Source organism: Streptomyces sp. NPDC002577 (assembly GCF_053594815.1).
This window is the reverse complement of the sequence record NZ_JBSFWK010000003.1, coordinates 283,760-339,017: the sequence shown is the minus strand read 5'-3', so window position 1 is coordinate 339,017 and position 55,258 is coordinate 283,760. Positions and strand designations below refer to the sequence as shown.

Sequence of the window (55,258 nt, the reverse complement as noted above, 5' to 3'; positions counted from 1 at the left end):
AGCGGATCCGGGACGCCCGGCGGGTGCGGGAGGTGCTGGACAGGATGGACTGAGCGGTGCCGGGGAACGCACCCGCACTTCCCCGGCACCGCTCAGCCCTCGGCTACGGCATCTTGTCGCCGAGGAGCGCCAGGTTCTCGATGGCGGCGAGGCCGTACAGCGCCGTGTCGTTGGTGTAGACCCAGTTGGCCTCGCTGCCGGGCACCAGGGTGACCGGCCCGCTCACCTTCTCCGTCGTCCACGCGGCCGACTCCTTGTAGCCGTCGGAGTTGTAGAACTTGTCCCACGCGCGCTTGGCGAGCTTCTCGTCGCCGGTCTGGACGGCCGCGTAGGCGTCCAGGCGCGAGTGGCCCTGGAAGAGCAGCAGGGACCCGAAGTTGGAGCCGTAGCGGGCCGCCTGTTCGGCCTTGGTGGCGTTGAAGTAGCGGCAGTAGTCGAAATAGGCCTCGTTGAACGCGGGCATGTCGACCAGGTCGATCAGTTCGGCGCACAGCTCGTTCAGGCCGAAGACCGCCGACAGGTGGGAGACGCTGACGACGGGCGTCTCGGCGATCGCGAACTTGCCGGTGTCCAGGTCGTACAGGCCGCTGCCCTGGACGAAGCCGTTGGGCTGGGCGGCGATGGTCTCCATGGTGGAGAGCACGCGCGCCTTGGCCTTCTCCCACTTGGGGCCCTTGCGCTCCCACTCGGTGAGCCAGGCGGACACCAGACCGCTCCAGTCGGTGCCGAAGCCGATGGACAGCGCGTGCCGGTCGGGCGTGTACGGCTCGGTGCGGATCTTCCGGATCGGGTCGAGGACGAGGAACGTCTCATCGGAGTCGACGTTGGCGTGCATGAGGTCGCCGACCCGCTCGTCGCCCGTGAGGAAGTAGTAGTAGCGGCGGTACGTGGTGTTGGCGATGCGCTGCTGCTTGGCGCTGTCCGCGTAGTGCTGCACGCCATGGCGGGTGCCGAGGCCGGCCCACTCCCCCAGGTGGTACACGTCGACCTCGCCGGTGTGCCGGGTCATGGCCTCCGCGAAGCGGAAGATGTCGGCACGGCCGGAGCGGAGATAGGCCATCCAGAGCCAGATGTCCGGCGAGAGCTCGGAGTTGTCCCAGGCGTAGCCGCCGACGTCGTAGCGCCACTGGTGGCGGGCCGGGTCGTACGAGTGCATGACGTCGCCGTAGTCCCAGAAGCCGTACCACCGGCGCATGTCCACCTGGTCCTTGTAGTACGTGAACAGGAAGTCCAGGTGGTCCTCGATCTTCGCCTTGGCGGCCGTCGAGCGGTCGGGCTCGGAGAAGAGTCCGCCGAAGACCTTGGCCTTGATGAGCGTCTTGGGGGACGCGGCGAGCTGCGGCAGGGTGCGGACGGCGTCGACCTGCTGGGCGAGCGTCTCGGGGCTGGGTGTGGCGTCGTTGGCCCAGAAGAGGAGTTCGCTGGTGCGGGCGATGCCGTAGGGGGTGCCGAAGCCGGGCTCGTAGTCCTCGTAGGTGATGTTGAGGCCTTCGAGCTGCTCGGCGTAGGTGTCCTGGCCGAGGCCGTCGTGGTAGAAGCGCAGGTCCATGGGCTGCGCCTCGGGCGACCAGAGCCAGAGCGTGACCTCGGCCTCGTCGGTGTGGGCGTCCCGGATGTCGAGCTGGGCGGGGAACTTCTCCCAGAAGTCCCGGATGCCGAAGGACAGTCCGCCGCTCGCACCGCCGACGTATCCGAAGCCGCTGGCCCTGCGGCCGCCGCCCGCTGCGATCCAGCCGTGGCCGGCCTTGGTGCGCTTGCGCAGCGTGAAGCCGTCGGCGGAGAGCTGCGAGAGGGTGTAGTCGCCCCAGGTCGGGATGAGGGGGAGGCGGGTGGTGACCCGCTGGTCCCAGGTGGCGGGGTCCGGGAGCTTCTTGCCCTCGAACTGCGCGGCCTGCACGGCCGCGCCCGGGTCGCGGCGCAGTCCGGTGATGCCCTTGACGGCCTCGCGGAGCAGTCCGGTGCCGTCGCCGCCGATACGGATGTGCCGGTCGTACGCCTCGTCGCGCATCGGAACCGTGAAGCGGACGCCGAGTCCGCGGATGAAGTCTCCGCTGGCCTTTCCGGGCTCCTGGGTGCCGTCGAAGGTGATGGTGTGCACCATGCGGAACGATTCGGCGCCCGCGAAGAAGTAGAGCCGGATGGAGAACGGCAGCCAGGCGCGGTCGCCGTGGCGGTGCTTGCCGTCGATGCGGACGACGGCACGGACCGGCCCGTCCTGCTCGACCTCCACCTCGGAGATGGCGCTGTCGAACCGCTCGTACTTCTGCTGGCCCTGGTCGCCGTCCTCGAGCTCGCCCTGACGCAGCAGGACGAGGCGTCCGTTCCTGGCGATCTCGGTGGAGCCGCGGGTGACGGACTTGACGAGGGTGGAGCCGCTCTTGCCGATCTTGGCGGTGATGACACCGGTCGATATGTCGATGGTGCCGCCGCTCTTGTCGACCGTGATCTTCTTGTCGGGCGCGGCGGGCGTGCCGGCGGTGAGCGTGAACTTGTCGGCGGTCGTCTGGGGACCGATGGCGTGCGCGGTCCACTTCAGCGAGCCGTCGGGCCAGTACGCGAGGGGCCAGCTCTGGACGGGCACCTCCTTGCCGTCCTCGGTCGCCAGCGCGAAGGTCTGGTCCTCGTCGTAGGCGCCCTTGGGCCAGGGCACGCCGACGGTGGAGCCGGGGGCGGCACCGAGGCCCCCGTCCTCGAGCCAGTTCAGCGTCACCGGATCCGGCTCCGCGGCCGCGGCCGTGGCGTCGGCTCTCGTCGCGGCGGAAGCGTCCTGCGTGCCCAGCGCCCAGCTGAACTGGGCGGCGGCACCGGCGACGGCGGCCGCCTTGAGGAGGGACCTGCGGGGGATGGGAGACATGGCCTTTCCTTTCCGTTCGACGTGCGGGTAGGTCGGGAGGGAGGTCAGGGGCATGACAGACAGCGGCGCGGCGCCCGGGGCGCCGGCCTGCGGGACATCACCGGTGGCTCGTCAGCAGCGAGGCACCGGCCGGGTGGTCAGCGGCGCCGGAACCGCGTCTCTACGGCGACCGCGGCCGCGGCGACGGCCCCCAGGACGGGGACCGCCAGCGGCGGCGTGACCCAGGCGGACACGGCCACCACGACCAGTCCGCCGACGAGCAGGAAGGATCCGGCAGGATCCAGTACGGTGCGGCGCCCGGCGGTCGCGAGGAGGGCCCGCCAGGACGCTCCGGGCTCCCAGACGGCAGCGGCGCGCAGGCCCGCGACGGCCAGCCCGATCAGGGCGAAGATCCCGACGGCGGCCACCAGGCGGCCGCCGGGCAGCCCCGCGCGTACGGCCTGGACGTCCACCCAGACGACGGCCACCGCGGCCCATCCGGCGAGGCCGGCGAGCCAGCCGCCGCGCAGTGCGCGCCGGAAATCGGTCGCGAACTCCCGCCAGCCGCCGCCCTCGTGGGCGATCCGCCGGCGCAGGTGCCGCGACCCCGCGGCGAACGCGGCCGGGTAGGTGACCAGCGGCAGCGCGGCCACCACGATCCACACCCCGGTGAGCAGGCATTCGGCGAACAGGCCGAACCGCTCGGCGAGCACGGACTCGCCGGGAGCCTTCCGGGCCTTCCTGGCCTGCCGTGCCCTCGTCCGGGCCGCCGCATCTGTACGGAACGCCATGGCGTCTCAGCCCTTCAGTCCGGAGGTCGCCATGCCGTCGATCAGGTAGCGCTGGAAGGCGAGGAAGAAGGCGAGCACCGGAATGAGCGCCGCCATCGCCATGGCGATCATGCCGCCGTAGTCGGAGATGCCCTGCTGGTCGCGGAACATCATGAGGGCGAGCGAGACCGTGGCCCGGTCCGGGTTGTTGAGGTAGATCAGCGGCCCCAGGAAGTCGTTCCAGGCGTTGATGAAGGTGAAGATCGCCGTGGTGATGATCGCGGGCCGGGTCAGCGGCAGCACGACCGACCAGTAGATCCGCAGATGGCCGCAGCCGTCGAGGCGGGCCGCCTCGTCCAGCTCACGCGGCAGACCGCGCATGAACTGCACCATCAGGAAGACGAAGAAGGCTTCCGTGGCGAGGAACTTCCCGGCCAGCAGCGGCACGTAGGTGTCGGTGAGCTGGAGCTTCTGGAACATCACGTACTGCGGGATGAGCAGTACGTGGTACGGGAGCAGCAGCGTCCCGATCATCAGCGTGAAGAGCAGGTTCCGCCCCTTGAAGCGGATCTTCGCGAAGGCGTACGCGGTGAGCGAGCTGGAGACGACCACGCCGACCACGGCGAGCCCCGCGTACATCAGCGAGTTGAAGAAGAAGGTGGAGATGGAAATGCCGGCGATGCCGTCCGCGAGCCCGGAGAAATTGGACAGCTTCGGAGAGGTGGGGAACAGGTCCAGCGAGCCGATGATGTCCTCGCCGGGCTTGAACGAGGCCCCGACCACCCACAGCACGGGGTAGAGGACGACGGCCAGGACCGCGACAGCGGAGACGTGCCAGACGACGGAGCCGGTCCTGCGGCGTGAACCCGTCGTACGGACGGTGGCGTTGGCGGTGCTCACTTGGCGCCCTCCTCGTAGTGCACCCACTTCTTCTGCGACCAGAACAGCACCGCGGTGACCAGCGCGACCGCGAGCAGCAGCATCCAGGCCATCGCGGACGCGAAGCCCATCTGCGTCTCCTTGAACGCCTTCTGGTACAGGTAGCAGGTGTAGACGAGGGTGCCGTCCGCCGGGCCGCAGGAGGTGTCGGAGACGACGTACGCGGAGCCGAAGATCTGGAACGAGTGGATGGTCTCCAGCAGGACGTTGAAGAACAGCACCGGGGAGATCATCGGGAGCGTGATGCTCCAGAACCTGCGCAGCGGTCCCGCGCCGTCCACCTCGGCCGCCTCGTACAGCTCGCGCGGGACCTGCTTGAGACCGGCCAGGAAGATGACCATGGGGGCGCCGAACTGCCAGACGGTGAGCGCCACCAGGGCGTAGAGCACGAGGTCCGGGTCGCCGATCCAGCCGCCCAGGTTCCAGCCGAACGACTTCAGACCGCGGTCCACGATCGCGTTGTCGGAGAACAGCGCCCGCCACACGAAGCCGACCGACACGCTCGCCCCGATCAGTGACGGCATGTAGAACGCCGCCCGGTACAGGGCCTGGCCGCGCCGGCTCTGCGCCAGCAGCAGCGCCACGCCGAGCGCGAGGAGCAGCTTCAGCGGGGTGCCGATCACCACGTACTTCAGGGTGACCTCGACCGACTTGCGCCAGCGGGGGTCGTCGAACATCGCGGTGAAGTTGTCGAAGCCGACCCACTGGGGCGAGGTGAAGAGGTTGTAGTTCGTGAAGGCGTAGTAGAACGACGCCACCATCGGACCGGCCGTCAGCAGCAGGAATCCGGCCAGCCACGGCGACATGAACAGATAACCGGCGAGGCTCTCCCGCCGGCCCCGCCGCCTGGCTGCGGCGGGGCCGTCGGAGCGCTCGCTCCGGGCCAGGACGGGCGTGTCCTTGACGAGCGTCATGGTGCTTTAGTCCCCTCAGGCCGCGAAGGCGGCCTTCGCCTCGTTGAAGAACTGCTTCACGGCGGCGTTCACCTTGGTCTTGCCCTGGCCGATGTCGCCCGCGATACGCAGGAAGGCGGCCTCGGCGACGTCGGCGCCGGACGGGTGCGGGGTGATCTTGCCCAGTACGCCCTCCTTCTTGCACTCCTCCTCGAACGCGGCGATCGCCTTGTTCTGGTCGTCGGACGGCGTGAAGGCCTTGTACTGCTCTTCGGTGGGCAGGATGCCCCGGTCGTACCCCATGATCTTGCCGACCTCGGGGTCGTGGACCATGAAGTTCAGGAACTGGGCGGCTTCCTTGGGGTGCTTGGTCTTGTTGGAGATCGACAGCATCAGGGAGCCGAGGTACTGGCCCGTCGCCTTGCCGTCCATGGTCGGGATCGGCGCGAGGCCGATGTTGGGGTGGCCCTCGCCGGCGTAGCGGACGGAGAAGTTGTCCCATGTGAACTCGGACGCCGCGAGCCCGGCCGACAGCGCGGACTTGGGCGAGACCTGGGCGACCTTCTTCGGGTCGCAGATCACGCCCGACTTGATGCGCTTGTAGCCGTCCTCCCACCAGGGGATGAGGTCGTCTTCGGTGAAACCGAGGCCGGTGTCGCTGAAGAAGGCCTTGCCGTTCTGACGCAGATACAGGTCGTAGAGGTACATGATCCCGAAGTAGCCGGTGTCTCCGGCTATCTTCTGGGTGTCCTTGATGTGCTGGAGCGCGTCGAAGTACTCGTCCCAGGTCCAGCCGAACTCCGGCTTGATTCCGGCCTTCTCGAAGACCTTGTTGTCGATGACGAGCGACATGGTGTTCGAACCGACCGGGACGGCGAGCTGCTTGCCGTCCACCTGGCCGTTGGCCTCCACGCCGTTGCGGAAGCCGTCCAGGCTGATGTTCCCGGCCTTGATCTGGGAGTTGAGGTCCATCAGCACGCCGCGCTTGTCGTACTTGCGCAGGAAGCCGATTGCATTCTGGAAAACGTCCGGCGGATTGCCGCCCGCGGCCTGCGTCTGGAACTTCTCCCAGAACGCGGCGTAGTCGGTGAATTCCGGCTGGATCTTGATCTTCGGGTACTTCTTCTCGAACAGGGCGATGCACTTCTTGATCGCCACCGCTCGCGGCTCCCCGCCCCACCAGGCGTGGCGGAGCGTGACGGTCCCACCGCCGCCTGAGCCGCTCTCCCCTCCGCAGCCGGCTGCCATCAGCCCCACAGTGGCCAGCGAAGCACCCCCCGCCTTGAGGAGCTTCCGCCTCCCAATAGACTCGTCGGCACGCACAGTTGGGCCTCCCCGCCACATCATGACTTGTCGTGAATCGTTTCAAGCAAGCGCTTGCTGGCACAAGGTACGGAGAGGCTGAGATCCCGTCAACGATTCGGACAGGATTCGCTCGAAGCGTTTCAATAACGGCCGCACAACGCAACACCGCAACGGGTGCGGCCCCCTTGGGCGGGGCGCGCCTTGGATGCGGCGCCGTTGCGGGGTGATGGACCGTGTAGGGGCACGGACGTGCAGGGATCGGCCGGAATCTCCGGGCCGCCGGCAGCGGGCCGATGGGGGCGTGCGGGGCCGCAGGCCGCAGGCCGTTGTGGTCGTGTGCCGCGCAGGTCCGTGGGCACAACGCGCCTACGCCGTCAGGCCGAGCCGGACGCCGTGGGCTCGTGGACACCGTCGTAGGTCGCCCCTGGACATGACTGCGGCCCGGAGGCTCATAGCCTCCGGGCCGCAGATCCGGGGTGGGCGATACTGGGTTCGAACCAGTGACCTCTTCGGTGTGAACGAAGCGCTCTCCCACTGAGCTAATCGCCCGGGCGCACAGAGAACATTACCGCATGTCAGGGCGTGCCTCCGACCAGGCCGCGGGATGCGGTGGGGCGGCCTGGAGTCGGTCGGGGACCTGGGCGTGGAGCGGTTGGGGGGCCGGGGCGCGGAGCCGTCGGGGCGGCGTCGAGGAGTCGAGGACCGGAGGCGCCAGCGTCGGGGCGGGCCTGAGATCGGTGGCGGGCACGAGGCGGGCACGAAGGACAACTGCGGGCCCGCGGGAGCGCCAGAAGCAAGCTGCGAGCGGGACGCGGGACGCCGCCGTACGGGCAGGCCACGGGCCGAGGCCGGAGACGAGCGCCAGGCCAGCCCCAGGACCCGAACCAGGCCCCCGGGCACATGGAACGCCTTACGGGAGCAGGCGGCGGGCCGAGGACCGGAGCAAGCGCCGAGGCGGCCTCAGGGTCGGAGGCGGACCGCAGGCCGGACACGGGACACCGTACGAAGGCGGGCTGCAGGCGGGACGCAGGGCGTCCAACCGAAGCAGGCCGCCGGGGGGTGTACACCCCGGACACCCCGGAGGGCGAGAGGCGGGCAGAGGGCGCCCTGAGGCGCCTCCGGCCCGAGCCGGCGCGAGGTCCGCCTGGGCGCGGACCCACGAGCCGCAGTCAGCCGACTACCGGGGCACGCAGCACCCAGGGGCCGGCGGCCGGGGCTTACCGTCGCGCGGGCAGCGGCAGGCCGCGGGCGTGGGCCCTTCCACGAGGTCGCACGCCCACCCGCCCCGCCGGAGAAGCGGGGCCGGCCGCGCTCGACGCAGGCCGGCCGCCCCCACCCCGGAGGGAGCACACGCAGGCCGCCCCGGACGCGGAGAAACCCCCGCCGCGAGGTCAACGCGCGTCGGTCACTGCGCGATGTTCCACGGCATCTCGAGGCCGAACTTCCACAGGTAGATGCCGACCAGCACGGCGACGATCAGCAGACCGACGCAGGTGAGGATGAGATTGCGCCGCCGGACCGTCGGGTCGAGCGCACGCTGTGCCGCCTCGGTGACCTTGCGCTTCGTCCAGCGCAGCACCAGCTGGGCCCAGACGAACTCGGTCGCCCAGATCGCCATGCCACCGAAGATCACCAGCCAGCCCGGGCCCGGCAGCGGCAGCATCACCACGCCCGCGACGACCACCCCGAGCCCCACGACGAAGACGCCGACCTGCCAGCTCAGATGCAGTGCCCGGCGTGCCTTGATGAATTCCGGCGCCCGCGAGCCCAGCTCCGGCTCGCGGTGCTCCGCCCCCGCGTCGGCTACCACGGCAACCTCCCCCGGTTCGTCACTCCCCGTATTCATACGGCCAAACCCTACCGGACAGGAGAGGCCGATCACCGGAATGGCTCTAGCCGACGAACTGATACTCGGCCGGACGAGCTACCTAAAGACACGCAAAACAGTCAGAGGGGTTTACAACGGCACCGTAGGTGGCATGTCGATTTCGCCGACGTGCGAATCCCCGAGCGCACACTGAGCGAAAGGCCCTGGCGCTTATGAACACCACGGTCAGCTGCGAGCTGCACCTGCGCCTCGTTGTGTCGAGCGAGTCCTCACTGCCTGTTCCCGCAGGACTGCGGTATGACACGGCCGATCCGTATGCCGTGCACGCCACCTTCCACACCGGAGCCGAGGAGACCGTCGAGTGGGTGTTCGCCCGCGACCTCCTCGCCGAGGGCCTGCACAGGCCCACCGGCACCGGCGACGTCCGTGTCTGGCCGTCACGCAGCCACGGTCAGGGCGTCGTCTGCATCGCCCTGAGCTCGCCGGAGGGCGAGGCCCTGCTCGAGGCCCCGGCGCGGGCACTGGAGTCCTTCCTGAAGCGAACGGACGCCGCGGTTCCGCCCGGTACGGAGCATCGCCATTTCGATCTCGACACAGAGCTCTCACACATCCTGGCGGAGAGTTAGCGAGGCCAGGCTTCAGAGCAGCCCGGCGCCGTCCACTCGGGGAGACGGCTCGGGCCACGACAACCGCATAGGGCAGGCGCCGGCGCCGCCACCGCGGGGTTCCGCGGGGCGGCGCCGACGCGTACACGGGCGGCCTCGCGTCGGGCGGCGACAACGTCGGGGCAACGCGCCGCCCCTCGTCACGGGCTCGCTCGTCGTCCGATGGGTACGCACCGCGGCGGCCTCGGTGCGCCGCGGCCGCCATGGTGCGCCCGGGGCGGCTTCGGCCTCCCAGGCCGACGGTCCGTGACGGGGAGCCGCTAGCATCGGCCTGCATCGGCGGGCTCTGCCCGATCCCCAGGCCAGGGAGCGACTCGTGCTGATCACCCACGACACCCGGTGTTCCCTCGATACCGTGGTCGATCTGGTGAACACCGCACCGGAGAACGACGAGGCCGACGGGCTCGCGGACGTCGGCGCCCTTGCGGCTTTCGTGCGGGGGCACGAAGTGAGCGACGTCGGCGTGCTGACCGATCATGACCTGGCCGCCGTACGGGGCATACGGGCCCGCTTCGCCGCGATCTTCGCCGCCGACGACGCCCGTACCGCCGTCGGCTTGATCAACGAGTTGGTGGCCGCGGCCGGCACGACGCCTCGGCTCACCGATCACGACGGCTACGACTGGCATGTGCACTACTTCGCGCCCGGCGCCTCCCTGGCCGACCATCTGGCGGCCGACTGCGGCATGGCCCTCGCGTTCTTCGTCGTGGCCGGCGAGCAGGACCGGCTGCGCCGATGCGAGGCGCCCGACTGCCGGCACGCCTTCGTGGACCTGTCGCGGAACCGCTCACGCCGCTACTGCGACAGCCGCACCTGCGGCAACCGGCTGCACGTCGCGGCGTACCGGGCACGCCGCAAGGAAGCCGCACGCTGAGACACCCCCTGCACGAAGGACCGCCTCGAGGGCCCCATGGCCTGACCCCCAAGGACCGCCTCGAAGGCCCAAGGCCCGTCCCCCAAGGACCCGTCGCGAAGGCCCTCTGCTCAGGGACCGCGTCCGCGACACCCTGACCAGCAGCAACACCCTGACCAGGACGGCCCGGCACCGTGATCACCGTTCACAGCAGGAACAGATCATGCACCGATGCCATGAGCAGCAGAATGCCGATCACCGCCAAGAAGATCATCAGGGGCGGCTGGGAGAGCGCGAAGAGGCACCCGCGAGGCTCCTCGGCCGGAGTTTGAGGGGCGGCATCGCCCTGTGATGTGTCCAGCATGTCGGGGCGATCATGGCGCAGCAGGTCCCTGCCGCGCTGTCAACACGCCCAAATGACGCGGCAGTTCGCCGAAGTCCTTGACTTCGGGGAGGGCGGTGGGGCAGGCGGCGGCCGCCTTTCGAGTCGATGTCAGATGCCGTGCTTTTTCAGGATGGCCTCGATGTCGCTGAAATCGTCCGTGGCGCCGCCACCGGACTGCGTCCCGGGCCGGGCGGCGGGGCGCGCGGCCGGTCCGAGAGAGGGGGCCGAAGCAGCCGGAGCCACCGCTGCTCCCCGGGCGGCGTTCTTCGCCGCCTTGCGCTCCTTGCGGGTTCCGCCGCTGCGCCGCTCGACCGCGCGGGTCGTCATGAACAGCAGCCAGGCACAGCCGAGCACCCCGAAGCCCGCCCAGGCCACCGGGCTGAACGCGGTGTGCACCACCCACTGGACGGCACCGGTCATGACCAGACCGAGCGGAATCAGCGAGTAGGCAGCGATACGGGCCGCCGCCAGGAAGCGCTTGCGGTACGCGGTGATCGCGGCAAAGCCCAGGCCGGCCGCGGAGACGGCAGAACAGACAGTCTCGGCAATCATCCGGTCCTCCAGGCATGGCAGGCAGTCGGGCTGGGACGATTCGTCCCCTCCATCCTGCACCGCTCCGGGCGCCCGGGCCACGGTGCGCCGGGACCTCAGGGACATCTCCGGGTACGGCATCCTTCCCAGGTGCCAGAGCAGGCCCCGGTCGGGCCCGCGGCAAGGCCCCGGAGACGGCCGTGGGGCGATTCAAGGCCCTTCAAAGGTCCGTCCCACGGCTCCCACGGCCCGGCTCAAGGCGCGAGACCACCCGCCCCGAGCCGGACGAGGCGACTCCGATTGGGGTCGCCTCCACGCGGCTGCAAGACTGGGCCCATGAACGACTCCACCCCCGCCGGCACCACTGCACGCCCTGTTCTGGACGTCTGGTGCGAGCTTCAGTGCCCCGACTGTCGCAGCGCACTCGACGACCTCCGCGCGCTGCGCGCCCGCTACGGCGACCGTCTGGAACTGCGGCTGCGGCACTTCCCGCTCGAGAAGCACAAGCACGCGTTCGCCGGCGCCCAGGCGGCCGAGGAGGCCGCGGTGCAGGGCCAGGGCTGGGCCTACGTGGAGGCCGTGCTCGGCCGGGTCGAGGAGCTGGACCGCAAGGGCGAGCCCTTCCTGGTGGAGGTGGCCCGTGAACTGGGCCTGGACGCCGAGGAGTTCGACACCGCCCTGGTCGACGGCCGGCACATCCTGATCGTCGACGCCGACCAGGCGGAGGGCAAGGCGATCGGCGTGACGGGCACGCCCACGTACGTCATCGGCGACGAGCGCCTGGACGGCGGCAAGAGCCAGGAAGGCCTGCGCGAGCGCATCGAGGAGATCGCCGACCGGCTGCTGGACGAGCGGGAGGCGTAGCCGTCCCGCCGGTCCCTCCCCGCACGGCGTCGCGCCCCGCGGCGCCTACAACAGCTCCTTGTACGCGGCGTACAACGTCGGCACGTACCCCAGCGACTCGTAGAGCCGCTCGGCGGGGGTGTTGCCCGCGAAGACGTTGAGACCGATGCGGGGCTTTCCGGCGGTGATGGCCTGGGCCTCAGCCAGCAGCATCAGGGAGCGACCGTGGCCCCGGCCGCGGTACCGCTCGTCGGCCACCACGTCGAACACGAACGCATCCTCGTCGCGCATCGCCACCCACAGGGTGCCGACCGCGGCGCCCTGGTGTTCGAGGACGCTCAGGACCACGTCCGGGGTGGCCGGACCGTCCGGCAGCAGGGCCGCATGGTCCCTCTCGGACTTGGCCCAGGCCTCGGCTTCGCTGACGCCCCGCTGGATCCAGCTCTGCGCGTACTCCGCCTTGCCGTGCTCCAGCCACGGACCGTACTCGGCGTCCGTCATGGGCCGGCCCACGCTGCCCTCGGGCAGTCCGGGCGGGGTGGTGCCGAGCGGTTTCTCCATGCCGCGGTTGCGCTGGACGTAGCCGAGCGTGGTGACCAGCCGGAGCGCCGCCTCGGCATCGGCGGGCACCGAGATCTCCATGCGCCTGCAGCCCCAGCCGCGCACCACCTCCTCGGCCGCGAGCGCGGCGACGGTTCCCCGGCCCCGCCGGCGGTCCCGTTCGTCGATGTGCAGCTCGCAGATCTGTGCCACAGCGGGTCCGTAGACAGGGTGCGTGCCGAGCTGAAGCGCGCCCACGGGGCGACTGTTCACGCACACTTGGTAGCGACGCGAACGCGCACCGTCGGCGTCGTGCTGGAGCGGCTCGATCGGCCGCAGGGTCGTCGTCATCGTGGCTGTTCTACCCGTATGCGGGCCCCGGTTCATCCGAATTCCGGCGCCCGCGGCAGGAGCTGGACCACCACTGGGAGCCCCACGACCGGGAGAACCCTAAGGGTCGAGGTCGTCCGCGGCCCGCTCGTCGAAGACCCGCATCGCCTTCGCGGTCACCGGGCCCGGTCCGCCCGCCAGTTCCCGGCCGTCGACGCGGTGGACGGCCTGCACGTCGCGCAGGCTGGAGGTCAGGAAGACTTCGTCCGCGCGGTCCAGGACGTCGAGCGGGAGATCGGTCTCGTGGGCGCCCGTCCAGTCGATCGTCAGCGCGCGCGTGATGCCCGCCAGGCATCCGGAGGCGACGGGAGGCGTGTGGATCTCGCCGTCCAGGACGACGAACACGTTCGATCCCGTGCCCTCGCACAGCTGTCCCACCGTGTTGCCGAACAGCGCCTCGGACGCGCCCTGTTGGTGGGCGCGGGACAGGGCCACGACGTTCTCGGCGTACGAGGTGGTCTTCAGCCCGGTGAGGGCGCCGCGCTCGTTGCGAGTCCAGGGGACGGTGATCACGGCCGTCGCATCCGGGCGCCGGGCCGCATCGCCGAGGGCCACGACCAGGGTCGGGCCGTGGTCGCCGCGGTCCGAGCCGAGCGGCGACAGGCCACCGGTGTACGTGATGCGCAGCCGGCCCAGCGGCACGGGGTTGGCCTCGAGGACGGCGGCGCACGCCCTGCGTACCTCGTCCAGATCCGGGTCGGGCAGGCCCAGGCCGCGCGCCGAGCGGGTGAGCCGGTCGAGGTGGCGGGTCAGAGCGAAGGGCTTCCCGTCGACCGACTTCACCGTCTCGAAGATGCCGTCGCCCACCGTCAGACCGTGATCGAACACGGAGACGCGGGCGGCATCGAGGTCCTGCAGCCCTCCGTCGAGCCAGATCTTCACTTGGGGGTTCCTCCTGCTCGCCTCGTACATCCGTACGTCCCACATGCCCGGACTACTGCTCCCCGGGGTACTCCCCCGACGCTACCGCGAGCAGCCGCGACGCCTTCAGCTCGGTCTCCCGCCACTCGCGCTCGGGATCCGAGCCCCAGGTGATGCCCGCGCCGGTACCGAAGCGGAGGACCCCCTCGGAGCGGTCGATCCAGAAGGTCCGGATGCCCACGGCGAGCTCACCGGTGCGCCGGTCGGCGTCGACCCAGCCGATTCCCCCGCAGTACGGACCGCGCGGGGCCGTCTCCAGCGCCTCGATGATCCGCAACGCGCTGGACTTGGGCGCGCCCGTGACGGAACCGGGCGGGAAGGTCGCGGCCAGCAGTTCCGGCCAGCCCGCGCCCTCGCGCAGCTCCCCCCGGACGGTCGAGACGAGATGGACCAGACCCGGGTGCTTCTCGACCACGCAGAGCTCCGGGACGCTGACGGAACCGGTCTCGCAGACACGCCCGAGATCGTTCCGGACGAGATCCACGATCATCACGTTCTCGGCATGGTCCTTCTCGAGCAGATCCGCCTCCGTGCGGCCGGTGCCCTTGATCGGCCCCGACTCCACGACACGGCCACTGCGGCGCAGAAAGAGCTCGGGCGACGCGCTCGCTATCTCCACCCCGTGTCCGGGCAGCCGGATCGTTCCGGCATATGGAGCGGGGTTGCCGCGCGCGAGCAGTGCGGTGAGCGCGTCCACGTCGGCGTCCGGCGCGACGGGAGCGGACAGGACACGGCAGAGATTGGCCTGGTACACCTCACCTGCGGCGATGTGCTCGCGGATGCGCCGTACGCCCGCCGTGTACGCGTCATGGTCGAGCGACGACGTCCAGTCTCCGGTCGCCGGCCCGTGCCATGCCCCCGGCACCGGTGCGGGGACGGGCTCCCGCCGGACGTCCCCGAAGCGGGCGCAGACCAGCTGTCCCTCGAAGTCGGCGGCCACGGCCCAGAAACCGGTGGACTCCAGCGCCGCGGGGTCGCCGGTGACATCGAGGAGATCGCGGGCGACGAGACCTCCGAAGCGAGCCGTCGGGGCCATCGAGGCCATCGGCGATGAGGACGAAGGGGGGCTGTGCACGGCTGAGAGTCTAGGTCGGGCGCCCTTGAGCGGTATGCGCCCGGACCCCTTGACTCACGCCTGGTGAGCGCTCTGCAACGCCCCGGCAGAGGCTCTCGCGGATGCCCTCCCGGTGCCCTGCGACGGCGCCGGGCGCGCCACGGCGCAGCACGCTGCGCAAACGCGTTTTTGTGCTGGCCCAGGAATCCGCTAAAGTTCAACACGTCGCCGGGACGCGGAAGCGAACCGAACCGACAGGCGGACGTAGCTCAGTTGGTAGAGCGCAACCTTGCCAAGGTTGAGGTCGCGAGTTCGAGCCTCGTCGTCCGCTCGAAGTGGGGGATCTTCCCGACCCCCTACACTCCGGGTGGAGTGGCCGAGAGGCGAGGCAACGGCCTGCAAAGCCGTCTACACGGGTTCAAATCCCGTCTCCACCTCCAAGGACGATTAGCTCAGCGGGAGAGCGCTTCCCTGACACGGAAGAGGTCACTGGTTCAATCCCAGTATCGTCCACTGGTCTGCAAGGACTTGATCCACGAGGATCGGTTTCCGACGACCTGATCCCCGAGGATCTTCACGGATCCACATGGATCTTCCCGCGCGATTAGCTCAGCGGGAGAGCGCTTCCCTGACACGGAAGAGGTCACTGGTTCAATCCCAGTATCGCGCACGCAGTGCCCACGGCCCCGGCCGTGGTCCCGAGGACGATTAGCTCAGCGGGAGAGCGCTTCCCTGACACGGAAGAGGTCACTGGTTCAATCCCAGTATCGTCCACACACCCGAAGCCCCCGGTCATGCGACCGGGGGCTTCGTCGTGTCTCCCCAGGCTCAGGGCTCAGGACGTGCGCTTCGAGGCTCAGGAGGAGAAGAGCATGTGGCCGAAGCTCTTGTGCCGGTGGTGCCCGTAGTGGCCATGCCCGCCGTGGCCGCCGTGACCACCGTGCGGGGCGCCCCAGGCGGGCGCGGCCGGCGGGTACGCCTGCGGAGCGGCCGGGGGCGGCGGGGCCGGCTGCGACCACTGGGACTCGAGACGGGTCAGGGCCTCCAGCTCGCCGTAGTCGAGAAATATCCCGCGGCAACCGCTGCACTGCTCGATCTGGACGCCGTTGCGGTTGTAGGTGTGCATCGGTGCATGGCACTTCGGACACTGCATGGTCGGCTCAACTCCTCGCCGGTCGGTACGGCTTCGCCGGAACACTGCCCGGCTTCGGTCGATCGCACCCTACTTGGCGTCGCCGGGCCGCAACTGCGGCGGTACCGCGACCATTCGATCACAGGCGTCGACGACGGCCTGGTACACCTCGTCGAGCGGGCGGTCGGCGGTCACGGACTTGGCGATGGCGAAGGCCGCGGTCTGTACGCTCAGCGCGCGGGCCGGGACGTCGAGAGCCGGCCAGGGGTCGCCGTCCGCGGGCACTGCGGGGCCGTCTGCCTGTCGGTAGGCGGTCAGAAAGCGGGTCCACTCCTCCGCTGGGAGCAGTCCGCAGGCGTACCAGGCGGCAGGTCGGGCGAGATCCCAGGCGGGAACGCCCAGTCCCAGGTCGTCGACGTCGATGAGCAGCCAGGGGCCTTCGGGTGCGGGATGGCGTACGAGCTGGCCGAGATGCAGATCACCGTGGCACAGGGCCGCTGCGCCCGGCATCGGGGCCTCCGCCCGGGCCCAGGCGGGGAGGACGGACCAGGCGCGGAGCACCGGGGCGGTGGCCGGATGCGGGCCTGCCGCGCGCAGCCTGGCGATCGCGCGGGCCGCCTTGGCGGGGCCCCGCATCGGCGGGAGCCCGGCCGGGAAGACGGACGGCGGGGTCGCGTGGAGGCGGGCCAGGAGTGTGGCGGCCGCTTCCCACGGGGCGTCTTCGGGGACCTCGGGGTCGACCGGGGTGCCGTACGGCCAGCAGGTGACCGGGCGGCCGTGCAGGTCGACCGGCGTCGGGCTGAGCGGGGGCAGCAGGATGCCGCCTAGCCCGGGGTGCCCGGCGACTGACAGGCGCCGGGCGAGCTCGACGGGGTCCGTATCCGGGGCGTGGGCCTTGGCCACGGTGCCGCCGTGGCGGACGACCGTGCCGTCGGGCCGGTCCGCCAGCACCGTGTCCGGGGTCGTGCAGGTGCAGACGACGCTCGTGGGGTGGGTCGCGGCTCTCGCCCTGCCGGTCAGCGCGGGCAGTACGTCTGCGGGCAACGGTTCCTCTTGGTGTGGGGTGATGAGTCTGCTTCGGCATGAGCGTACGCAGGCCCGGCGCTGGACGAGTGCGTAATCACTTGCCCACAGACCACAGCAACCATCAATCGAGGAACCCCAGCGGCGATCAACCACCTGCGCGAGAGCAGCGCCGGCTTAGGCGCAAAAGACAATGCCCGCGCAGCTCCCCAGCTGCGCGGGCATCTGTGCCGTCCGCCGCACCCCCGTCCCCACGGGGTTTCATGGCCGGATGTCCCCGCCCGGACCGCTCTTCCGGGCCTGGGGCGCCTCTCAACGCCCCAGCATCACGCCCACGGACGACGCCTGTGTGACCACCGCCTCCCAGCCGCCGAAGACGACCACGAGGAGGGTCGCCAGCGGAAGGACCATGGCGGTCGCCACCAGCGGGTGGCGCCTGCCGGACCGGCTGGTGCCGAACGCGGCGAGGTACGCCCTGCGCCCCTGCCTGCGGATCGTGGTCCGCGGTGCCGTGTCCGCCATGGTCCCTCCCTGACCAAATCGATGTGAGCCGTTCTGTGACCGGCTCTCGGGCCTGGCAGCGGCGGGTGCTTGACCTCGGGGGACGAGTGCTGCACCCGCCGCTTGACCTCAAATCTAGGCGCGCGGGCCATGCCGGGCGTCATGCCCTCGTACCGATTGCCGGGCCTCCCGCAGGATGAGCGGTGCCCGGCTGCATACTCCCCTGGGTGGAGACGCGGACCTACGAATCCGGGTCTTCCCGGAGGGAACGCCCGATCTGCTCCGAACTGTCCTCCCGCGGCACGGGCTGCTCGACCAGTGCGAGCACCCGGTTTGCCATGAACCGGGCCGTACGGACCACCGAGCCGTTCCTGGTGACCTCGCTCACCTCGACCACGCCCCGGCGCACAGCCGTCTCCACGCGGCGGCCTGCACGGCTCGCCACTACCTCATATGTACGTGTCGTGTCGCCCGCGTCCACGACTATCTCCACGCGATCGCCCTTCACCGGTCCAATCCCCCTTCGACGACGGACGGTTGGGAGTCCGGGCGCAGCCCAGCGGCCCGGATCCCCCTTCCCCTGGCCACTCTTCAAGTCTCCCACCCGGCACTGACAATCGATCGGGCCGTGAAGGCGCGGCCTGTGCGCGCAGTCGGCCGCGGAAACGTAAGCTGTGGCTCGTCAGACGGACCGGGCAGCGGGGATGGACATGGCGATGATGCGCCTGAGGCGCGAGGACCCGCGTGTCGTCGGCTCGTTCAGGCTGCACAGGCGGCTCGGCGCCGGCGGGATGGGTGTGGTCTACCTCGGTTCCGACCGGCGTGGCCAGCGGGTCGCCCTGAAGGTGATCCGGCCTGATCTGGCCGAGGACCAGGAGTTCCGCTCACGGTTCGCGCGTGAGGTGTCGGCCGCGCGCCGCATCCGCGGCGGCTGCACCGCGCGGCTCGTCGCCGCCGATCTCGAGGCGGACCGGCCGTGGTTCGCCACGCAGTACGTTCCGGGGCCCTCGCTGCACGACAAGGTCGCCGAGGAGGGCCCGCTGACGGCCGCCGAGGTGGCCTCCATCGGCGCCGCCCTCTCGGAGGGGCTGGTCGCCGTGCACGAGGCGGGTGTCGTGCACCGGGACCTCAAGCCCTCCAACATCCTGCTGTCCCCCAAGGGACCGCGGATCATCGACTTCGGCATCGCCTGGGCGACGGGCGCGAGCACGCTCACCCACGTGGGTACTGCGGTGGGGTCGCCGGGCTTCCTCGCGCCCGAGCAGGTGCGGGGTGCGGCCGTCACGCCCGCCACGGACGTCTTCGCGCTGGGTGCCACCCTCGCGTACGCGGCGACCGCCGACTCGCCCTTCGGTCATGGCAGTTCGGAGGTCATGCTCTACCGGGTGGTGCACGAGGAGCCGCAGCTGGACGGCGTGCACGACGCGCTGGCCCCGCTGGTCCAGGCGTGCCTCGCGAAGGACCCGGAGGAGCGCCCCAGCACGCTGCAGCTGTCGCTGCGGCTCAAGGAGATCGCGGCCCGGGAAGCCCAGAGTCTTACCGACTCCCGGTCGCCTGCGCCGCGCGGTGCGGGCGACCGGCCGACGGGCCGGCTCACCGAGCAGTACACCGAGCAGTACACCGAGCCGCTCACCGACCGGGGTGTCCAGGGTGCTCCGCCGAGGGCCTCCAACGGTGGGTCGCGCTCCGGGGGCCGCCCCGCCTCGTCGCGGAACACTCCCTCGCCCCGCAACACCCCTTCGCCTCGCAACACCCCGTCGCCTCGCAACACCCCGTCGCCTCGCAACACCCCGGCATCCCGGAGTACCCCGTCCCGCGGCGTTCCTTCCCGGAACACCCCGGCCAGGCCCACGCCGTCCCGCAACGCGCCGCGCTCGGGGAGTCGTCCGGCGCCGCGCAGTGGTGCCGGGCGTCCGGCGCCGAGGACGACCGGGACCGGCCGGCGGCCCGCGAATCCGCGGCTGCTGCGGCAGCGGCTCTTCGTGTTCGTGGTCGTGACGCTGCTGGTGGCGCTGGGAATCGCGGCGGCTCAGGGGTGCCAGGGGCCTGCCCGGGGGCTCGGGGCTGCGCTCCCCCGCGGGGCGTCGCAGTTCCTGCACGAGGGCGGGGACGTACCGCGGTAGTCAGGGGCGTGGCCACGTGCCGGGCGGACCGCAGAGCCCGCGCTACACAGTCGAGCGGCGCAGGGTGAGGCGCACCGCGCCGTCCTTGTCGGTCTCCTCGGTGACGACCTCGTACCCGTTCTCCTCTGCGAATGACAGGGCAGTCTCGTGCCCGTACGTACTCGTCAGCTTGCGCAGCCATGCCTTGCCGTATCGGCTGCTGTCGTAATCACTGATGACGGCCTGGAAGCTCCCGTCGGAGGTACGGGCGAAACCGATGTCGTTGCTGGCTGCGCCCACGTACTTCCGGCGGATGATCACTTCTGCGGTCTGACTGCGCTGGTCGCCCAGGTAGCCATAGAGGGCCTGCGGTTCGTCGTGGCTCTCGACGTGCGTGAAGCCGAGCTTCTTCAGGGTCTGCACCAGTGTCTTCTGGTCGCGCAGGGTGGTGCGGACCCGGGTGTAGTGGGACATGAGGACTCCTCGCTGCGGTATCAGGAGAGCCGGACGATGGGCTGCTGGTCCAGGACCCAGAGGCGGCGTTCCAGGTCGAAAGCCGAAGCGGTCAGACGCTTGTGTGCGTCGATGCGGAAGTCGACACGGAACCGGTCGACACCCGCGCTGGCAGGCGGATCTGCTTCGAGGAAGGTCGGATTGTCCTCGTTCAGCCACAGCTGGGACTGCTCCTGGCGGTGCTGCGCGGTGACGGCCACAGTGCGGGCACCACCGTCGGCATCGAAGACGATCTCCAGGTCGGCCCCGGCGTCGCGGTAGGTGGCATGGGCGAGCTCGTAGATGGCGAGGCCCAGGTTGCGCTGCCCGTCCCGGATGGCCTTGACGGTGAGCGTGCGGACCGGATCCGGGGTGGGGTACTCACTGCCGGCGTGGACGAGCGTCTCGAACTCGTACACGCCGGTGTCGCGGTTGACGTGGCGGATGGCGTAGTCGTGCTGGATGTGGTCGTGAAGCTCATAGCCGCCGGCGATGCCCGCCGCCCCCGCGGCCACAGCCTCCAGCGGACGGTCGAGGCGGAGCAGATCCGGCGAGAACTGGAATCGCAGCACGTCCTGGACGGCCGGGATCAGGCTGGACCCGCCGACCAGGAACACCTGGGCGATCTCGTCGGCCGGGTAGCCGAGCGCGGCGGCGCTGTCCAAGGTCTTGCGCAGGGCCCTGCCCACTCGGCCCAAGACGTCCTTCTCCCGTAGCAGGGTCACGAAGTCGTCCCGGGTGAGCTCCGCACGGTACCGCTCTCCGGTCAGCGGATCCTCGGCCTCCACCACCGCGGTGGTGGCGTGGGTGAGGGTGGTCTTGGCTGCTTCGGAGGACCGAAGGAGCCGCCGGAAGATCCGGTTGTACGTCGCCGTGTCGCCGAGCGGCACACCGGTGAGGTCGGCGACGTGCTCGGCGACAAGGGCGTCGATATGGTTGCCGCCGAGGTCGGCTCCGGCCTTCGCGATGGCCCGGACCCCGGCCCCGCCGCCGGTCGCGTCGGGTTCCTGCACGCGCACCACGGAAATGTCGAGGGTGCCGGCGCCGAAGTCGAAGACCATGAAGGCATCGCCGGGACGAAGGCGTGCGCTGTAGCCGACGGCGGCGGCGGTGGCCTCGTCGACCACTCGCAGACGGCTGAGGCCGGCGGTCTCGCTGACCTCGCGCACCAGCCAGTCCCGGTAGGTGTCGAACGCCTCGACCGGGGCGGTCGCCACGATCTCCAGGTCGCCCTCGCCGACGGCGAGACTGGCGGCGGCCATGACGTCGCTCAGGAACTGGGTGGCCGCATCCCGGTTGCTGAGCTTCCGGGTGCCCACCGTCCGCGGGACATCGATGGCCTGCCCGGTGACGCTGCTCTTGGTGGACTGGAAGACCGAGACCCGCGGGTCGTCCAGCAAGGCCGGGTTCTGGGCGACGCCGGCGCCGGTCCAGCGTCGCTCTCCGTCCGCCGCGAAGGCGATCAGGGACGGAACGACGCGCTGGCGGACGCCGCCACTGCCGTCGCGCAGCAGGTCAAGGCCCTCCAACGGGATGGGTTCGCCACGGTCCAGTGCGTGGTCCCAGCGGGCGACCACCGTGTTGGCTGTGCCGAAGTCGATGCCTATACGCGTTGTCATGGGTCGGATGGCTCCTCACGCAGGTCTCACAGACTGATGTCGTACTCACCCGCGGTCAGGGTGCTTACATCGCCGATCTCGATGTCGAAGCGGAAGCGGTACTCCAGCAGGCCGTGCATCAGGTCCAGGAATGTCCGGGATGCCTTCTCCAATTCACCGCCGGAAGAGCGGGCAGCGGCCGCAACTCCCAGATCCGCGGGGACGCAGGACACCAGGGGACGGTTGATCAGAGCGGGCAGGTTCCAGGCACGCAGGTCGTAGAGGTCGGTGTATCCCCCGTCGTAGCCGACGGCGAGGAACTCGCCACGGGGGGAGAGATGGGCGCTGGTGGCCTTCAGAAGTTGTGCTGCCGCCTGCTTCGAGGTCTCGGACTCCCACCGCAGCTCGAGATCGGTCGCCCCGAGAACGACCCTCCGACCGGTCCGTTCGACGACGAGGACCTCGTTCCGCTCCGGAAGTGCCTCCAGTCCGAAGAGCCAGGCCGCGTTGTGGACGCCGGGGACGAGCTTGTGGCCCTGGCGCCGTACCCGCTGAATGGTGCCGCCCTTGCTGGCCACGACCAGGGTGTCCGGTCCGGTGAACACGGCATGCCCGGTGATCGTCCCGGCTTCCCCGCGGGCCAGCACCTTCCTGGCCGTCGAGTCCGTGAGGACCAGCCCTCGGGCGAGGACCGCCAAACGACCTGAGGCGAGGTGGGCGGTGACGGCGCGGGGCCAGTCCCGTTTCGGATCCAGACCCAGTTTCTTCACGGGTACCTGCTCGACCTCCCCGCCAGGCGTTCCCAGCAGAAGGGCACCCTGACGCGTACCGGCCGCGAAGCTGCCGTCCGCTCCGCGCAGGGCGAGAGAGGTGACCGGTCCCCGCTCCTGGTGCAGGACCTTGGTACTCCCGCCGGAGCACCACAGCACTCTGTTGGCCGACAGATTGGTATTGCTGCGTTCGGCGGCGACGAAGCAACCCTTGCCGGTGTGCAGGATGTGCCCCACCGACGAGTTGAAGCCGTCGTAGCGCTCCGCCAACCGGCCCTGGGACAGGTCGATGACGCCGGCGACCTGCTTGGTTCCGGCGACAGCCAGGAGCGGGGCATCGGGTGCGAAGGAGACCGAGTTGACCCGGCCGTCGAACCGGACGCGGCTCTGTCGCTGCATGAGAGGCCACGTTTTCCGGAGCCCGGCGGCCGCGGCCCGGACCTCAGCCGGATCCGCCTGACGCATCAGCTCGAAAACCCTCCGGCTGTCCTCGTCCCTCGGGGTCCAACCTTCGAACAGGCGCATGAGTCCGAGACCGGTAGTCAGCGCCACGTCCTGCACCAGAGCCCACAACTGCGGCCACTCACCACGGTCCGCGAGCTGCCTGGCCAGGTAGGAGAGCTCGCCCTCCGACATCTCCGGAATGCGGGTGCGCCGGTCGCTGCCCACCAGCACGCGCGCCAGGTCCAGGCCACCGGCGGTGCGCATGGCCTTCTGCAGCCGACTCCGGGTTTCCTGGTCGGCCGACGCGTAGGCCAGCTCGAGCAGTCGGCCGTCCGGATCCATGCCCCGGTACTGGTCCAGCTGCTCGGTCAGCAGGAAGAACAGCACCCGCCGGACAGGGTCCTTGGGCGCCAGACGGTGCTCAGCACAGAACGTGACCAGCGCGCGGTCGGCGAGAGCGGCGTCGCAGAGGACTTCGACCAGGTCCGGTGTGAGCGCTGCGAAGATCACCTGGCGAGCCAGGTCGCCCAGCGGATGGTCGGTGCGTGTGGCGGCACGGAACAGCTCCGCGCGGAACGACGGGTCCTCGGTCAGCCGCCGGGGGTCCGGTTCGACGACGATGAGGCTCTGCCCGCGCTCAGGCTTCTTGCGGGCCGGGCGCCCCCAGGCCGACAAGGCCGTCAGCACGTGCTCGTCGGCCGACTGCAGCCAGGCTCCCCACAGCTGATCCAGCGCAGGAGCGGGCGGAGCCTGCGGATTTCGCAGCAGAACAGAAGCCAGGGACGAGGAGCTCATGGTGGCGGAGACGGCCTGGAACGACTTGGGCTCCCGCACCACGTACGGCACGACGGTACGCCACAGCGCCTCCAGCAGCGGCCCGCTCGCGGTTGCGCAGGTCTCCTCCGCAGCGCTACGGATCGCCGGATCAGGGTCTGCCAGCAACGCCTCGGCCTCGGACGCCTGCTCGGCGGGCCAGAGGTCGGACAACCACCCGTGCAGGGCCGCCGTCTGCAGCAGAGCGCGACCGCCCGAGGCCAGGGCACCGGACTCCAGCACCACCTGACGGAGCTGCGGCGCACGGGACGCCGCCCAGCAGTCGGCGATCACCTGCCCGGCGTCCTGGTGCCGTGGATGCTCCCGATCCCGTGCTGTCCGGCACAACAACGCCAGAGCATGCGGGTCGTCCCGCTCCGCGGCCGTGCAGAGCCGGTCCCAGGCCCGGCGTGCCCGCAGCCGTCGCCACGCCCCCGCTTCCTGCTGCGTGGAGGCGCCCAGCCAGCGTTCGGCCCGCCGCTCACCTACCACCTGATGCACCGAATCCCCATTCCCCCACGGTCCAGCGGCCGTCCGCTCCGACCTAAGCCAGTTCCAGCTGGACCTGCGCCTGAACGGCGCGCTCCGCCTCGGCGAACGAGGCCGACTGAGCGCGGCCGTCACGCAACCACACCCGCAGGTTCTCGATGGCCTCCCGTTGCGAACGGCTGAGCGGCACCAGCCGCCCGATCGCCTCGGCGACGTCGTCGGTGGTGATGTCCCGCTCCTCGGCGAACGCCCGATACATCGCGTCGACGACCGCCTGCTCCAGCTCAGCGCCCACACAGCCGTCCGACAGCCGCGCCAGCCGCACGATGTCGAACCGGGCAGGGTCACGACGGCGCTTGCGGAGATGGACGGTGAGGATTTCCCGGCGCTCGGCGTCCGTGGGCAGGTCGAGGAAGAAGACCTCGTCGAAGCGGCCGCGGCGCAACATCTCCGGGGGCAGCGTGCTCACGTCGTTCGCCGTGGCGACGACGAACACCGGCTTGGTCTTCTCCTGCATCCAGGTGAGCACGGTACCGAGCACACGCTGCGAGGTCCCCGAGTCGCTGCTTCCGCCGGCAGCGAGCGACTTCTCCAACTCGTCCACCCACAACACGCACGGCGCCACCGTCTCGGCGAGATTCAGCGCCTGCCGGATGCGTTCCTCCGACTCGCCCACGAGGGATCCGAACACCGCGCCGACGTCGAGCCGCAGGAGCGGCAACCGCCACATGCCACTGATCATCTTGGCGGTCAGGCTCTTACCGGTCCCCGGAATGCCGATCAAGGCCAAGCCCTTCGGCGCGGGCAGTCCATAGGCCGCCGCCTCGTCGCCGAAGGCCCGCTCGCGCAGCGTGAGCCACCGCTTGAGGGCATCCAGACCGCCGATGTCGTCCGGGGTCTCCTCCGGCGCGGTGAATTCGAGGGCTTGCGACGCGCGGATCACCGCCTTCTTCTCCGCCAGCACCGCGCCGATGTCCTTCTCGTCCAGCACCTGGTCACGCACGATCGCCTTGGCGAAGGCCCGCCGCGCCTGCGTCGACGTGAGGCCCAGTGCCGCCTGGGCGAGCCGGGACATCCCCTGCAGGGTCAGTTCGTTGCGGACGCCGCTGGTCGAGGTGACCATCCGGTCGAGCTCGGCCCGCAGGGCCTCCGCGTCCGGCAGCGGCAGGTCCAGGACCACGGCGTCATCGTTGAGCTCGCGTGGAATGTCCCGCGCGGGAGTGGTCACCACGAGAGACGAACCCGTGAACACCAGGTCGTGAGCAAGATTGCGGAGCTTACGCCGGACCACCGGGCTCTTCGACCAGAACTCGTGGAAATCCTTCAGGACGTAGAGGTCACGCCGCTTCGGCGAGGCCTTCACCATCTCGGCGATCTTCTCCAGCGCCTTCTCCGGAACAGGCGCCTGGGGCATGGTGCGCTTGGCCGCGGAGCGGAACTCCCCTGCGATGTCCCAGCTGACCAGGTCGCCAGAGGCGTCCCGCGCCGTACGAACCCTGTCCAGGACGTCGAGAGCGCGTTGCTCCTCCACGGTCACGAGCACCAGCAGCGGCACACGAGCCCGCAGGTAGAGACCTATCTCGTTCTCGATGGTCACCGTGGACCGTCCTCCCAGCCATGCATTCCTGTCAGAGTGATCGAGCCGTCAGTGCCGATCACCAACTCGGCCTCCGGCACGCCGCGGAGGTCCTCGGCCGTATACCGGTCGGTCCGGGCCCAGTACTCCTTGTTCGCCGAACCACGCAGCCCCACCCCCAGCCGAAGCCGCGCGTTGTACCGTCCCGCTACGAGCAGATCGACGTCTGCGACGGCCGCGGCACGCAGCGGGTGGCTCTCCACCTCGGCACGCGTGAACCCGGTCAGCACGATGATCCCGAGTTCCGTCCTCCGTCGGATCGCGCGGCAGAACGCGGCCACAGGGCCGGGCTGCTCCAGCGGCTCCCCACCGGTGAGGGTCACCCCCTCGATGCCGTCGGTACCGGCCACCTCGTCGACCACGTCCTCCACCCGCCGGGCACTGCCTGCACGGGGTTCATGCGTCTCCGGGTTGAAACAGCCGGTGCAAGCGAGACCGCATCCCTGACTCCACACCACGAACCGCAGGCCAGGGCCGTTCGCGGCGCTCCGCGCCAGCGTCGAATGAACCTGCCACAGCGGAGCAGCGCCTGCGGATCTGCTCGCTAGTGCCACAGCTGGTCGTGCTGTTCTTCGCCGGTCTCCACGTAGGCCTCAGCCGTGAGTTCCTGAGACTCCACATGGCCGCCGAGCCGGTCGACCAGCGCCTGGGTCTGCGCCAAGCAGCCCATGCCCTCCACGCCCTGGAGATGCATCTCGACCCGGCCGTCCGGCCGAATCGTCACTTCGAGAATCTCGTCGGCCACGATCCCCCCTAGAACCGCCCTTGACCAGCAGCTGGTCAAGTGAGAGCAATATAGTCCATCCCCCTCACGGTGTGTCAGAGATGCTGCTGGGCGGCGCACTTGAGTGAGATGGCCCCGAGCTGCGGCCCGCTCGAACTCGTTGCAGACGAACCGGACCGTATGCCGGCGTCAGACAGCTCGCGGCCGAGTGGCGTAGAAAGCCACAGCGGAGGCAGCTGCCACGTTGAGGGAATCGACACCGGCGTCCATCGGGATACGGACGTGCTCGTCGGCCGAAGCGAGGGCCTCGGGGGTGAGGCCGTCGCCTTCGGTGCCGAAGACCAGGGCGAGCTTCTCGCAGTTCCGCGCGGCGAGCTCGTCGAGGCTGATCGCCCGGTCACTCAGGCAGAGTGCGGCGACCGTGAACCCCGCGGACCGCAGAAGCTCGGAGTCCTTCGGCCAGGACTCCAGGCGCGTCCACGGCACCTGGAAGACGGCTCCCATCGAGACCTTCACCGACCTGCGGTAGAGGGGATCGGCACAGCGCGGGGTGAGGAGGACCGCGTCGATGCCGAGGGCTGCGGCGTTTCTGAAGGCCGCCCCCATGTTGGCGTGATCGACGATGTCTTCGAACACGGCGACGCGCCGAACCGCACGTTCTGCCGGCAGACCGGAAGGCGACGCCGCGCCGATGTCGGTGTGGTCGTCGACCGCCTCCATGATCACGGCCCGGCGCGCCGTCTGAAGGAGTTCCTCGGCCGTCGGCAGCGGCTTGCGCTGCATCGAGGCCAGCGCGCCGCGGTGCACGTGGTAGCCCGTGACCTGCTCGGCGAGGTCCGGACTGACCGCGTAGACCGGGGCCGGGACCTCGTCGATGACGTCGCGCATGACGTCGACCCACTTCGAGGACAGCAGCATCGAGCGCATCTCGTAACCCGCGTGCCTGGCGCGCCGGATGACCTTCTCGCCCTCGGCGATGAACAGGCCTTCGGCGGGCTCGCGCTTGCGGCGCAGCTCGACGTCGGTCAGGCCCGTGTAGTCGCGCAGGCGCGGATCGGCGGGATCCTCAATGGTGATGAGATCGGCCACAGGGTGATACTGCCTTGTCCTGGGAGTGGTGCCAACGGCTTGGAACGACTTCTGTTACCCGGGGTTACCCGGCCCCGCCCGGCGCCCTGCCGTCCGACACCTTCACGACCTCGCCGATGACGATGACGGCCGGAGGCTTCACCTCGTGCGTGCGGACGGTCTCGGCGACCGTGGCGAGGGTCGCGTCGACGCGGCGCTGGGCGGCCGTCGTGCCCTCCTGGACCAGTGCGACCGGCGTGTCCGCGGGCTTGCCGTGCGCCACCAGCGTCTCGGCGATCTTGCCGATCTTGTCGACGCCCATGAGTACGACCAGGGTGCCGCGCAGCTTCGCGAGCGCGGCCCAGTCGACCAGCGACCGCTCGTCGTCCGGCGCCACATGGCCGCTGACGACGGTGAACTCGTGAGCGACTCCGCGGTGCGTGACGGGGATGCCCGCGGCGCCGGGCACGGAGATCGAACTGGAGATGCCGGGCACGACGGTGTACGGGATGCCGGCCTCGACGAGCGCCTGCGCCTCCTCCATGCCGCGCCCGAAGACGAACGGGTCGCCGCCCTTGAGCCGTACGACCGACTTGCCGGCCTTGGCGTGCTCGATGAGGGCGTTATTGATGGCCTCCTGGGCCATGAACCGGCCGTACGGGATCTTCGCCGCGTCGATGACCTCGACGTGCGGCGGGAGTTCGGCGAGCAGGTCGCGGGGGCCGAGGCGGTCGGCGATCACCACGTCGGCCTCGGCGAGCAGGCGGCGGCCGCGCACCGTGATCAGGTCCGGGTCGCCCGGTCCGCCGCCGACGAGGGCCACGCCCGGGGTGCGTGTGCGGTGGTGCGGTGCGACCAGCGTGCCGTCGCGCAGGCCCTCGACCACGGCGTCGCGGATGGCGGCCGTGTGGCGCGGGTCGCGGCCCTGGGCGTCCGTGGTGAGCACGGCGACGGTGACGCCCTCGCTGTGGCCCGTCGCGGGGGTCCAGGCGGTGGCGGCGTCGGCGTTGTCGGAGCGGACGCACCAGACGCGGCGGTGCTCCGCCTCGGCGGAGGCGGCGGTGTTCGCCTCGGTGTCGCTGGTGGCGATCAGCGCGTACCAGGCCTCGGCCAGGTCTCCGTCCTCGTACCGGCGACGGTGCCAGGTGATCTCGCCCGCGTCCGCCATCGCCTCGACGGAGGGGGTCGCCTCCGGGGATACGAGGTGGACGTCGGCGCCGGCCGCGATGAGCGCCGGGAGGCGGCGCTGGGCCACCTGGCCGCCGCCCAGCACGACGACTCGGCGGCCGGTCAGGCGGAGGCCTACGGGGTAGGCGGGGTTTTCGGCCATGGTGAGGTGCGGCTCCTCTTCCGGGCGGCGGTGCAGATGGGGCGCTGCGGCTCTGGAGCGGCCCTTGACGTGCGGATTTTAGGTGCGGGTCCACGATACGGCGGGGGTGGGGGCGTTTTCTTTCCCCTACCCCCGCCCCTTCCTGAAACCGGGGCTCCGCCCCGGACCCCGTCGGCGGGTCCGGGGGCGTCCTGCCCACACACCCGGGACGCCTGGGACCCTACTTCTCCGTGACTCCCGCCGAGTCGAACGTTGCCACCTCGTGCATGGCCCTTGCTGCGCTCTGGACCAGGGGGAGGGCCAGGAGGGCGCCCGTGCCCTCGCCGAGGCGGAGGTCGAGGTCGACCAGGGGGCGCAGGCCCAGCTTGTTGAGGGCCGCCATGTGGCCCGGCTCGGCGCTGCGGTGGCCGGCGACGCAGGCGGCCAGCACCTCGGGGGCGATGGCCCGGGCCACCAGGGCTGCGGCGCCCGCGCTCACGCCGTCGAGGATGACGGGCGTACGCAGCGATGCGCCGCCCAGCAACAGGCCCGCCATCGCGGCGTGTTCGAGTCCGCCGACCGCCGCGAGGACGCCGATCGGATCGTTCGGGTCGGGCTGGTGGAACTCCAGGGCGCGGCGGACGACCTCGGTCTTGCGAGCCAGCGTCTCGTCGTTGATGCCGGTGCCCCGGCCGGTCACCTCGGCGGGGTCGGCGCCCGTGAAGACGGAGATGAGCGCGGCGGACGCGGTGGTGTTGGCGATGCCCATCTCGCCGGTGAGCAGCGCCTTGTTACCGGCGGCCACCAGGTCGCGGGCCGTCTCGATGCCCACCTCGATCGCCGCCTTGACCTCCTCGCGGGTGAGCGCGGGGCCCGTGGTCATGTCGGCGGTGCCGGCGCGCACCTTGCGGGGCAGCAGGCCGGGCGTCGAGGGCAGGTCGGAGGCGACGCCCACGTCGATGACGCAGACCTCGGCGCCCACCTGGTTGGCGAAGGCGTTGCAGACGGCGCCGCCGCCGAGGAAGTTGGCCACCATCTGGCCGGTGACCTCCTGCGGCCAGGGGGTGACGCCCTGGGCGTGCACACCGTGGTCGCCGGCGAAGATCGCGACGGCGGCGGGCTCCGGGATCGGCGGCGGGCACATCCGCGACAGGCCGCAGAGCTGAGCGGAGATGATCTCCAGCATGCCGAGCGCGCCGGCGGGCTTCGTCATGCGCTTCTGGCGCTCCCAGGCCTCGCCGAGCGCCTTGGCGTCCAGCGGCCGGATGCCCGCGACGGTCTCGGCGAGCAGGTCGTGCGGCTCCTCACCGGGCAGGGCCCGGCGCCCGTACGTCTCCTCGTGGACGACCCACGACAGCGGGCGGCGCTTGGACCAGCCGGCCTGCATCAACTCCGGCTCCTCCGGGAACTCCTCGACGTATCCGACACAGAGGTACGCGACTACCTCCAGGTGTTCGGGCAGACCCAGCGCCCGCACCATTTCGCGCTCGTCGAAGAAGCTGACCCAGCCGACTCCGAGGCCCTCGGCCCGCGCGGCCAGCCACAGGTTCTCGACGGCGAGCGCCGAGGAGTACGGGGCCATCTGCGGCTGCGTGTAGCGGCCGAGGGTGTGGCGGCCGCCGCGGGTGGGGTCGGCGGTGACGACGATGTTCACCGGGGTCTCGAGGATGGCCTCGATCTTCAGTTCCTTGAACTGCTTGGCGCGGCCCTTGGGCAGCGACTGCGCGTACGCCTCGCGCTGGCGCATGGCCAGTTCGTGCATCGCCTGCCGGGTCTCGGCGGAGCGGATGACGACGAAGTCCCAGGGCTGGGAGTGGCCGACGGACGGCGCGGTGTGGGCCGCCTCCAGGACACGGAGCAGGACCTCGTGCGGGATGGGATCGCTGCGGAAGCCGTTGCGGATGTCGCGGCGCTCGCGCATGACGCGCAGGACCGCCTCGCGTTCGGCGTCGTCGTAACCGGGGGCCGGGGGGCCTGCCTGCTGCCCAGGGATTTCCGGGATCTTCGCGAGGACGGCGGCCTCCGTCCCTGCTTCTGCCGTGGCCTCGGGGGCCTCCTGTGTGTCCAGGCTGTCGGCGTTCTGTGCGACGAGCGGCTCGGGCTCCTGGACGTCACTGTCCGGCACGGGTACTGCCTCCGCGGTGGGAACGGGTGTGGGCTGTTCGCCGTCGCGCGGCGCGGGCACGGTGCCGACGGGCTCCTGCTCGGGCATGGTGCCGGTGGCCTCCTGCTCGGATTCGGCCGCGGTGCTGTCCGGAGCGGTCGCCTGTTCGGGGACCGATACGACGGCAGGCTCGGACTCGGGCTCGGGCTCGGGCTCGGATGCCAGGGAAGGCATGGGCTCGGTCACGGCGTCCTGAACCGGCGCGACGCGGGTCTCCGCGAGGTCGGCGGTCGTCTCTGCAGAAGGTGCGGCCGGGATCTCCTCCGCCTGTGCGACCTGCGTGTCCGCAGCCGGTGCGAGGGGGGTCTCCTCGCACCGTGCGGCGGGGATCTGTTCCGCCGGCGCGGCGACGGTACCGTCCTCCTCCTGCGCGGTGGACGGCACGTCTGCGGCGACGACGGCAGAATCGTCCGCTGCCACTGCCACTGTCACTGCCGCTGCGACAGGGGCGCCCTCCTGGGTGCCTGCCTGGGCGACGGTGGGCTCGGCAGTCGGCTCGACCGCCTCGGCGACCGGCAGCGGTGCCTCCTCGGCGGGCTCCGCCGCCTCGGCGTTCGCGACAACGGCGGCTTCGCCCTGCTCATCGAGGGGCGGCAGCGGCGGTACGGTCAGGGCGTGCGGGGGCGTGGGCGCCAGGTGCGGCGTGGTCGGCACCGACCCCTCGACCGGCACGAACTCGCCGATCGGCTGGGCGCCGTGGTCCTCGACGGCCGAGGGGACGACCGGCAGCTCGGCGGAGCCGTCGGGCAGTACGCCGGAACCATCGGGCAGTGCGACGCCGGTGCCGTTGAGCACGCCGGCCGTCTCCAGCTGCGTGCTCGCGCCCTCGGCGTGCGGGGCGACGCCGTTCGGTGCGGCAGGGGTCTCGGCGGCGGCCGGGACATCGGCGGCCACGGGGGCGAGTCCCGCCTGCTCGGCGTCGTCCGCGCCCGTACCCTGCGGGGCCTGTTCGGCGTGGCCCAGCGGATCGCCGGCGACCGGCACCGCCTCGTCCAGCGGTGTTCCCGGATACGCCTGCCCATGGGCGGCCCGCGCAGCGTCGGACGTGAACCCGGCGGGCTGCCCCGTCTGCGCCGCGTCCGGGGCGAACCCGGTGGCAGGGTCCTGCACGTCGTGCGGAACCTGCAGCGGTTCGGCGTCGCGCGTGAGGTCGAGGGAGAACGGCTCACCGGCGGACGGCGGGCCCGCCGGAGCGGACTCGTCCACGTACACGAACTGTCCGGAGCCGGCGGTCGGTACGGGCGCCGGCACCTGGGCCGTGACGGGGAACCCGTGCGCCCCCGCATCCGCAGCGGGCAGCTGGCCCGGCAGGTACCCATCGGCTGCCTGGGCGAACTGGGCCGGGTCCACGGCCTGCTGAGCGACGTACCCATTGTGTGGGGCCACGCCGGGGTGCGGCGCCTGCACGGCCTCTCCGCCGAGCTCCGCGGCACCGAGCTGCACATGGGCGGCTTCGCCCTGCAGCGGCTGCGCCGCGTCTCCACCGTGCTGGATCCGGCCTGCATCGACGCCCGGTGCAAAGAGCCCGGCATCCATCGCGTGCGCCGCGGACGGGGCGAAGGCCGCGTCCGCGGGTCCCGGCGCAGGCTGCGCGGCCGCGTCAGGACCGACCGTTTCTGCGGAGGTTGCATGGACGGCGCCAAGTGCCTCGGAATGAGGCTGGGGTGCCCACGCGGCGGCGGCGCCGGGCGCGGTCCCGCTGGTTGCCGCCACGGAGGAGTCCGCGTCACCACGCGGAATGTCGAGGTACTCGGGTCCGATTGTGGGCGGGCCTGCGTGCCGCTGCCGCAGGGACACCGGGTTCGGCGGCGTACTGGCCGGACCCCGGTCGGCGAGCGAACGCACCGGGCTCGCGCTGCTGTCCGGCACGGGCGGGCCGAGGTGCAGCGGGCGGCGCGCGGGCGCGGGCGAGACCGCCGGGGCGGGGACGCGGACACCGCTGAGGTCGACCGAGCCGCTGTCCCTGCCCGCCATCTCGTGCGGCCCGGGCTCGTGGGCGACGGCCGCGGGTGCCGGCGTCTGCCCCTCGCTCCACGCGCCCTGGGCACCCGGCATCAACAGCAGGTCGTCCTCATCGGCGGAGTTCTCGGAGGGGCCGAGGTAGGTGTACGCACCGGGCGCGGGGACGCCCGGCTGCTCCACCATGCCTGCGCTCTCCGGCAGTCCCTCGCCCGGGCCCTGGCCGGTGTCGGTCATGCGTACCCCTCGCCCATCGGTTAGTGCTTCTTCGACCGTTCCCGGCCTTCGGCCGGGGCGGCCCCTGTGCCCGGAGCGGCGCACCGACCGCCCGTCATGAAGAACGAGCGTGCGCGCCACGCGGCACGAACGGGCCGCCGCCAATGCCGTCAACCGGCATTGTTCCGGGCGGACCGCCACCGCGGCAGCTGGATGCGCCACGGTTCCGCTGTGGACTGCGCCACGTCGCGTGCCCTCCGGTCCCGCCGTACCACACACACCCCCAAAACGGGCGTGCTTTCCGGACATTGACCGACGAACCATCAGTCACCCGAGTGCAGTACAACGATCGGCCAGCCTACCGCGCAGGGTGTGGCGGCAGGTTCGCGGGGCGCCCGTTCGGCCCCATCCGTCACAAGACCGACACTCTTCAGCGAGGCGGCTCGATCCGCCCTTCCCTGACTCCCGCGAGCAGGAAGGCGACCGTCCGGTTTTTCTCGGTCCACGCGCGCGTGTCGAGTTCGACGGACTGCAGGAGGGCGCACTCGACGGCGTATCCGTGCTCCGTCAGGTCCCGGCCGATGAGTTCGGCCTCGTCGCGGGTCGCGGCGTGCGTGACGATCCGTTCGGGGCGGCGGTCGGCGACGGCGGAGACCACCGCCGCTCCCCCGCCCCCGACGCGTACGACATCGGGCTCGGGAAGGTCCTCCAGGATGTGCGGGGCGGAGCCGTGCACGATCTGCAGCTGGACGCCGAAGCGGCGGGCGGCGGCGAGGGTGCGGGCGCACGCGTCGCTGTCGCGGTCGACGGCGATGACGGCTGCGCCGAAGCGGGCGGCCTCCGTGGCGAAGGCGCCGCTGCCGGAGCCGATGTCCCAGACGAGGTCGCCCACGCGCGGGCCGAGGCGGGCGAGTTGGGCGGCGCGCATACTGCCCGTCTCGCCCTCGTCGGGCTCACTGCCGTACTCCTCGGCGGGCAGCGCCCAGCCTCGTGACGGGGGGCCACCGGGGGTCTCGGCCCCGGGGACGGCCGCCTGGTCGCGTCCGGCGATCCAGCCGCCGTTCTCGGATGCGGCGACGGGGCCGCCGATGACGATGACGACGTTGGGGTCGCGCCAGGTGTGGTCGGCGGCCTTGTCGGAGGTGACGACGGTGACCTGTTCGCGGTCGGTGCCGAGCTCCTCGCAGATGACGAACGTGCGGTGGACGCCTTCGAGGAGGAGGCCGAGCTCGGCGGGGCCGGCTCCGGGAGAGGTGAGGACGGCGACCTTGGTGTGGGCGCGGCACACGTTCACGGCGCGCCGCAGGGTACGGGGGTGGGCGACGACGATCTGCGCGTCGTCCCAGGGCATTCCCGCGCGGGCGAACGCGGTGGCCACGGAGGAGACGGCGGGCACCACTTCCACCTCGAGGCCGAACTCGGGGGCGCGCAGGGTGCGTACGACGCCGAAGAAGCCGGGGTCGCCGTCGGCCAGGACGACGGCGGTGCCGCGGTGGGCCGCGATACGGCGGGCGGCCAGGGAGACGCTGCCGAGGCGGATCCGTTCGGAGGCCGCGGGCACCTCGGGGAGCGCCAGATGGTGTCCCGCGCCGGCCACGAGCGTGGCGGCCGCGAGCGCGGAGCGCGCCGCGTCGGTCAGTGGCGAACCGTCCCAGCCGATCACCGTGACCCGGTCGGCCATCGTCGTCAGTCTCCCGAGGGTTCTCGCAGGTGGTCAGGGGGCACACGCGGCACCCGAGGGCACCGTGAGCGTACCTGGTGAACCTGCCCGGCGCTCTCGGAGGTGCCGGCCTCGGCTCGGAGCGGAGCGGGTCGGGAGGCCCGCACACCGCTACACACCCGCCGTCGCGGGTTGGGCCCACCCTCCCCCGTTGCCTGAAGGACCTGGGGGAGGAACGATTGCCCACGGCACAGCGGTGCCGGGTCAGGACCAGTCGGAGAACGCCGTGAAGCCGCCGGCTTCCGAGAGCTGGTCGATGACGCCGTCGAGGTCCTCGGGCAGCAGGCTCCACACGATGAAGTCGGTGCGCACGTCGGTCCAGGTGCCGTCGTCGGCGCGCATGTGCGCTATGCAAGCGTTGCGCAGGACGCCCTCGCTGATGCAGCCGATCTTCTGGGCGACCTGCTGGGAGGCGGTGTTGTCGGCCGCCGTGCGCAGCTCGATGCGCTCGAACTTCTGGTCTCCGAAGAGCCATTGGGCGGTGGCGAGGGCCGCCTCGGAGGCATAGCCCTCGCCGCGGGCCCAGGGGGCGATGACGTACGACAACTCGGTGGAGCGGACATGCCAGTTCGTCTTGGTGAGCTGGACGATGCCGACCAGGCGCTGGGTGAGGAACTCGGTGACGGCGAGGTCGAGGCCGCGGCCCGCCTCCCGCTCCCTCGGCGCGTACTCCGTGATCCAGCCGCGGGCCTGGTCCTCGGTGTAGGGCTGGGGCACGTCGGTCCAGGCGCCGACCTGCTCGTCGTTCATCATCGCGGCCAGCGCGGGCACGTCGTCCTCGTCGAGGGGACGCAGCACCAACCGCTCCGTGCTGATGGAGATGTTGGGGAACCCCGAGAAGGCTGTCGTCATGCGCTGCTCCGTAACCGTCAGGAACCGTAAGCCCGGTAGACCATAAGCCCGGTAGGCCATGAAGCCCGGTGGACCGTAAGCCCTGTTGACCGTAAGTCCTGGTGTGAATGCCCCAGCATGCAGCATCGCGGCGCGGAACTGCACCATGGGGTCCGCTCCCGTTCGGAAGCGGACCCCATGGTGGACAAAAGGGTGTCAGGCGCCGGTGACCGGCAGGACCGAGCCCTTGTACTTGTCCTCGATGAACTTCTTCACCTCGGACGACTTGAGGAGCTTCACCAGCTTCTCGACCCGCGGGTCGTCCTCGTTGCCGCGCTTGACGGCGAGGATGTTGGCGTACGGGTTGTTCTCCGCGGACTCCAGGTGGATGGCGTCCTCGGTGGGGCTGAGGCCCGCGTCCTGGGCGAAGTTGTTGTTGATCACGGACGCGCCGACGTCGTCGAGGGAGCGGGGCAGCTGAGCCGGCTCCAGCTCCTTGATGACGAGCTTCTTCGGGTTGGACACGATGTCCGCCGGCGATGCGTCCGTCCCCGCGTCCTTCTTGAGCTCGATGACGCCCTGAGCCGCGAGAAGCTTCAGCGCCCGGCCCTCGTTGGTGGTGTCGTTGGGCACGGTGACGGTGGCGCCGTCGGGGAGGTCGGCGACGTCCTCGACCTTCTTGGAGTACACGCCCATGGGGGGCAGGTACGCCTGCACGACGGGGACCAGGTCCGTGCCCTTGGACTTGTTGAAGTCGTCCAGGAACGGCTTGTTCTGGTACAGGTTGGCGTCGAGCGAGCCCTCGTTGAGCGCGGTGTTCGGCAGGACGTAGTCCGTGAACTCCTTGATCTCCAGATCGAGGCCGGCCTTCTCCGCCAGGTTGTCCTTGATGTAGGTGAGGACCTCGCCGGCCGGGACCGCGGTGGCGCCCACGACGAGCGTGCCCTTGCCGTCACCGCCCTCGGACGAGGAGCCCGAACCGCAGGCGGTCAGGCCCAGGACCAGGGCGATCCCTGCGGCCGCGGCGGGTATGGCTGTCTTGCGCATGGTGCGACTGTCTCCGTTGCTCGGGCCGGCTCAGAACGACGGGATGACGGAGCCGTCGTACTTGTCCTCGATGAACTTCTTCACCTCGTCGGACGTGAGCAGCTTGGCGAGCTTCTGCACGCGCGGGTCGTCCTGGTTGCCGTCCTTGACGACGAGGAGGTTGACGTTCGGGTTGTCCTTGGCGGACTCCAGGACGAGGGCGTCCTTGGCCGGCTTGAGGTCGGCTTCGAGGGCGTAGTTGCCGTTGATGACGGCGGCGTCGACGTCGTTCAGGGCGCGCGGGGTCTGGGCCGCCTCCAGCTCCTTGAACTTGAGGTTCTTCGGGTTCTTGGTGATGTCGGCGGGGGTGGCCGCCGTGCCGGCGCCGTCCTTGAGGGTGATGAGCCCGTTGGCGGCGAGCAACTGCAGGGCCCGGGCCTCGGTGACGGTGTCGTTGGGGACGGCGATGGTCGCACCGCTCTTGAGGTCGTCGGCCTTCTTGACCTTGTTCGAGTACAGGCCGAGCGGCTCCAGGTGCACCGATACGACGGACTTGAGGTGAGTGCCGTTCTTCTTGTTGAAGTCCTCGAGGTACGGCTCGGTCTGGAAGTAGTTGGCGTCCACGGACCCGTCCTCGGTCGCCGTGTTCGGCGTGACGTAGTCCGTGAACTCCTTGACCTCGAGGTTGAGGCCCGCCTTCTTCGCCAGGTTGTCCTTGACGTAGGTGAGGATCTCGGCGTGCGGAACCGGGGTGGCGGCGACGACCAGCGGGTCGGAGGCGTCGGCCTTGGCGCCCGAGTCGGAGTCCGAACCGCAGGCGGTGAGCCCGAAGGTGAGTGCTCCGGCGGCGAGGACGGCGGTGGTGATCTTGGCGGTGTTACGCACGAAAAGTGCCTTTCTCCATGGGTGGTGCGACCCCGTCGTGGGTGGGCGGGGAGATGGGGGGAGCCGGTGGGTTCGGGCTCAGGAGACCTTGGTCACCTCGGGGGCCGGGACCTTGTCGGCGTCCGTGGCCTGGGCCGGGACGGTCGCGGCAGCGGCGGCACCCGCGGCGGGAGCCTCCGCCTTCAGGAACCTGAGCTTCGGGGCGGCCCCGGAGCGGCCGCCTCGCCGGTGCAGCCCGCGTGCGGCGTAGTCGCCGGCGAACTGGATGACGGAGATGACGACGGCGAGGATGGCCACGGTGATCCACATCAGACCGGTCTCGAACCGCTGGTAGCCGTAGCGGATGGCGACGTCGCCTAGTCCGCCGGCGCCGACCGTGCCCGCCTGCGCCGAGAACCCGACGAGCGCGACGATCGTGGTGGTGGCGCTGGCGATGAGTGACGGCAGCGACTCGGGGACGAGGACCTTGCGTACGACGGTCCAGGTGTTGCCGCCCATGGCCTGCACGGCCTCGACAAGGCCGCCGTCCACTTCGCGGACAGCCGTCTCGACGAGCCGCGCGAAGAACGGGATGGCGCCGATCGCAAGAGGCACGATCGCGGCCTCGCGGCCGATGGAGGTGCCGGTGATCCAGCGGGTGAAGCCCATCAGCGCCACCATCAGGATGATGAACGGCAGCGAGCGGGCGACGTTCACGATCTGCCCGATCACCTTGTTCAGGAAGGTGTTCTGCAGCAGCCCGCCCTTGTCCGTGAGGACCAGCAGGATGCCGAGAGGCAGACCGCCGACGATCGCGATGAGCGTCGACCAGCCGACCATGTAGAACGTGTCCCAACACGCCTGCGACAGCAGCGGCTGCATCTCCGACCAGGTCACTTGGCACCTTCCTTCAGCAGCACGGGCTCCTGGGCTGTTTTTTCGACGACGTCGATCTGCAGCCCCTGTTCGCGCAGGAAGCCGATGGGCACGACGTTGTCCTCGTAGCGGCCGGGCAGTTCGATGCGCATCCGGCCGACCTGCTTGCCCGCGACGGTGTCCATCGCGGCGCCGAGGATCGAGATGTCGATGTTGTACGTGCGGGAGAGCTGCGAGATGACGGGCTGGGTCGCGGCCTCGCCGTGGAAGGTGACGTCGACGACGGTGCGGTCGTCACCGGTGGCGTCGCCGCTCACCGGGAAGAGGGCCGCGGCCAGCTCCGAGCCGGGGGTGGCGAGGAGCTCGGTCACCGTGCCGGACTCGACGATCCGGCCCTTCTCCATGAGGGCTGCCGAGTCGCAGACGGACTTGACGACGTCCATCTCGTGCGTGATGAGCAGAACGGTCAGGCCGAGCTGCCGGTTCAGGTCACGCAGCAGCTGGAGGATGGAGCGGGTGGTCTCGGGGTCGAGGGCGCTGGTGGCCTCGTCGGAGAGCAGCACCTTCGGGTCGCCGGCGAGGGCGCGGGCGATGCCGACGCGCTGCTTCTGACCGCCGGAGAGCTGGGCGGGGTAGGCCTTCGCCTTGTCGGAGAGGCCGACGAGGTCGAGGAGTTCGAGGGCCTTGCGGGAGCGCTCCTTGCCGGAGATGCCGAGGATCTCGAGCGGCAGCTCGACGTTGGCCTGGACGGTGCGCGACGACAGCAGGTTGAAGTGCTGGAAGACCATGCCGATGCGGCTGCGGGCCTCGCGCAGCTCCTTGCCGGCGCGCGGGCCGCGTCCGGCGAGGGCGGTGAGGTCCTGGCCGGCGACGGTCACGGTGCCGGTGGTGGGGCGCTCCAGGAGGTTGACGCAGCGGATCAGCGAGGACTTTCCGGCGCCGCTCTGGCCGATGACGCCGTACACCTCGCCTTCGCGGACGTGGAGGTCGACGCCGTCGAGGGCGGTCACCTCGCGGCCGCGGGAGCGGTAGACCTTCGTGAGGCCCGATGTGGTGATCACGTGTGTTTCCGTCACTGTCGAGTGCGCGGCGCGGATGGCGGCCGGCACGGGGCATTCATGGTCGGAACGCGGCACGGTTCTCGCGGATGGCGATGGAACCGGGGAGAAGCGTGTGCGCGGGGCAGGCTCGGTCCGTGCGTGGTGGCAGGCAGCTGTCAGGTTGTGCAGATCAGCGTGTGCAGTCACCTACGGACATGGCTGGCAGTCTCGCTTCGGGGCGCGAGGCTCTGTGGCGGTGCTGGGGGCCCTCAGAAGGCGCACATTCGACACATACAACGAGCACCGGGCGTCGTGATCGCCTCGGTCGCGGATACGCGGTAGCTCGTCGTGGTCATGCATCAAGTAAAGCAGAAGTCATGTCGGACCCGGTTACTCGCTGTCCGAATAGCGGACACCCATGGACGGGGCCCCGGTTCGCGGCATTGCCCTGGTTCCTGCGTATGACCTGCACGGACGGGCCGGAAGATCGTTCACACAGGAGGCCCCAACCCGGTCCGAAGCGCCCTTCGCTGTGGTCAATCCCACGGCGGTCGCGACCGTCGGCCTGCCCGTACGGGACGAACGTCCTGACCGCCGGGGGTGCGAACGGCCCGGCACCGGGGCCGGGCGCCCCGGGCCCTTTGGCCCGTATTAGGGTCTCAGCATGCTTGATGCCCTGACGGTCGCGACCAGCGTCGCCGCGCTCGCGCTGGCCGCCTGGTGCGGTTTCGCCGCCTACCGCGACCAGCCGACCAAGGACTGGCACTTCATCGGTATGGCCGTGGTGTCGTTTCTCGCCTTGGTCCAGCTGGTGGTCGGCATCGTCCAGCTGGCGCGCGGCGAGAAGCCGGAGCAGGGCACGGCGATCTTCGTGGCGTATCTGCTGGGTGCCTTCGCCTGCGTTCCGGCCGTGGGTCTCATGTCGCTGACGGAGCGCACCCGCTGGGGTTCGGCGACGGTCGCGGCGGGCGGCGTGGTGCTGGCCGTGCTCGAGGTGCGGCTCTACGACATCTGGGGAGGCTGAGGTGGCCGTGTCCGAGGAGAACGGGACCGTGACCGGTCCGCGCGGGCCCCGCACCCGGCTGATCAGCGGTCCGGGCATGCTGCTGGTGTGGCTGTACGGCGTGATGGTGGTCGGCGCCGTGTCCCGCTCGATCGTCCAGATCGCGACCGAGTTCGACCACGCCCCGCTCGCCTACTCGCTGTCCGCGGTCGCGGGCGTCGTGTACGGCTTCATCACGTACTCGCTCGTACGCGGCGGCGAGACGGCCCGCAGGGCGGCGCTCGTGTGCTGCGCCGCCGAGCTTGCGGGCGTGCTGATCGTGGGGACCTGGACGCTGGCGGAGCCGTCCGCCTTCCCGGACGCCACCGTCTGGTCGGACTACGGCATGGGCTATCTGTTCATCCCGGTGATCCTGCCGGTGACCGCGATGTTCTGGCTGCGCCGGGCCCGCGGGGCCACGGCCGCCGGGCGCTGACCGGCACCGTTCAGCGGCAGGGGCCGGGCTCCAGCCAGAACCCTGACCACCCCACCCGCTCTTCGGCGGAACAAGCGGAACAAGCCGTCAGGCGCTGGCGACGAAAGCGTTCGCCTCGGCGTCCTTGGACAGCGTCACCATCGTGAGCCGGTCGTGGACGCGTTCGGTGCCGACCGGGGCGTATCCGTGCTTGCGGTACAGCCGCAGGTTGCGCTCGCTGCGGTGGCCGGTGAAGAGCTCGAAGCGCCGAGCCGCGCCCTCCGCGACGAGCCGTTCCTCGATGGCGTCCAGCAGCCGCCCGCCGAGCCCGTGCCGCTGCATCCGCGGATGGACGATCAGCTTGTTGATGCGGGCCGTGCCGTCCGCCGCGACCGTGCCGCGCACCGATGCCACCACCTCGTCGCCGAGCCGTGCCACCAGCACCCTGCCGCCCTGCAGTTCGGCCCTGACGGAGTCGAGGGACTGGGTGAGCGGCTCGATGGAGTAGTCGCCGTAGAGCTCGGCCTCGCTCTGGTAGCACAGGTACTGCAGTTTGAGGATCTGTTCGGCGTCCTGCTCGATCGCCTCCGAGATGGTCACACTCATGCCCATGTGTGCATGCCTCCCGCTCACCTGCTCCGCCGGTTGTCCCTCACTCTTTTCCCTGAGCGCTGTGAGCTGCAACCTCCGCGGCGAGCAATCTCCGAAGACATCCCAGACATCGGGAACGTTCCGGGCCAAGACTGCCCTGTGAGATACCCAACTCCGCCGCTATCTCCCGGTAAGTGAGGTCCCGGGGCGACAACAGCGCCGCGACCAGTCGCGCGCAACGGCCGGACAGCCCCCGCACCGCTGCGTCGAGGGCCCGGCGCCGGGCGCCGGCCAGGGCGAGATGCTCGGGGCCGGGGCGTGCTTCGTCCACCGGCTCGGCCGCGTAAGGGAGTTCGTGCCGGGTCGCGCGCCGGAGCCGGTCCGCTTCTGCACGGACGGCATCGACCAGCCAGGAGGCGGGGTTCCTGGGCAGGCCTTCCCTGTGCGCATGCTCCAGCAGGCGCAGCCACACGGCCTGTTCGAGGTCGCCGGGCTCGGTACCTGCACCGGCCTCCGCCGATGCCTCGGCGGCCAGCAGGGGGCGCAGGGCGCCGACCATGTCGTAGGGCGTGCTGGGGATCACGTCGGGCAGAACGCGTCCGCCCCGGCACATGGTTGCCGGGGCGGGCGTCCGTCACCCCATCCGGGGGTGGTGGGTTCAGCCGTTGACGAAGTCGGCGCGGGCCAGCAATCCGGTGTCCGCGTTGTCGGTGAAGATCCCGTCGATGCCGGTGGCGAAGTACGTCTTGAAGGCGCCGAAGGCGTCGCCGTAGGCGGTCGGGTCGGTGCCCTTCCGGAACTCGGCCGGCAGGAAGGGGTTCTCGTTGCGCATCGTGTACGGGTGGAGGATCAGCCCCTCCGCGTGCGCGTCCGCCACCAGCGTGGTCGGCGTGGTGAGCTTGCCGCTCGCGTCCTTCGGGATGATCAGGTCGACGGTCGGGCCGATGCCCTGGGCGTAGGACGCGATCCACTTCAGGCCGTCGGGCTTGACCAGGTCGGCGACGGTGCGCGGGTCGCCCGCATCGACGAAGTCCCAGGGGCGGGTGTTCGCGCCGGACAGCAGCACGACGAGCGGGTTGTCGACGAGCTTGTCCAGGCGCTGGATGCTGCTCGGCTCGAAGGACTGGAGGATGACCGGCGAGTTCTTCTTGTCCTTGCCGTACTTGCGCAGCAGCTTGGCGACGCGCTCCTCCAGGCCGAGGCCCAGCTTGCGGAAGTAGGTGGGGTGCTTGGTCTCGGGGTAGATCCAGACCTGCCTGCCGCGCTTGCGGGTCTGCTCGTCCTGCCACTGGAGCACCTCTTCGAAGGTGGGGATCTCCCAGCGGCCGTTGTAGAGGGTGTTGTGCGGGCGGTTGGCCGGGATGCGCTCGATCGCGCGCAGGGTCTTCAGCTCGGCGAGCGTGAAGTCCTCGGTGAACCAGCCCGTGGTGGAGACCCCGTCGAGGACCTTGGTGGTCTTGCGGTCGGCGAACTCCGGATGGTCCGCGACGTCCGTGGTGCCGCCGATCTCCGGCTCGTGGCGGCAGACGAGGTGACCGTCCTTGGTCGGCACCAGGTCGCCCGCCTCGACGACGTGGGCGCCCAGGTCGAGGGCCAGCTCGTAGGAGCCGAAGGTGTGTTCCGGCCGGTAGCCGCTGGCGCCGCGGTGCCCGATGATGGTCGGCACCGGCAGGTCCTTGTAGCCCTTGCCGCCGTACTGTTCGGTGGCCTGTTCCGCGGCGGCAGCCGTGCCGGGCAGTCCGATGACGGCTCCGCCCGCGCCGAGGACCGCGGCCCCCAGCACGGCGCGCCGGCCGAGGCCCGCTTCCTGCCGCTGCCCCTGAGACCCCTGCGTCCGCTGCGTCCCCATTGCGCGCTCCTCCCCTAGTGATGCCCTGCACCTGCCAAAGCGGGACGATCGTAGGTGTCCTCAAGTGACGGGTGGGAGACCTTGGACGGAACACGCGGGTGATGCTGGATGTCGTACGAGCGCTGCCCGTTGACGGAGAGTCGGGGGCGGGACGGGAGCCCTGATGTCCGGTGCAGGGTGTCGCCCGGATGTCGGCCGTGCAACGGCACGCCACGGGAGGTAAACATGGTTCAACAATGCGTAACCAGTCGGTGAACCCGGTGTGCAACCACCGGGTGCCCGCGAGTATCGTCCTCACCTGCAGAGACTCACCCTCGACCCTTGACACCGGAGGACCCGTTGTCCCGCTTCGCGCTCATCAAGGCAGTGCTCGGACCGATCATGCGCCTGATGTTCCGCCCACAGGTCGAGGGCGCGGAGCACATCCCGGGCGACGGTCCGGTCATCCTGGCCGGCAACCACCTGACCTTCATCGACTCGATGATCCTGCCGCTGGTCTGCGACCGTCAGGTCTTCTTCATCGGCAAGGACGAGTACGTCACGGGCAAGACTCTCAAGGGCCGGCTGATGGCCTGGTTCTTCACCGGCGTCGGCATGATCCCGGTGGACCGGGACGGCGGGCACGGTGGCGTGGCGGCGCTGATGACCGGACGGCGGGTGCTGGAAGAGGGCAAGATCTTCGGGATCTACCCCGAGGGGACCCGCTCCCCCGACGGCCGTCTGTACCGGGGGCGGACCGGGATCGCGCGGCTCACGCTGATGACCGGCGCGCCGGTGGTTCCCTTCGCGATGATCGGCACGGACAAGCTGCAGCCGGGCGGTGCGGGGATGCCGCGGCCGGGGCGGGTCACGGTCCGGTTCGGTGAGGCGATGGAGTTCTCGCGGTACGAGGGCATGGACCGTGACCGGTACGTGCTGCGCGCCGTGACGGACTCGGTGATGACCGAGGTCATGCAGCTGTCCGGGCAGGAGTACGTGGACATGTACGCCACCAAGGCGAAGGCGGCGTAACGCACGACTGCCCGCAGCGAAGCGGAGCGGAAAGGAGCGGAACGGCTGGTTCACAGCGGAAGCTGTTGCCATGAAGCCGTTTCTCTTCGTTGATATCGACGGGCCGCTCAATCCCTATATGGCGCTGCTGGGGCCCGTGCCCGAGGGGTATGCGGTTCATCTGACGCGGCCGGAGGGGTGGACCGCGTCGCCGTATCTGCCGGTGCTGCTGCATCCCGGGCATGGTGCGGAGCTGCTCGAGCTGTCCGAGGCGTACGACCTGGTCTGGGCGACCACCTGGATGGGCGAGGCCAACGAGTGGATCGGCCCTCATCTGGGGCTGCCCCGGCTGCCGTACGTCGACTGGGGCGAGCTGCACCTCGGTTCGCAGGACGACGGCACCTACTGGAAGACGCGGGACATCGTGGCGTACGCGGCGGGGCGGCCGTTCGCCTGGGTCGACGACGAGGTCACGGACGCGGACCGGGACTGGGTCGAGCGGCATCACCCCGCCGCCGCGCTGCTGCTCTGGATCGACCCGCGGACCGGCCTGACCCGCAAGGACTTCACCGCGCTGGCCTCCTGGGCGGAGGCCCTCGCGGCGTGACCGGGCGCCCCGGCTCGTCAGCTCCAGGGCAGCCGGGACCTGTGCTGCCAGTACGTCTCGGGGTCCTCGGCCAGCTGCTCCAGCCCGGACGTCTGGTCCGCGTCCAGGTCGACGGCCGCAGCGTGCAGGTTCGAGGCGAGCTGGTTCGCGGTGGCCGCTCCGGAGAGGACGACCCCGGCCCAGGGCTGCTGAAGGACGAGGGCGAGGGCGACCGCGTCGGGGCCGAGGCCGGTCTCCTCGGAGATCGCGCGCAGGGCCGCGGGGGCGTGCGGTCCTGCGAGGCGTCCGTTGGCCATGCCCTCCTTCACGATCACCGTGAGCCCCGCCTCGTGCGCCTCGGCGAGTGCGGGCCCTGCCGAGGTCTCCAGCGCGTTGTACGTCGCCTGGACGGTGCGGAAGAGCGGCTCACCGTCGTACTCGACCGCGAGGGCCGCGCGGATGGCGTCCGCCTGGGCGGGGCCGCTGGTGGACAGGCCCACCGTCACACCCTCGGCGGCCAGTCCGGCCAGGCGCGCGTGCAGTTCCTTGTCCTCGAGGGCCGGGCTGTCCGGGGTCACGGAGTGGATCTGGTAGAGGTCGAGCCGGTCGCCGAGCAGCTGGGCCGTCTCGGCACGCTGCCGGTCGTACGTCGCGACGCTGTGGTCCTTGACCTCGTGCGCCTCGGCGTCGGTGCGCCAGCCTGCGGTGTAGGTGTAGCCCCACTTGCTGCCGACCACGACGTCGTCGATGTCCGGCCGGGCGTTCAGCCAGTCGGCGAGGAACTCCTCGGAGCGGCCGTACGACCGTGCCGCGTCGACGTAGCGCACGCCCTGCGCGTAGGCGGCGTCGAGCAGCTCGAAGGTGCGGGCCCGCATCGCGTCGACGCTGCGTACGGGCGGGAGGTCCTGGTCGCGGCCGAGGTTGATGTAGCCGGGGCGGCCGACGGCGGCCAGGCCGAGGCCGATGTGGCAGGTGGGGGTCGTCGCTGCGGCCAGACGGGAGAAGGGCATCGCGGGCTCCGTTCGGTCGGCTCCTTGCGGCTGTCGACCAACGTAACCCGCGATGCCCTCGCGGCTCCCGGACGGGGTCTCCGGTACCCCGGACGGCCTACTTGCGCGCGGCCCACTCCTGCTGGGCGGCCACGTCGGCCTTGATCTCGGCGAGCTGGACGGCGACCGCGGACGGTGCGGTGCCGCCGCGGCCGTTACGGGCGGCCAGGGCGCCCGGCACGTTCAGCACGGTCCGCACCTCGGGGGTCAGATGCGGGGAGATCTTGGCGAACTGGTCGTCGGTGAGCTGGTCGAGCTCGATGCCGTGCGCCTCGCACTCCTTGACGCACTCGCCCGCGACCTCGTGCGCCACCCGGAACGGCACACCCTGCTTGACCAGCCACTCGGCGATGTCGGTGGCGAGCGAGAAGCCGGCCGGGGCCAGTTCCTCCATGCGCTCGCGGTGCACGGTGAGCGTCGCCATCATGCCGGTGAAGGCGGGCAGCAGGACCTCGAGCTGGTCGCAGGAGTCGAAGACCGGCTCCTTGTCCTCCTGGAGGTCGCGGTTGTACGCGAGCGGGAGAGCCTTGAGCGTGGCCATCAGGCCGGTCAGGTTGCCGATCAGGCGGCCGGACTTGCCGCGCGCGAGCTCGGCGATGTCCGGGTTCTTCTTCTGCGGCATGATCGACGAGCCGGTGGAGAACGCGTCGTGCAGGGTCACGAAGGAGAACTCCTTCGTGTTCCAGATGATGACTTCCTCGGCGATCCGGGAGAGGTTGACGCCGATCATCGCCGTGATGAACGCGAACTCCGCCACGAAGTCGCGGGAGGCCGTGCCGTCGATGGAGTTCGCGGAGCTGCCGTGCTCGAAGCCGAGGTCCTTCGCCACCGCCTCCGGGTCCAGGCCGAGGCTGCTGCCCGCGAGGGCGCCGGAGCCGTACGGCGAGACCGCCGTCCGCTCGTCCCACTGGCGCAGGCGCTCCGCGTCCCGGGACAGGGACTGCACATGCGCGAGGACGTGGTGGGCGAACAGCACCGGCTGGGCGTGCTGGAGGTGGGTGCGGCCGGGCATCGCGACGTCCGGGTGCGCCTCCGCCAGGCCGATCAGGGCGTCCTGGAGCTCGGCGATCAGGCCGCCGATGGCCCGGGCGTGGTCCCGCAGGTACATCCGGAAGAGGGTAGCCACCTGGTCGTTCCTCGACCGGCCCGCGCGCAGCTTGCCGCCCAGGTCCGGGCCGAGGCGCTCCAGCAGGCCCCGCTCCAGGGCCGTGTGCACGTCCTCGTCGGCGATCGTCCCGACGAACTCGCCCGACGCCACATCCGCCTCGAGCTGGTCCAGGCCCGCGATCATCCGGGTCAGCTCGTCCTCCGTCAGCAACCCCGCCTTGTTCAGCACGCGCGCGTGCGCACGCGAGCCGGCGATGTCGTACGGCGCCAGCCGCCAGTCGAAGTGGACGGACGCGGACAGCTTCGCCAGGGCCTCGGCGGGACCGTCGGCGAATCGGGCGCCCCAGAGCCGTACGTCACCGCTGTTGCTGCTCACTTGCGTTGCTCCTAGAGAGATACGGATGTGCCGCCGCCTCCCCACTCGTGAGTGAGGAGGCGGTTCTCACGCTACTGCTTGAGAGAGGTCCCCTCGGACTACGCCCGCAGGTGACGCTGTGCCGCGATCTTCGACGACAGGCTGTAGATGTCGATGAAGCCCTTGGCGGCGGCCTGGTCGAACGTGTCGCCGGTGTCGTAGGTGGCGAGGTTGAAGTCGTACAGCGACGATTCGGAGCGCCGGCCGGTGACGACGGCGCGGCCGCCGTGCAGGGTCATCCGGATGTCGCCGTTGACGTGCTGGTTGGCCTCGTTGATGAAGCCGTCCAGGGCGCGCTTGAGCGGGGAGAACCACTGGCCGTCGTAGACGAGCTCGCCCCAGCGCTGCTCGACCTGCCGCTTGTAGCGGGCCAGCTCGCGCTCGACGGTGACGTTCTCGAGCTCCTGGTGGGCGGTGATCAGGGCGATCGCACCCGGGGCCTCGTAGACCTCGCGGGACTTGATGCCGACCAGGCGGTCCTCGACCATGTCGATCCGGCCGATGCCCTGGGCGCCGGCGCGCTCGTTGAGCTGCTGGATCGCCTGGAGGACGGTGACGGGCTTGCCGTCGACGGCGACCGGGACGCCCTGCTCGAAGGAGATGATCACCTCGTCGGCCTCGCGGGGCGTGGCCGGGTTCTGGGTGTACTCGTAGATGTCCTCGATCGGGGCGTTCCAGATGTCCTCGAGGAAGCCCGTCTCGACGGCGCGGCCGAAGACGTTCTGGTCGATGGAGTACGGGGACTTCTTGGTGGTCGCGATCGGGAGGTTCTTCTCCTCGCAGAACGCGATGGCCTTGTCGCGGGTCATCGCGTAGTCGCGGACCGGGGCGATGCACTTGAGGTCCGGGGCGAGAGCGACGATGCCGGCCTCGAAGCGGACCTGGTCGTTGCCCTTGCCCGTGCAGCCGTGGGCGACCGTGGTGGCGCCGTGCTTCCGGGCGGCGGCGACGAGGTGCTTGACGATCGTCGGCCGGGAGAGCGCGGAGACCAGCGGGTAGCGGTCCATGTAGAGGGCGTTGGCCTTGATCGCCGGGAGGCAGTACTCGTCGGCGAACTCGTCCTTGGCGTCGGCGACCTCGGCCTCGACGGCACCGCAGGCGAGCGCGCGCTTGCGGATGACGTCCAGGTCCTCGCCGCCCTGGCCGACGTCCACCGCAACGGCGATGACCTCGGCGCCCGTCTCCTCGGCGATCCAGCCGATGGCGACGGAGGTGTCAAGACCGCCCGAGTAGGCGAGTACGACGCGCTCGGTCACTGGTTTCTCCTTACAGCGCATTCCCTGTCATGCATGAGTATGCACTCCACCGTATGTTTCGTCAATCGACTCCCTTCCGGGACTCGCGCTCAGCCGCTCGACCAAGAGGGCTTGACCAGGGGGCGACCGTGGCCCTCAGTCGCCCATCGCCTCGACGATCACCGGGACGTGGCTGAGCGGAAGCTCGTTCGTCGACGACAGGAGGGTCACCGGGCCGGACGCTGCCAGGTCGCGGAGCCGTTCCAGGGCGGCGGTCCGCTCGGGGTCCTCGAGCTCGGCCCGGTAGCGCTCGACGAACTCCTCATGGAGGCCGGGATCGTGCCCGTACCACTTCCGGAGCTCGTCGGACGGGGCCACCTCCCTGAGCCAGGCGTCCAGCCGTGCCGCGTCCTTCGACAGACCGCGGGGCCAGAGCCGGTCGACCAGGACCCGGGTGCCGTCGTCGGCCTCGACGGGGTCGTAGACGCGTCGCATCCGCACCGCGGGTGACTTACGGGATTTCCGCACCATGCATCCATCGTCCAGGTGCGGGCAGGCCTCGCGAGCCGAAACGGAGGGCCACATTTCGTTAGACAGTCGAATTATCGCGGAGAATACTCGGTGGACATGGGAAAGACCTACGACCGCATCGACGGCAGGCTTCGCTCCTTCATCGAGGCCCAGCCCCTCTTCTTCACCGCGACCGCACCGCTCTCGGGCGACGGCACGGTCAACATCTCCCCCAAGGGCCTCACCGGTTCGCTCGCCGTGCTCGACGAACAGACCGTGGCGTATCTCGACTTCGCGGGCAGCGGCGCCGAGACCATCGCCCACCTCCGCGAGAACGGCCGTATCACCCTGATGTGGTGCGCCTTCCAGGGGCCGCCGAACATCGTCCGGGTGCACGGCCGCGGCGAAGCCGTGTTCCGCGACGACCCGCGCTTTCCCGGACTGCTCACACACTTCCCCGACATCGATCACGGACAGCACGGGCTGCGCGCGATCATCGTGGTGACGGCGGGCCTCATCCGCGACTCGTGCGGATTCGCGGTGCCCCTCATGACGTACGACGCCGACCGCGATCTGCACGGCAAGCGCTTCGCGCGCGAGGACGACGCGTCCCTCAGCGAGTACTTCGCGAAGAAGGAACATGTGACGACTAGTCTGGACGGCCTACCTGGGCTGCCGTTGCCGTTGCCGCCCAGTACGGTCTGAGACATGCGTCCCGGTGTCGTCGCTTTCGCGTCCGCTGTCCTGCTCACCCTCGTCGCCCTCGGCGCGACCGCCCGCACCGATGCTGCGGTGCCTCTTCCCGAGCGGATGGCGGACACGGGCGGCGGCACCCAGCTGATCACCGCACAGGCCGCGAGCATCGGCTCGACGACCGGGACCGTCATCTGGTGGGAGCGGCGCGACGGGCGCTGGGTGGCGGCCGGTTCCGCTTCGGCCCGATTCGGCGCGAAGGGCCTGGCCGAGGGCGGCTCACGCCGGCAGAGCACGTACACCACGCCCACTGGCCTGTACGACCTGCCGTACGCCTTCGGGATCAGGAGCGCGCCCGCCGGCACCACGACCCCGTACCGCCGTGTGCGCCAGAACTCCTGGTGGTGCCAGGACAACCGGTCGCGGTCCTACAACCGCTGGACCGAACCGCGCGCCGTCGACTGCCGCGCCGCGGAGGCGGAGCACCTGATCGAGTACGACCCGGAGTACACATACTCCCTCGTCATCGGGTTCAACTACGACCGGCCGGTGCACGACCGCGGCGCGGGGATCTTCCTGCACGTCAACGGGCGTGGCGCGACGGCTGGTTGTGTCTCCGTCCCTGCTGATGCGATGCGCCGCATCCTGGACTGGGCCGAGCCGGCGCGCGGGCCGCACATCGTCATCGGGACACAGAGCGGGCCGACGGCGATCACTCGCTACTAGCGAGACTCGCTGCCGGCGGGCAGCCGGACGGTGAACGTCGTCGAACCAGGGGCGCTGTCGAGCGTGACGCCTCCGCCGTGGGCCTCGGCGACCGCCGCCACGATCGACAGTCCGAGGCCGGCGCCGCCGCCCGCGCCCTCGGTGCGGCGGCGGTCCGCACGCGTGAAGCGTTCGAAGACTCCGGGCTGAACCTCCGCGGGGACGCCGGGGCCGTCGTCGTGGACCTTCAGCACAGCCGTCCTGTCGCCGGTCTTCTCGGACTCGTCCGTCCCGTCCGTCTCCAGGGAGACCGTCACCTTCGTACCGGGGGGCGTGTGCAGACGCGCGTTGGCCAGCAGGTTGGCGAGCACCTGCTGGAGCCGGTGGGCGTCGCCCGTCACCGTCACCGGCTCCTCGGAGAGCTCGAGCGTCCAGCGGTGTCCGGGTCCTGCGGCCTGCGCGTCCGTGACCGCGTCCAGGACCAGGCGGGTGAGGTCGACGGGGATGCGCTCCAGGGGGCGGCCCGCGTCGAGGCGGGCGAGGAGCAGCAGGTCGTCGACCATCTCGCCCATACGGGCCGACTCGGCCGCGATGCGCTCCAGGGCCCGCACCACCTTCGGGGGCACCTCGCCGGGGTGCAGCAGTGCCAGTTCGGCGTGGCCGCGGACCGATGCCACCGGTGTGCGCAGCTCATGGCTGGCGTCGGCGGCGAAACTGCGCAGCCGCTCCTCGCTCGCGTGCCGTTTGGTCAGCGCGTCCTCGACATGGCCGAGCATCCGGTTGAAGGCGCCGGCCACCTGGCCCACCTCGCTGCGCGGCTCCGGCTCGGGGGCGCGCGGCGGAAGAGCCACCTCTCCGCTGGCGAGCGGCAGTTCACTGACCCGGGTCGCGGTCGCGGCCACCCTGCTGAGCGGCCGCAGCGACCAGCGCACCCACAGTGCGCCCGCGATGCCGGTGATGGCGAGCGCCGCGCCGAAGACGACTCCGGCGACCAGTTCCAGCCGGTGGACGGTGGCCTTCACCGGTTCCAGCGGCAGCCCGGTGATCAGCATGTCACGGTCCTTGCCGGGGACCGCCATGACCCGGTAGTCGTGCAGGGCCGACAGGCAGACGGTGTGTCCGGCGCCGTCGGCCGGGACGGCGGCCAGGGCCTTCTCGTCGGCGGGGGTCAGGGTGACGTTCAGGTCGGCGGGGTCCGAGCCGGAGCGGATCACGGCGACGTGCGTGACCTCGCCGTCGACCAGCCGGGCGCCGAGGGTTCCGGTGGCCTGTCGCCGGGTGTCGCCCCGCTCGTCGCCGTCGTGGTCGGAGTGCCGGGTCGGGTCCCCGCCTTGCTCCAGGCTCACCGCGAAGCTCACCCCCGCGTCGCGCAGCTGCTGGTCGAGACGGCCGGTGAGGAAGCCGTTCAGCTCGACGACGGCGGCCAGCCCGACGGCGGCGCAGCTGACGGCGAGCAGCACGACGAGGCCGGCGGTGAGCCGCGCGCGCAGGGTGTGCGGAAGCGGCAGGCGCGACACCCACCGTCCGGCTGCCCTCAGCCGCTCCCCCGGCTTCATCGGGCGACCGGCTTGAGCACGTACCCGGCGCCCCGCACCGTGTGGATCATGGGCGCGCGGCCCGCGTCCACCTTCTTGCGCAGGTAGGAGATGTACAGCTCGACGACATGCGCCTGGCCCCCGAAGTCGTACGACCACACGCGGTCGAGGATCTGCGCCTTGCTGAGCACACGCCGAGGGTTGCGCATGAGGAAGCGCAGCAGCTCGAACTCGGTCGGGGACAGCTCTATGAGCTCGCCGCCCCGGGTGACCTCGCGGGCCTCCTCGTCCATGACCAGGTCGCCGACAGTGAGCCGCGGCCCGTCCTCCTGCTGCCGGGCCATGCCGGCGCGGCGCAGCAGTCCGCGCAGCCGGGCGACGACCTCCTCCAGGCTGAACGGTTTCGTCACGTAGTCGTCGCCGCCCGCCGTGATACCCGCGATGCGGTCCTCGACGGCGTCGCGTGCGGTGAGGAAGAGCACACACACGTCGGGCCGCACGGCGTGCAGCGAGCGCAGCACGGCGAAGCCGTCGGTGTCCGGAAGCATCACGTCGAGGACGACGGCGTCGGGGAGCAGGTCGCGCGCCTCGCTGAGAGCCGAGGCGCCGTCCCCGGCCGTCCGCACCTCCCAGCCCTCGTAGCGCAGGGCACCGGACAGCACCTCGGCCAGGTCGGGATCGTCGTCGACGACGAGCACCCGGAGAGGGGCGCCGTCGGGGCGGGTCAGGGCGGGGCGGCCGGAGCCGCGGGAGCGGGGACTGTTCATCGCACGTACCAGGATGCGGTCTCGCCGGGCCGTGGGACGCCGCCGGAACCTCTCATTTTGCTCTCAGTTCCCTTTGAGATCGTCGTACTGCTCGTCCGCGGTATCCGCCCCGAACCCCGTCCGACCTGCGGCGCACCGGCCGACCGGGCCCGGCACTCAGAGCCGGTTCAGAGGTTCCGTCGGCACAGTTGCGTCCGGACAGCGAAAGGACAGGCAGATGACAACGGTGTACGAGCAGCGGGTGGTGGCCCCCGCGCCTCCCGAGCCCAAGCGGTCCCCCGCCGGCCCCGTGCTCGCCGTCCTGTGGGCCGGTGCCGCCGCGGTGGTCGCCCTGTGGTGGCAGGACACGGGGTCGGTCGTGGGCACGGCGGGGTGGCTCACCGGAGCCGGGCGGATCGCTGGGCTGCTGTGCGGCTACGCCTGCGCCGTGCTCGTCGGCCTGATGGCCCGCGTCCCGCTCCTCGAGCGGCGGATCGGCTCGGACCGCGTGGCGCGCTGGCACGCGATGGCGGGCCGCTACACGATCTGCCTGCTCGTCGCCCACGTCGTACTGATCCTCTTCGGGTACGCCGCCCAGGACGGCTCGTCGATCGTGCACGAGACACTCACGGTGGTCCTGGACTACCCGGAGATGCTCAAGGGCACCATCGGCACGCTCATCCTGTTCGCGGTCGGCATCACCTCGGCCCGCGCCGTGCGCCGCCGGGTGAGCCACGAGTTCTGGTACTACGTGCACCTGCTCACGTACGCCGCGCTCTTCCTCGCCTTCGGCCACCAGCTCGCCCTGGGGTCCGACTTCGTCGGCGACGGGGCGGCGCAGGCGGCCTGGTACGTGCTGTACCTGGGCGTCGCGGCGCTGGTGCTGTGGTTCCGGATCCTCGCCCCGGTGCGGTTCAACCTGCGCCACCGGCTGCGGGTCGAGTCCGTGCACCGGGAGGCGCCCGGCGTGTACTCCGTCGTCATACGCGGACGGCGGCTGTACGAGATGAGTGCGCAACCGGGGCAGTTCTTCCGTTGGCGGTTCCTCACGGACGGTATGCGCTGGACCTCCACGCCGTACTCCCTGTCGGCGCCGCCCCGCCAGGACCTGCTGCGGATCACGATCAAGGCGCTCGGCGACCACAGCGCCGCCGTCCCCATGCTGCGGCCGGGCACCCGGGTGTGGGCCGAGGGCCCCTACGGATCGCTGACCGCCGACCGGAGCACGTCGTACAAGTCCCTGCTGATCGCGGGTGGTGTCGGCATCACGCCGCTGCGGGCCCTGTTCGAGACGCTGCCCGGGGACGTCACCCTCCTCTACCGGGCGCGCACGGCCGAGGACCTCGCGCTGGGCGGGGAGCTGGAGGCCATTGCGCGGTGGCGAGGGGCGAAGGTGCTGTACGCGCTCAACGGTCCGGATGGGCAGCGCCCCAGCTTCACGGCCGAGTCCCTGCGGGCGGCCGTCCCCGGCATAGCCAGGCACGACGTGTACCTGTGCGGGCCGCACGGGTTCGCCCAGGACCTGTACGGGGCGCTGCGCACCGCCGGGGTCCCGGACCGCCGCATCCACCACGAGTCGTTCGAGCTGTGAGGGCGTAGAAGTGCACACGTTGAAGAAGAACCGTCCGCTGCGCCGCATCGTGCTGGCGAGCGCCGCCACCGTCTCCGGGATGGTGCTGCTGCTGTCGCTGAAGCCGCACACGACGACGGACGTCGCCGTGGCGGCGCCCTCTCCCGCCCCGTCCAGCAGTTCGAGCGCGTCGAGTGGATCGGGGGATTCGAGCGGTTCGGGGGATTCAGGTGGATCGAGCGACTCAAGTGGGTCCAGCGACTCGAGTGGATCGAGCGAGTCGAGTGGGTCCGGCGGGACGGCCACGAAGGGCACGAAGACGGTCACCGGAGACTCGGTCCAGACCCGCTGGGGCCCCGTGCAGGTCCGTGTCACGGTGAAGAACGGCAAGATCACCGACGTCACGGCGGTGACGTACCCCCAGGAGAACCCGAGAGACCAGCAGATCAACAGCTACGCGATCCCCCAGCTGAGGAGCGAGGCGCTCGCCGCGCAGAGCGCCGACATAGACACGGTCTCGGGAGCGACGTACACCAGTGACGGCTACCGCCAGTCACTGCAGTCCGCCCTGGACCAGGCCGGGGACTGAGCCGATGACCGGGCCGTGGCGGCATGCCGAGGAGGTCATGGGCACCGTCTTCTCCTTCGACATCCGCGGTGGCCGGCCGAGCGC

Annotated in this window: 53 protein-coding genes and 6 tRNA genes (2 of these 59 cut by a window edge); 19 read left to right on the top strand and 40 right to left on the bottom strand. The window is 70.6% G+C overall.

What is annotated here, in order from left to right; all coding sequences use genetic code 11:
• Window positions 1-53, top strand: partial view of an SCO7613 C-terminal domain-containing membrane protein gene (locus ACWD4J_RS07200; protein WP_451394293.1) — the end only. It extends 2,371 nt beyond the left edge of the window; the window shows 53 of its 2,424 coding nt (coding positions 2,372-2,424); its start codon lies beyond the left edge, outside the window; it ends in the stop codon at window positions 51-53.
• A gap of 50 nt (window positions 54-103) precedes the next feature.
• On the opposite strand, the gene ACWD4J_RS07195 is transcribed toward ACWD4J_RS07200, so the two are convergent.
• From ACWD4J_RS07195 to ACWD4J_RS07165, 7 genes are all read right to left on the bottom strand, one after another.
• A complete protein-coding gene (locus ACWD4J_RS07195; RefSeq protein WP_451394292.1) occupies window positions 104-2,854 on the bottom strand; it encodes an exo-rhamnogalacturonan lyase family protein in 2,751 nt (916 codons plus the stop codon).
• A gap of 137 nt (window positions 2,855-2,991) precedes the next feature.
• Window positions 2,992-3,624: a hypothetical protein gene (locus tag ACWD4J_RS07190; protein ID WP_451394291.1), complete on the bottom strand. Its 633-nt coding sequence runs from the start codon at window positions 3,622-3,624 to the stop codon at window positions 2,992-2,994.
• Between the two features lie 6 nt (window positions 3,625-3,630).
• Complete coding sequence (locus ACWD4J_RS07185) at window positions 3,631-4,503, bottom strand: carbohydrate ABC transporter permease (protein ID WP_451394290.1); 873 nt, start codon at window positions 4,501-4,503, stop codon at window positions 3,631-3,633.
• Window positions 4,500-5,456 carry a carbohydrate ABC transporter permease gene (locus ACWD4J_RS07180; protein WP_451394289.1) on the bottom strand — a complete coding sequence of 319 codons (957 nt, stop codon included), beginning with the start codon at window positions 5,454-5,456 and terminating at the stop codon, window positions 4,500-4,502. The genes ACWD4J_RS07185 and ACWD4J_RS07180 overlap by 4 nt, the downstream gene beginning before the upstream one ends.
• Window positions 5,457-5,471: 15 nt before the next feature.
• Window positions 5,472-6,779, bottom strand: a complete 1,308-nt coding sequence (locus ACWD4J_RS07175; protein ID WP_451394372.1) for an ABC transporter substrate-binding protein — start codon at window positions 6,777-6,779, stop codon at window positions 5,472-5,474.
• Window positions 6,780-7,217: 438 nt separating this feature from the next.
• Window positions 7,218-7,289, bottom strand: a tRNA-Val gene (locus tag ACWD4J_RS07170).
• Window positions 7,290-8,145: 856 nt separating this feature from the next.
• Complete coding sequence (locus tag ACWD4J_RS07165) at window positions 8,146-8,586, bottom strand: TIGR02611 family protein (RefSeq protein ID WP_451394288.1); 441 nt, start codon at window positions 8,584-8,586, stop codon at window positions 8,146-8,148.
• 194 nt (window positions 8,587-8,780) lie between these two features.
• Here ACWD4J_RS07165 and ACWD4J_RS07160 point away from each other — a divergent pair, with 194 nt between their 5' ends.
• Both ACWD4J_RS07160 and ACWD4J_RS07155 read left to right on the top strand, forming a co-directional pair.
• Window positions 8,781-9,194 carry an SsgA family sporulation/cell division regulator gene (locus tag ACWD4J_RS07160; RefSeq protein WP_003959770.1) on the top strand — a complete coding sequence of 138 codons (414 nt, stop codon included), beginning with the start codon at window positions 8,781-8,783 and terminating at the stop codon, window positions 9,192-9,194.
• Window positions 9,195-9,549: 355 nt separating this feature from the next.
• Window positions 9,550-10,107 carry a CGNR zinc finger domain-containing protein gene (locus ACWD4J_RS07155; RefSeq protein WP_451394287.1) on the top strand — a complete coding sequence of 186 codons (558 nt, stop codon included), beginning with the start codon at window positions 9,550-9,552 and terminating at the stop codon, window positions 10,105-10,107.
• A 184-nt stretch (window positions 10,108-10,291) separates the two neighbouring features.
• On the opposite strand, the gene ACWD4J_RS07150 is transcribed toward ACWD4J_RS07155, so the two are convergent.
• The gene (locus tag ACWD4J_RS07150) at window positions 10,292-10,450 is read right to left on the bottom strand and encodes a hypothetical protein (protein ID WP_451394286.1); all 159 of its coding nucleotides are present in this window, start codon (window positions 10,448-10,450) and stop codon (window positions 10,292-10,294) included.
• A gap of 129 nt (window positions 10,451-10,579) precedes the next feature.
• Window positions 10,580-11,023 carry a hypothetical protein gene (locus tag ACWD4J_RS07145; protein WP_451394285.1) on the bottom strand — a complete coding sequence of 148 codons (444 nt, stop codon included), beginning with the start codon at window positions 11,021-11,023 and terminating at the stop codon, window positions 10,580-10,582.
• A gap of 315 nt (window positions 11,024-11,338) precedes the next feature.
• Between ACWD4J_RS07145 and ACWD4J_RS07140 the strand changes: the two genes are divergently transcribed.
• The gene (locus tag ACWD4J_RS07140) at window positions 11,339-11,866 is read left to right on the top strand and encodes a DsbA family protein (RefSeq protein ID WP_451394284.1); all 528 of its coding nucleotides are present in this window, start codon (window positions 11,339-11,341) and stop codon (window positions 11,864-11,866) included.
• A 45-nt stretch (window positions 11,867-11,911) separates the two neighbouring features.
• Here ACWD4J_RS07140 and ACWD4J_RS07135 read toward each other — a convergent pair whose 3' ends face one another.
• The 3 genes from ACWD4J_RS07135 to ACWD4J_RS07125 all read right to left on the bottom strand — a co-directional run bounded on the left by ACWD4J_RS07135 (window position 11,912) and on the right by ACWD4J_RS07125 (window position 14,741).
• A complete protein-coding gene (locus tag ACWD4J_RS07135) occupies window positions 11,912-12,736 on the bottom strand; it encodes a GNAT family N-acetyltransferase (protein WP_451394283.1) in 825 nt (274 codons plus the stop codon).
• Between the two features lie 99 nt (window positions 12,737-12,835).
• A complete protein-coding gene (locus ACWD4J_RS07130; protein WP_451394282.1) occupies window positions 12,836-13,657 on the bottom strand; it encodes an aminotransferase class IV in 822 nt (273 codons plus the stop codon).
• A gap of 52 nt (window positions 13,658-13,709) precedes the next feature.
• Complete coding sequence (locus tag ACWD4J_RS07125) at window positions 13,710-14,741, bottom strand: chorismate-binding protein (protein ID WP_451394371.1); 1,032 nt, start codon at window positions 14,739-14,741, stop codon at window positions 13,710-13,712.
• Window positions 14,742-15,008: 267 nt separating this feature from the next.
• On the opposite strand from ACWD4J_RS07125, the gene ACWD4J_RS07120 reads away from it, so the two are divergent.
• From ACWD4J_RS07120 to ACWD4J_RS07100, 5 genes are all read left to right on the top strand, one after another.
• Window positions 15,009-15,081 (top strand) — tRNA-Gly (locus ACWD4J_RS07120).
• Window positions 15,082-15,116: 35 nt separating this feature from the next.
• Window positions 15,117-15,190: transfer RNA gene (locus ACWD4J_RS07115), tRNA-Cys, on the top strand.
• A 1-nt stretch (window position 15,191) separates the two neighbouring features.
• Window positions 15,192-15,263, top strand: a tRNA-Val gene (locus ACWD4J_RS07110).
• Window positions 15,264-15,348: 85 nt separating this feature from the next.
• Window positions 15,349-15,420 (top strand) — tRNA-Val (locus ACWD4J_RS07105).
• Between the two features lie 32 nt (window positions 15,421-15,452).
• Window positions 15,453-15,524 (top strand) — tRNA-Val (locus ACWD4J_RS07100).
• 82 nt (window positions 15,525-15,606) lie between these two features.
• Here the strand turns inward: ACWD4J_RS07100 and ACWD4J_RS07095 are convergent.
• The 4 genes from ACWD4J_RS07095 to ACWD4J_RS07080 all read right to left on the bottom strand — a co-directional run bounded on the left by ACWD4J_RS07095 (window position 15,607) and on the right by ACWD4J_RS07080 (window position 17,914).
• A complete protein-coding gene (locus ACWD4J_RS07095) occupies window positions 15,607-15,903 on the bottom strand; it encodes a TFIIB-type zinc ribbon-containing protein (protein WP_451394281.1) in 297 nt (98 codons plus the stop codon).
• Window positions 15,904-15,972: 69 nt separating this feature from the next.
• Window positions 15,973-16,926 (bottom strand): phosphotransferase family protein, encoded by a 954-nt coding sequence (locus ACWD4J_RS07090; protein WP_451394280.1) that lies wholly within the window; start codon window positions 16,924-16,926, stop codon window positions 15,973-15,975.
• Between the two features lie 291 nt (window positions 16,927-17,217).
• Window positions 17,218-17,427 (bottom strand): hypothetical protein, encoded by a 210-nt coding sequence (locus ACWD4J_RS07085; protein WP_451394279.1) that lies wholly within the window; start codon window positions 17,425-17,427, stop codon window positions 17,218-17,220.
• A gap of 220 nt (window positions 17,428-17,647) precedes the next feature.
• Entirely contained in the window at window positions 17,648-17,914 is a 267-nt protein-coding gene (locus ACWD4J_RS07080; protein WP_451394278.1) for a hypothetical protein, read from the bottom strand.
• Window positions 17,915-18,110: 196 nt separating this feature from the next.
• Here ACWD4J_RS07080 and ACWD4J_RS07075 point away from each other — a divergent pair, with 196 nt between their 5' ends.
• Entirely contained in the window at window positions 18,111-19,529 is a 1,419-nt protein-coding gene (locus ACWD4J_RS07075) for a protein kinase domain-containing protein (RefSeq protein ID WP_451394370.1), read from the top strand.
• Window positions 19,530-19,571: 42 nt separating this feature from the next.
• On the opposite strand, the gene ACWD4J_RS07070 is transcribed toward ACWD4J_RS07075, so the two are convergent.
• The 15 genes from ACWD4J_RS07070 to ACWD4J_RS07000 all read right to left on the bottom strand — a co-directional run bounded on the left by ACWD4J_RS07070 (window position 19,572) and on the right by ACWD4J_RS07000 (window position 39,568).
• Window positions 19,572-19,982: a DUF1257 domain-containing protein gene (locus tag ACWD4J_RS07070; RefSeq protein WP_451394277.1), complete on the bottom strand. Its 411-nt coding sequence runs from the start codon at window positions 19,980-19,982 to the stop codon at window positions 19,572-19,574.
• A 20-nt stretch (window positions 19,983-20,002) separates the two neighbouring features.
• Window positions 20,003-21,619, bottom strand: coding sequence for an Hsp70 family protein (locus tag ACWD4J_RS07065; protein ID WP_451394276.1), 1,617 nt, complete (start codon window positions 21,617-21,619; stop codon window positions 20,003-20,005).
• A 26-nt stretch (window positions 21,620-21,645) separates the two neighbouring features.
• The gene (locus tag ACWD4J_RS07060) at window positions 21,646-24,126 is read right to left on the bottom strand and encodes a hypothetical protein (protein WP_451394275.1); all 2,481 of its coding nucleotides are present in this window, start codon (window positions 24,124-24,126) and stop codon (window positions 21,646-21,648) included.
• A gap of 43 nt (window positions 24,127-24,169) precedes the next feature.
• Window positions 24,170-25,711, bottom strand: a complete 1,542-nt coding sequence (locus ACWD4J_RS07055) for an AAA family ATPase (protein WP_451394274.1) — start codon at window positions 25,709-25,711, stop codon at window positions 24,170-24,172.
• Window positions 25,708-26,304 (bottom strand): 4Fe-4S cluster-binding domain-containing protein, encoded by a 597-nt coding sequence (locus tag ACWD4J_RS07050; RefSeq protein ID WP_451394273.1) that lies wholly within the window; start codon window positions 26,302-26,304, stop codon window positions 25,708-25,710. The genes ACWD4J_RS07055 and ACWD4J_RS07050 overlap by 4 nt, the downstream gene beginning before the upstream one ends.
• Window positions 26,295-26,495, bottom strand: coding sequence for a DUF2997 domain-containing protein (locus ACWD4J_RS07045; RefSeq protein ID WP_451394272.1), 201 nt, complete (start codon window positions 26,493-26,495; stop codon window positions 26,295-26,297). Before ACWD4J_RS07045 ends, ACWD4J_RS07050 begins: the two co-directional genes overlap by 10 nt.
• Before the next feature lie 168 nt (window positions 26,496-26,663).
• On the bottom strand, window positions 26,664-27,563 hold the full coding sequence (locus ACWD4J_RS07040) for a TrmH family RNA methyltransferase (protein WP_451394271.1): 900 nt from the start codon (window positions 27,561-27,563) through the stop codon (window positions 26,664-26,666).
• A 64-nt stretch (window positions 27,564-27,627) separates the two neighbouring features.
• Complete coding sequence (gene cobA / locus ACWD4J_RS07035) at window positions 27,628-28,872, bottom strand: uroporphyrinogen-III C-methyltransferase (RefSeq protein WP_451394270.1); 1,245 nt, start codon at window positions 28,870-28,872, stop codon at window positions 27,628-27,630.
• A 220-nt stretch (window positions 28,873-29,092) separates the two neighbouring features.
• Window positions 29,093-33,211 (bottom strand): nicotinate-nucleotide--dimethylbenzimidazole phosphoribosyltransferase, encoded by a 4,119-nt coding sequence (gene cobT, locus ACWD4J_RS07030; protein WP_451394269.1) that lies wholly within the window; start codon window positions 33,209-33,211, stop codon window positions 29,093-29,095.
• Between the two features lie 409 nt (window positions 33,212-33,620).
• On the bottom strand, window positions 33,621-34,871 hold the full coding sequence (gene cbiE, locus ACWD4J_RS07025) for a precorrin-6y C5,15-methyltransferase (decarboxylating) subunit CbiE (protein ID WP_451394268.1): 1,251 nt from the start codon (window positions 34,869-34,871) through the stop codon (window positions 33,621-33,623).
• A gap of 243 nt (window positions 34,872-35,114) precedes the next feature.
• Entirely contained in the window at window positions 35,115-35,762 is a 648-nt protein-coding gene (locus ACWD4J_RS07020; RefSeq protein WP_451394267.1) for a GNAT family N-acetyltransferase, read from the bottom strand.
• A 195-nt stretch (window positions 35,763-35,957) separates the two neighbouring features.
• Window positions 35,958-36,788, bottom strand: coding sequence for a MetQ/NlpA family ABC transporter substrate-binding protein (locus ACWD4J_RS07015; RefSeq protein WP_451394266.1), 831 nt, complete (start codon window positions 36,786-36,788; stop codon window positions 35,958-35,960).
• A gap of 30 nt (window positions 36,789-36,818) precedes the next feature.
• Window positions 36,819-37,652: a MetQ/NlpA family ABC transporter substrate-binding protein gene (locus ACWD4J_RS07010; protein WP_451394265.1), complete on the bottom strand. Its 834-nt coding sequence runs from the start codon at window positions 37,650-37,652 to the stop codon at window positions 36,819-36,821.
• Window positions 37,653-37,730: 78 nt separating this feature from the next.
• Window positions 37,731-38,528, bottom strand: coding sequence for a methionine ABC transporter permease (locus ACWD4J_RS07005; RefSeq protein ID WP_451394264.1), 798 nt, complete (start codon window positions 38,526-38,528; stop codon window positions 37,731-37,733).
• On the bottom strand, window positions 38,525-39,568 hold the full coding sequence (locus ACWD4J_RS07000; RefSeq protein WP_451394263.1) for a methionine ABC transporter ATP-binding protein: 1,044 nt from the start codon (window positions 39,566-39,568) through the stop codon (window positions 38,525-38,527). The genes ACWD4J_RS07005 and ACWD4J_RS07000 overlap by 4 nt, the downstream gene beginning before the upstream one ends.
• A gap of 643 nt (window positions 39,569-40,211) precedes the next feature.
• On the opposite strand from ACWD4J_RS07000, the gene ACWD4J_RS06995 reads away from it, so the two are divergent.
• Complete coding sequence (locus ACWD4J_RS06995) at window positions 40,212-40,571, top strand: hypothetical protein (RefSeq protein WP_451394262.1); 360 nt, start codon at window positions 40,212-40,214, stop codon at window positions 40,569-40,571.
• Between the two features lie 76 nt (window positions 40,572-40,647).
• A complete protein-coding gene (locus ACWD4J_RS06990) occupies window positions 40,648-41,025 on the top strand; it encodes a hypothetical protein (protein WP_451394369.1) in 378 nt (125 codons plus the stop codon).
• A gap of 87 nt (window positions 41,026-41,112) precedes the next feature.
• On the opposite strand, the gene ACWD4J_RS06985 is transcribed toward ACWD4J_RS06990, so the two are convergent.
• From ACWD4J_RS06985 to ACWD4J_RS06975, 3 genes are all read right to left on the bottom strand, one after another.
• Entirely contained in the window at window positions 41,113-41,616 is a 504-nt protein-coding gene (locus tag ACWD4J_RS06985; RefSeq protein ID WP_451394261.1) for a GNAT family N-acetyltransferase, read from the bottom strand.
• A gap of 40 nt (window positions 41,617-41,656) precedes the next feature.
• Complete coding sequence (locus ACWD4J_RS06980; RefSeq protein WP_451394368.1) at window positions 41,657-42,154, bottom strand: RNA polymerase sigma factor; 498 nt, start codon at window positions 42,152-42,154, stop codon at window positions 41,657-41,659.
• A gap of 99 nt (window positions 42,155-42,253) precedes the next feature.
• Window positions 42,254-43,444 (bottom strand): glycerophosphodiester phosphodiesterase, encoded by a 1,191-nt coding sequence (locus ACWD4J_RS06975; protein WP_451394260.1) that lies wholly within the window; start codon window positions 43,442-43,444, stop codon window positions 42,254-42,256.
• A 339-nt stretch (window positions 43,445-43,783) separates the two neighbouring features.
• On the opposite strand from ACWD4J_RS06975, the gene ACWD4J_RS06970 reads away from it, so the two are divergent.
• Both ACWD4J_RS06970 and ACWD4J_RS06965 read left to right on the top strand, forming a co-directional pair.
• Window positions 43,784-44,455 carry a lysophospholipid acyltransferase family protein gene (locus ACWD4J_RS06970; protein WP_451394367.1) on the top strand — a complete coding sequence of 224 codons (672 nt, stop codon included), beginning with the start codon at window positions 43,784-43,786 and terminating at the stop codon, window positions 44,453-44,455.
• A 70-nt stretch (window positions 44,456-44,525) separates the two neighbouring features.
• Window positions 44,526-45,041 (top strand): hypothetical protein, encoded by a 516-nt coding sequence (locus ACWD4J_RS06965; protein ID WP_451394259.1) that lies wholly within the window; start codon window positions 44,526-44,528, stop codon window positions 45,039-45,041.
• 17 nt (window positions 45,042-45,058) lie between these two features.
• Here the strand turns inward: ACWD4J_RS06965 and ACWD4J_RS06960 are convergent, their stop codons facing one another.
• The 4 genes from ACWD4J_RS06960 to ACWD4J_RS06945 all read right to left on the bottom strand — a co-directional run bounded on the left by ACWD4J_RS06960 (window position 45,059) and on the right by ACWD4J_RS06945 (window position 49,357).
• On the bottom strand, window positions 45,059-46,030 hold the full coding sequence (locus ACWD4J_RS06960) for an aldo/keto reductase (protein WP_451394258.1): 972 nt from the start codon (window positions 46,028-46,030) through the stop codon (window positions 45,059-45,061).
• 97 nt (window positions 46,031-46,127) lie between these two features.
• A complete protein-coding gene (gene argH, locus ACWD4J_RS06955) occupies window positions 46,128-47,552 on the bottom strand; it encodes an argininosuccinate lyase (RefSeq protein WP_451394257.1) in 1,425 nt (474 codons plus the stop codon).
• A 98-nt stretch (window positions 47,553-47,650) separates the two neighbouring features.
• Window positions 47,651-48,847 carry an argininosuccinate synthase gene (locus tag ACWD4J_RS06950; protein ID WP_451394256.1) on the bottom strand — a complete coding sequence of 399 codons (1,197 nt, stop codon included), beginning with the start codon at window positions 48,845-48,847 and terminating at the stop codon, window positions 47,651-47,653.
• A 135-nt stretch (window positions 48,848-48,982) separates the two neighbouring features.
• A complete protein-coding gene (locus ACWD4J_RS06945) occupies window positions 48,983-49,357 on the bottom strand; it encodes a DUF488 domain-containing protein (protein WP_451394255.1) in 375 nt (124 codons plus the stop codon).
• A gap of 96 nt (window positions 49,358-49,453) precedes the next feature.
• Here ACWD4J_RS06945 and ACWD4J_RS06940 point away from each other — a divergent pair, with 96 nt between their 5' ends.
• Together ACWD4J_RS06940 and ACWD4J_RS06935 are read left to right on the top strand one after the other, a co-directional pair.
• Window positions 49,454-50,041: a pyridoxamine 5'-phosphate oxidase family protein gene (locus tag ACWD4J_RS06940; protein WP_451394254.1), complete on the top strand. Its 588-nt coding sequence runs from the start codon at window positions 49,454-49,456 to the stop codon at window positions 50,039-50,041.
• A 3-nt stretch (window positions 50,042-50,044) separates the two neighbouring features.
• Window positions 50,045-50,755, top strand: a complete 711-nt coding sequence (locus ACWD4J_RS06935) for a L,D-transpeptidase family protein (protein ID WP_451394253.1) — start codon at window positions 50,045-50,047, stop codon at window positions 50,753-50,755.
• Here the strand turns inward: ACWD4J_RS06935 and ACWD4J_RS06930 are convergent.
• Both ACWD4J_RS06930 and ACWD4J_RS06925 read right to left on the bottom strand, forming a co-directional pair.
• Complete coding sequence (locus tag ACWD4J_RS06930; protein ID WP_451394252.1) at window positions 50,752-52,290, bottom strand: sensor histidine kinase; 1,539 nt, start codon at window positions 52,288-52,290, stop codon at window positions 50,752-50,754. The two genes, ACWD4J_RS06935 and ACWD4J_RS06930, sit on opposite strands and share 4 nt — an antisense overlap.
• Entirely contained in the window at window positions 52,287-53,036 is a 750-nt protein-coding gene (locus tag ACWD4J_RS06925) for a response regulator transcription factor (protein WP_451394251.1), read from the bottom strand. The genes ACWD4J_RS06930 and ACWD4J_RS06925 overlap by 4 nt, the downstream gene beginning before the upstream one ends.
• Window positions 53,037-53,253: 217 nt before the next feature.
• Here ACWD4J_RS06925 and ACWD4J_RS06920 point away from each other — a divergent pair, with 217 nt between their 5' ends.
• The 3 genes in view from ACWD4J_RS06920 to ACWD4J_RS06910 are tightly spaced (at most 10 nt apart) and all read left to right on the top strand, a layout consistent with a single transcriptional unit that may run on beyond the window.
• The gene (locus ACWD4J_RS06920) at window positions 53,254-54,606 is read left to right on the top strand and encodes a ferredoxin reductase family protein (RefSeq protein ID WP_451394250.1); all 1,353 of its coding nucleotides are present in this window, start codon (window positions 53,254-53,256) and stop codon (window positions 54,604-54,606) included.
• A 10-nt stretch (window positions 54,607-54,616) separates the two neighbouring features.
• On the top strand, window positions 54,617-55,174 hold the full coding sequence (locus tag ACWD4J_RS06915; protein ID WP_451394249.1) for an FMN-binding protein: 558 nt from the start codon (window positions 54,617-54,619) through the stop codon (window positions 55,172-55,174).
• A 4-nt stretch (window positions 55,175-55,178) separates the two neighbouring features.
• Window positions 55,179-55,258: the beginning of an FAD:protein FMN transferase gene (locus ACWD4J_RS06910; RefSeq protein ID WP_451394248.1), read on the top strand. The gene runs 685 nt beyond the window's last position; only the first 80 of its 765 coding nucleotides appear in the window; the start codon lies at window positions 55,179-55,181; the stop codon falls past the right edge of the window.

What these genes read in the sequence shown, in the direction of transcription:
- ACWD4J_RS07195 (WP_451394292.1), bottom strand. Translation starts at nt 2,854, where the DNA reads ATGTCTCCCATCCCCCGCAGGTCCCTCCTCAAGGCGGCCGCCGTCGCC.
- ACWD4J_RS07190 (WP_451394291.1), bottom strand. Translation starts at nt 3,624, where the DNA reads ATGGCGTTCCGTACAGATGCGGCGGCCCGGACGAGGGCACGGCAGGCC.
- ACWD4J_RS07180 (WP_451394289.1), bottom strand. Translation starts at nt 5,456, where the DNA reads ATGACGCTCGTCAAGGACACGCCCGTCCTGGCCCGGAGCGAGCGCTCC.
- ACWD4J_RS07175 (WP_451394372.1), bottom strand. Translation starts at nt 6,779, where the DNA reads ATGTGGCGGGGAGGCCCAACTGTGCGTGCCGACGAGTCTATTGGGAGG.
- ACWD4J_RS07165 (WP_451394288.1), bottom strand. Translation starts at nt 8,586, where the DNA reads ATGAATACGGGGAGTGACGAACCGGGGGAGGTTGCCGTGGTAGCCGAC.
- ACWD4J_RS07160 (WP_003959770.1), top strand. Translation starts at nt 8,781, where the DNA reads ATGAACACCACGGTCAGCTGCGAGCTGCACCTGCGCCTCGTTGTGTCG.
- ACWD4J_RS07150 (WP_451394286.1), bottom strand. Translation starts at nt 10,450, where the DNA reads ATGCTGGACACATCACAGGGCGATGCCGCCCCTCAAACTCCGGCCGAG.
- ACWD4J_RS07145 (WP_451394285.1), bottom strand. Translation starts at nt 11,023, where the DNA reads ATGATTGCCGAGACTGTCTGTTCTGCCGTCTCCGCGGCCGGCCTGGGC.
- ACWD4J_RS07140 (WP_451394284.1), top strand. Translation starts at nt 11,339, where the DNA reads ATGAACGACTCCACCCCCGCCGGCACCACTGCACGCCCTGTTCTGGAC.
- ACWD4J_RS07135 (WP_451394283.1), bottom strand. Translation starts at nt 12,736, where the DNA reads ATGACGACGACCCTGCGGCCGATCGAGCCGCTCCAGCACGACGCCGAC.
- ACWD4J_RS07125 (WP_451394371.1), bottom strand. Translation starts at nt 14,741, where the DNA reads ATGGCCTCGATGGCCCCGACGGCTCGCTTCGGAGGTCTCGTCGCCCGC.
- ACWD4J_RS07095 (WP_451394281.1), bottom strand. Translation starts at nt 15,903, where the DNA reads ATGCAGTGTCCGAAGTGCCATGCACCGATGCACACCTACAACCGCAAC.
- ACWD4J_RS07085 (WP_451394279.1), bottom strand. Translation starts at nt 17,427, where the DNA reads ATGGCGGACACGGCACCGCGGACCACGATCCGCAGGCAGGGGCGCAGG.
- ACWD4J_RS07075 (WP_451394370.1), top strand. Translation starts at nt 18,111, where the DNA reads ATGGACATGGCGATGATGCGCCTGAGGCGCGAGGACCCGCGTGTCGTC.
- ACWD4J_RS07070 (WP_451394277.1), bottom strand. Translation starts at nt 19,982, where the DNA reads ATGTCCCACTACACCCGGGTCCGCACCACCCTGCGCGACCAGAAGACA.
- ACWD4J_RS07065 (WP_451394276.1), bottom strand. Translation starts at nt 21,619, where the DNA reads ATGACAACGCGTATAGGCATCGACTTCGGCACAGCCAACACGGTGGTC.
- cobA (WP_451394270.1), bottom strand. Translation starts at nt 28,872, where the DNA reads ATGGCCGAAAACCCCGCCTACCCCGTAGGCCTCCGCCTGACCGGCCGC.
- cobT (WP_451394269.1), bottom strand. Translation starts at nt 33,211, where the DNA reads ATGACCGACACCGGCCAGGGCCCGGGCGAGGGACTGCCGGAGAGCGCA.
- cbiE (WP_451394268.1), bottom strand. Translation starts at nt 34,871, where the DNA reads ATGGCCGACCGGGTCACGGTGATCGGCTGGGACGGTTCGCCACTGACC.
- ACWD4J_RS07020 (WP_451394267.1), bottom strand. Translation starts at nt 35,762, where the DNA reads ATGACGACAGCCTTCTCGGGGTTCCCCAACATCTCCATCAGCACGGAG.
- ACWD4J_RS07015 (WP_451394266.1), bottom strand. Translation starts at nt 36,788, where the DNA reads ATGCGCAAGACAGCCATACCCGCCGCGGCCGCAGGGATCGCCCTGGTC.
- ACWD4J_RS06995 (WP_451394262.1), top strand. Translation starts at nt 40,212, where the DNA reads ATGCTTGATGCCCTGACGGTCGCGACCAGCGTCGCCGCGCTCGCGCTG.
- ACWD4J_RS06990 (WP_451394369.1), top strand. Translation starts at nt 40,648, where the DNA reads ATGCTGCTGGTGTGGCTGTACGGCGTGATGGTGGTCGGCGCCGTGTCC.
- ACWD4J_RS06985 (WP_451394261.1), bottom strand. Translation starts at nt 41,616, where the DNA reads ATGGGCATGAGTGTGACCATCTCGGAGGCGATCGAGCAGGACGCCGAA.
- ACWD4J_RS06980 (WP_451394368.1), bottom strand. Translation starts at nt 42,154, where the DNA reads ATGGTCGGCGCCCTGCGCCCCCTGCTGGCCGCCGAGGCATCGGCGGAG.
- ACWD4J_RS06975 (WP_451394260.1), bottom strand. Translation starts at nt 43,444, where the DNA reads ATGGGGACGCAGCGGACGCAGGGGTCTCAGGGGCAGCGGCAGGAAGCG.
- ACWD4J_RS06965 (WP_451394259.1), top strand. Translation starts at nt 44,526, where the DNA reads ATGAAGCCGTTTCTCTTCGTTGATATCGACGGGCCGCTCAATCCCTAT.
- ACWD4J_RS06960 (WP_451394258.1), bottom strand. Translation starts at nt 46,030, where the DNA reads ATGCCCTTCTCCCGTCTGGCCGCAGCGACGACCCCCACCTGCCACATC.
- ACWD4J_RS06945 (WP_451394255.1), bottom strand. Translation starts at nt 49,357, where the DNA reads ATGGTGCGGAAATCCCGTAAGTCACCCGCGGTGCGGATGCGACGCGTC.
- ACWD4J_RS06940 (WP_451394254.1), top strand. Translation starts at nt 49,454, where the DNA reads ATGGGAAAGACCTACGACCGCATCGACGGCAGGCTTCGCTCCTTCATC.
- ACWD4J_RS06935 (WP_451394253.1), top strand. Translation starts at nt 50,045, where the DNA reads ATGCGTCCCGGTGTCGTCGCTTTCGCGTCCGCTGTCCTGCTCACCCTC.
- ACWD4J_RS06930 (WP_451394252.1), bottom strand. Translation starts at nt 52,290, where the DNA reads ATGAAGCCGGGGGAGCGGCTGAGGGCAGCCGGACGGTGGGTGTCGCGC.
- ACWD4J_RS06925 (WP_451394251.1), bottom strand. Translation starts at nt 53,036, where the DNA reads ATGAACAGTCCCCGCTCCCGCGGCTCCGGCCGCCCCGCCCTGACCCGC.
- ACWD4J_RS06920 (WP_451394250.1), top strand. Translation starts at nt 53,254, where the DNA reads ATGACAACGGTGTACGAGCAGCGGGTGGTGGCCCCCGCGCCTCCCGAG.